This is a genomic window from Loktanella fryxellensis (genome assembly GCF_900110065.1).
In the GTDB taxonomy this organism is placed as follows: Bacteria; Pseudomonadota; Alphaproteobacteria; order Rhodobacterales; family Rhodobacteraceae; genus Loktanella; species Loktanella fryxellensis.
Window position 1 is genome coordinate 1 of record NZ_FOCI01000020.1, and the last position, 56394, is coordinate 56394.

Annotated in this window: 54 protein-coding genes and 1 pseudogene (1 of these 55 only partly in view); 25 read left to right on the top strand and 30 right to left on the bottom strand. The window is 68.7% G+C overall.

From position 1 onward, the window contains the following. Window positions 1-345: 345 nt before the first annotated feature. Window positions 346-690 carry a hypothetical protein gene (locus BMX16_RS13290; RefSeq protein WP_245731550.1) on the top strand — a complete coding sequence of 115 codons (345 nt, stop codon included), beginning with the start codon at window positions 346-348 and terminating at the stop codon, window positions 688-690. On the opposite strand, the gene BMX16_RS13295 is transcribed toward BMX16_RS13290, so the two are convergent. From BMX16_RS13295 to BMX16_RS13315, 5 genes are read right to left on the bottom strand one after another with little or no spacing between them, the layout of a single operon-like run. Continuing rightward, window positions 672-1397, bottom strand: a complete 726-nt coding sequence (locus tag BMX16_RS13295; RefSeq protein ID WP_177174671.1) for a Crp/Fnr family transcriptional regulator — start codon at window positions 1395-1397, stop codon at window positions 672-674. The two genes, BMX16_RS13290 and BMX16_RS13295, sit on opposite strands and share 19 nt — an antisense overlap. Further along, window positions 1390-2544 (bottom strand): glycosyltransferase, encoded by a 1155-nt coding sequence (locus BMX16_RS13300; RefSeq protein WP_245731553.1) that lies wholly within the window; start codon window positions 2542-2544, stop codon window positions 1390-1392. Before BMX16_RS13300 ends, BMX16_RS13295 begins: the two co-directional genes overlap by 8 nt. Next, window positions 2541-3578 (bottom strand): glycosyltransferase family 2 protein, encoded by a 1038-nt coding sequence (locus BMX16_RS13305; RefSeq protein ID WP_143058036.1) that lies wholly within the window; start codon window positions 3576-3578, stop codon window positions 2541-2543. Before BMX16_RS13305 ends, BMX16_RS13300 begins: the two co-directional genes overlap by 4 nt. A gap of 16 nt (window positions 3579-3594) precedes the next feature. Next, window positions 3595-4770, bottom strand: a complete 1176-nt coding sequence (locus BMX16_RS13310; protein WP_089904519.1) for a hypothetical protein — start codon at window positions 4768-4770, stop codon at window positions 3595-3597. Next, the gene (locus tag BMX16_RS13315) at window positions 4767-6872 is read right to left on the bottom strand and encodes an HAD-IIB family hydrolase (RefSeq protein ID WP_089904522.1); all 2106 of its coding nucleotides are present in this window, start codon (window positions 6870-6872) and stop codon (window positions 4767-4769) included. The genes BMX16_RS13310 and BMX16_RS13315 overlap by 4 nt, the downstream gene beginning before the upstream one ends. 183 nt (window positions 6873-7055) lie before the next feature. On the opposite strand from BMX16_RS13315, the gene BMX16_RS13320 reads away from it, so the two are divergent. Then, window positions 7056-7853: a sulfotransferase family protein gene (locus BMX16_RS13320; protein ID WP_089904525.1), complete on the top strand. Its 798-nt coding sequence runs from the start codon at window positions 7056-7058 to the stop codon at window positions 7851-7853. Window positions 7854-7912: 59 nt separating this feature from the next. After that, window positions 7913-8887: an SDR family oxidoreductase gene (locus BMX16_RS13325; RefSeq protein WP_089904528.1), complete on the top strand. Its 975-nt coding sequence runs from the start codon at window positions 7913-7915 to the stop codon at window positions 8885-8887. Between the two features lie 50 nt (window positions 8888-8937). On the opposite strand, the gene BMX16_RS13330 is transcribed toward BMX16_RS13325, so the two are convergent. From BMX16_RS13330 to fnrL, 16 genes are all read right to left on the bottom strand, one after another. After that, window positions 8938-9849 (bottom strand): glycosyltransferase family 2 protein, encoded by a 912-nt coding sequence (locus tag BMX16_RS13330; RefSeq protein ID WP_089904531.1) that lies wholly within the window; start codon window positions 9847-9849, stop codon window positions 8938-8940. Beyond that, window positions 9846-10415: an SAM-dependent methyltransferase gene (locus BMX16_RS13335; protein WP_089904533.1), complete on the bottom strand. Its 570-nt coding sequence runs from the start codon at window positions 10413-10415 to the stop codon at window positions 9846-9848. Before BMX16_RS13335 ends, BMX16_RS13330 begins: the two co-directional genes overlap by 4 nt. Continuing rightward, window positions 10412-11143 (bottom strand): PIG-L deacetylase family protein, encoded by a 732-nt coding sequence (locus BMX16_RS13340; RefSeq protein ID WP_245731555.1) that lies wholly within the window; start codon window positions 11141-11143, stop codon window positions 10412-10414. Before BMX16_RS13340 ends, BMX16_RS13335 begins: the two co-directional genes overlap by 4 nt. Beyond that, window positions 11128-12213, bottom strand: coding sequence for an acyl-CoA/acyl-ACP dehydrogenase (locus tag BMX16_RS13345; protein WP_089904535.1), 1086 nt, complete (start codon window positions 12211-12213; stop codon window positions 11128-11130). The genes BMX16_RS13340 and BMX16_RS13345 overlap by 16 nt, the downstream gene beginning before the upstream one ends. Next, on the bottom strand, window positions 12210-13223 hold the full coding sequence (locus tag BMX16_RS13350) for a glycosyltransferase (RefSeq protein WP_177174672.1): 1014 nt from the start codon (window positions 13221-13223) through the stop codon (window positions 12210-12212). Before BMX16_RS13350 ends, BMX16_RS13345 begins: the two co-directional genes overlap by 4 nt. Window positions 13224-13779: 556 nt before the next feature. After that, entirely contained in the window at window positions 13780-14517 is a 738-nt protein-coding gene (locus BMX16_RS13355) for a Crp/Fnr family transcriptional regulator (protein WP_089904540.1), read from the bottom strand. A 159-nt stretch (window positions 14518-14676) separates the two neighbouring features. Continuing rightward, entirely contained in the window at window positions 14677-15930 is a 1254-nt protein-coding gene (locus BMX16_RS13360; RefSeq protein ID WP_089904543.1) for a GAF domain-containing sensor histidine kinase, read from the bottom strand. Window positions 15931-16140: 210 nt separating this feature from the next. Then, window positions 16141-16281: a cbb3-type cytochrome oxidase assembly protein CcoS gene (gene ccoS / locus BMX16_RS13365; RefSeq protein ID WP_089904546.1), complete on the bottom strand. Its 141-nt coding sequence runs from the start codon at window positions 16279-16281 to the stop codon at window positions 16141-16143. Further along, on the bottom strand, window positions 16278-18392 hold the full coding sequence (locus BMX16_RS13370; RefSeq protein WP_089904549.1) for a heavy metal translocating P-type ATPase: 2115 nt from the start codon (window positions 18390-18392) through the stop codon (window positions 16278-16280). Before BMX16_RS13370 ends, ccoS begins: the two co-directional genes overlap by 4 nt. Then, on the bottom strand, window positions 18389-18874 hold the full coding sequence (locus BMX16_RS13375) for a FixH family protein (RefSeq protein WP_245731557.1): 486 nt from the start codon (window positions 18872-18874) through the stop codon (window positions 18389-18391). Before BMX16_RS13375 ends, BMX16_RS13370 begins: the two co-directional genes overlap by 4 nt. Continuing rightward, window positions 18871-20298 carry a cytochrome c oxidase accessory protein CcoG gene (ccoG, locus tag BMX16_RS13380; RefSeq protein WP_089904552.1) on the bottom strand — a complete coding sequence of 476 codons (1428 nt, stop codon included), beginning with the start codon at window positions 20296-20298 and terminating at the stop codon, window positions 18871-18873. The genes BMX16_RS13375 and ccoG overlap by 4 nt, the downstream gene beginning before the upstream one ends. A gap of 103 nt (window positions 20299-20401) precedes the next feature. Continuing rightward, on the bottom strand, window positions 20402-21259 hold the full coding sequence (ccoP, locus tag BMX16_RS13385; protein WP_089904555.1) for a cytochrome-c oxidase, cbb3-type subunit III: 858 nt from the start codon (window positions 21257-21259) through the stop codon (window positions 20402-20404). After that, window positions 21252-21506: a cbb3-type cytochrome c oxidase subunit 3 gene (locus BMX16_RS13390; RefSeq protein ID WP_089904558.1), complete on the bottom strand. Its 255-nt coding sequence runs from the start codon at window positions 21504-21506 to the stop codon at window positions 21252-21254. The genes ccoP and BMX16_RS13390 overlap by 8 nt, the downstream gene beginning before the upstream one ends. A 10-nt stretch (window positions 21507-21516) precedes the next feature. After that, the gene (gene ccoO, locus BMX16_RS13395; protein WP_089904561.1) at window positions 21517-22242 is read right to left on the bottom strand and encodes a cytochrome-c oxidase, cbb3-type subunit II; all 726 of its coding nucleotides are present in this window, start codon (window positions 22240-22242) and stop codon (window positions 21517-21519) included. Window positions 22243-22252: 10 nt separating this feature from the next. Continuing rightward, a complete protein-coding gene (gene ccoN / locus BMX16_RS13400; RefSeq protein ID WP_089904566.1) occupies window positions 22253-23863 on the bottom strand; it encodes a cytochrome-c oxidase, cbb3-type subunit I in 1611 nt (536 codons plus the stop codon). Window positions 23864-24035: 172 nt separating this feature from the next. After that, on the bottom strand, window positions 24036-24779 hold the full coding sequence (gene fnrL, locus BMX16_RS13405; protein ID WP_089904647.1) for a transcriptional regulator FnrL: 744 nt from the start codon (window positions 24777-24779) through the stop codon (window positions 24036-24038). Between the two features lie 56 nt (window positions 24780-24835). Here fnrL and hemN point away from each other — a divergent pair, with 56 nt between their 5' ends. The 4 genes from hemN (at window position 24836) to BMX16_RS13425 (ending at window position 30091) form a co-directional block, all read left to right on the top strand. Continuing rightward, window positions 24836-26191, top strand: coding sequence for an oxygen-independent coproporphyrinogen III oxidase (hemN, locus tag BMX16_RS13410; protein WP_089904570.1), 1356 nt, complete (start codon window positions 24836-24838; stop codon window positions 26189-26191). 129 nt (window positions 26192-26320) lie between these two features. Then, window positions 26321-27376, top strand: coding sequence for an HD domain-containing phosphohydrolase (locus tag BMX16_RS13415; RefSeq protein ID WP_089904573.1), 1056 nt, complete (start codon window positions 26321-26323; stop codon window positions 27374-27376). A gap of 11 nt (window positions 27377-27387) precedes the next feature. Further along, complete coding sequence (locus BMX16_RS13420) at window positions 27388-27891, top strand: putative pterin-binding protein (protein ID WP_089904576.1); 504 nt, start codon at window positions 27388-27390, stop codon at window positions 27889-27891. A gap of 40 nt (window positions 27892-27931) precedes the next feature. Next, a complete protein-coding gene (locus BMX16_RS13425) occupies window positions 27932-30091 on the top strand; it encodes a hybrid sensor histidine kinase/response regulator (protein WP_177174673.1) in 2160 nt (719 codons plus the stop codon). A gap of 292 nt (window positions 30092-30383) precedes the next feature. Here the strand turns inward: BMX16_RS13425 and scpB are convergent, their stop codons facing one another. Together scpB and BMX16_RS13435 are read right to left on the bottom strand one after the other, a co-directional pair. Continuing rightward, the gene (gene scpB, locus BMX16_RS13430; RefSeq protein WP_089904584.1) at window positions 30384-30965 is read right to left on the bottom strand and encodes an SMC-Scp complex subunit ScpB; all 582 of its coding nucleotides are present in this window, start codon (window positions 30963-30965) and stop codon (window positions 30384-30386) included. Window position 30966: 1 nt separating this feature from the next. After that, window positions 30967-31857, bottom strand: coding sequence for a DUF1403 family protein (locus BMX16_RS13435; protein ID WP_089904587.1), 891 nt, complete (start codon window positions 31855-31857; stop codon window positions 30967-30969). A gap of 126 nt (window positions 31858-31983) precedes the next feature. Here BMX16_RS13435 and BMX16_RS13440 point away from each other — a divergent pair, with 126 nt between their 5' ends. Beyond that, the gene (locus BMX16_RS13440; protein WP_089904590.1) at window positions 31984-33039 is read left to right on the top strand and encodes a tyrosine-type recombinase/integrase; all 1056 of its coding nucleotides are present in this window, start codon (window positions 31984-31986) and stop codon (window positions 33037-33039) included. 49 nt (window positions 33040-33088) lie between these two features. On the opposite strand, the gene BMX16_RS13445 is transcribed toward BMX16_RS13440, so the two are convergent. Both BMX16_RS13445 and BMX16_RS13450 read right to left on the bottom strand, forming a co-directional pair. Further along, complete coding sequence (locus BMX16_RS13445; RefSeq protein ID WP_089904649.1) at window positions 33089-33610, bottom strand: copper chaperone PCu(A)C; 522 nt, start codon at window positions 33608-33610, stop codon at window positions 33089-33091. An 81-nt stretch (window positions 33611-33691) separates the two neighbouring features. After that, window positions 33692-34078, bottom strand: coding sequence for a hypothetical protein (locus BMX16_RS13450; protein ID WP_089904593.1), 387 nt, complete (start codon window positions 34076-34078; stop codon window positions 33692-33694). Between the two features lie 148 nt (window positions 34079-34226). Between BMX16_RS13450 and BMX16_RS13455 the strand changes: the two genes are divergently transcribed. Then, window positions 34227-35888: an MFS transporter gene (locus BMX16_RS13455; protein ID WP_245731558.1), complete on the top strand. Its 1662-nt coding sequence runs from the start codon at window positions 34227-34229 to the stop codon at window positions 35886-35888. Window positions 35889-35984: 96 nt separating this feature from the next. After that, window positions 35985-37091, top strand: coding sequence for an NADH:flavin oxidoreductase (locus tag BMX16_RS13460; protein WP_089904596.1), 1107 nt, complete (start codon window positions 35985-35987; stop codon window positions 37089-37091). A gap of 33 nt (window positions 37092-37124) precedes the next feature. On the opposite strand, the gene BMX16_RS13465 is transcribed toward BMX16_RS13460, so the two are convergent. Together BMX16_RS13465 and BMX16_RS13470 are read right to left on the bottom strand one after the other, a co-directional pair. Further along, window positions 37125-37829 carry an alpha/beta fold hydrolase gene (locus BMX16_RS13465; RefSeq protein ID WP_089904599.1) on the bottom strand — a complete coding sequence of 235 codons (705 nt, stop codon included), beginning with the start codon at window positions 37827-37829 and terminating at the stop codon, window positions 37125-37127. Then, on the bottom strand, window positions 37826-38998 hold the full coding sequence (locus tag BMX16_RS13470; RefSeq protein ID WP_089904655.1) for an NAD(P)/FAD-dependent oxidoreductase: 1173 nt from the start codon (window positions 38996-38998) through the stop codon (window positions 37826-37828). The genes BMX16_RS13465 and BMX16_RS13470 overlap by 4 nt, the downstream gene beginning before the upstream one ends. Before the next feature lie 321 nt (window positions 38999-39319). On the opposite strand from BMX16_RS13470, the gene BMX16_RS13475 reads away from it, so the two are divergent. The 3 genes from BMX16_RS13475 to BMX16_RS13485 are packed head-to-tail and all read left to right on the top strand — an operon-like array spanning window position 39320 to window position 42457. Next, window positions 39320-40282 carry a dihydrodipicolinate synthase family protein gene (locus BMX16_RS13475; RefSeq protein ID WP_089904603.1) on the top strand — a complete coding sequence of 321 codons (963 nt, stop codon included), beginning with the start codon at window positions 39320-39322 and terminating at the stop codon, window positions 40280-40282. A gap of 7 nt (window positions 40283-40289) precedes the next feature. Next, complete coding sequence (locus tag BMX16_RS13480) at window positions 40290-41222, top strand: 4-hydroxyproline epimerase (RefSeq protein WP_089904606.1); 933 nt, start codon at window positions 40290-40292, stop codon at window positions 41220-41222. After that, window positions 41219-42457 (top strand): NAD(P)/FAD-dependent oxidoreductase, encoded by a 1239-nt coding sequence (locus BMX16_RS13485; RefSeq protein WP_089904608.1) that lies wholly within the window; start codon window positions 41219-41221, stop codon window positions 42455-42457. Before BMX16_RS13480 ends, BMX16_RS13485 begins: the two co-directional genes overlap by 4 nt. Window positions 42458-42525: 68 nt before the next feature. Here the strand turns inward: BMX16_RS13485 and BMX16_RS13490 are convergent, their stop codons facing one another. Continuing rightward, window positions 42526-43545 (bottom strand): replication initiation protein, encoded by a 1020-nt coding sequence (locus BMX16_RS13490; protein WP_089904611.1) that lies wholly within the window; start codon window positions 43543-43545, stop codon window positions 42526-42528. A 597-nt stretch (window positions 43546-44142) separates the two neighbouring features. On the opposite strand from BMX16_RS13490, the gene BMX16_RS13495 reads away from it, so the two are divergent. Together BMX16_RS13495 and BMX16_RS13500 are read left to right on the top strand one after the other, a co-directional pair. After that, entirely contained in the window at window positions 44143-45345 is a 1203-nt protein-coding gene (locus BMX16_RS13495) for an AAA family ATPase (protein ID WP_089904614.1), read from the top strand. Then, complete coding sequence (locus BMX16_RS13500; RefSeq protein ID WP_218139890.1) at window positions 45342-46304, top strand: ParB/RepB/Spo0J family partition protein; 963 nt, start codon at window positions 45342-45344, stop codon at window positions 46302-46304. The genes BMX16_RS13495 and BMX16_RS13500 overlap by 4 nt, the downstream gene beginning before the upstream one ends. A gap of 313 nt (window positions 46305-46617) precedes the next feature. On the opposite strand, the gene BMX16_RS18015 is transcribed toward BMX16_RS13500, so the two are convergent. Then, window positions 46618-46791, bottom strand: a complete 174-nt coding sequence (locus BMX16_RS18015) for a hypothetical protein (RefSeq protein ID WP_245731559.1) — start codon at window positions 46789-46791, stop codon at window positions 46618-46620. Between BMX16_RS18015 and BMX16_RS18020 the strand changes: the two are divergent. The 10 genes and pseudogenes from BMX16_RS18020 to BMX16_RS17350 all read left to right on the top strand — a co-directional run. Further along, window positions 46772-46957, top strand: a pseudogene (locus tag BMX16_RS18020) (TonB-dependent receptor plug domain-containing protein); the annotation flags it as partial. The gene BMX16_RS18015 and the pseudogene BMX16_RS18020 overlap by 20 nt on opposite strands. Before the next feature lie 370 nt (window positions 46958-47327). Further along, the gene (locus tag BMX16_RS18025; protein WP_245731562.1) at window positions 47328-48608 is read left to right on the top strand and encodes a TonB-dependent receptor; all 1281 of its coding nucleotides are present in this window, start codon (window positions 47328-47330) and stop codon (window positions 48606-48608) included. Window positions 48609-48637: 29 nt separating this feature from the next. Continuing rightward, window positions 48638-49612, top strand: coding sequence for an iron-siderophore ABC transporter substrate-binding protein (locus tag BMX16_RS13510; protein WP_089904617.1), 975 nt, complete (start codon window positions 48638-48640; stop codon window positions 49610-49612). 14 nt (window positions 49613-49626) lie between these two features. Then, the gene (locus BMX16_RS17805) at window positions 49627-50628 is read left to right on the top strand and encodes a FecCD family ABC transporter permease (protein WP_089904662.1); all 1002 of its coding nucleotides are present in this window, start codon (window positions 49627-49629) and stop codon (window positions 50626-50628) included. Continuing rightward, complete coding sequence (locus BMX16_RS13520; RefSeq protein WP_245731563.1) at window positions 50625-51581, top strand: FecCD family ABC transporter permease; 957 nt, start codon at window positions 50625-50627, stop codon at window positions 51579-51581. The genes BMX16_RS17805 and BMX16_RS13520 overlap by 4 nt, the downstream gene beginning before the upstream one ends. A gap of 8 nt (window positions 51582-51589) precedes the next feature. Next, the gene (locus tag BMX16_RS13525; protein WP_089904666.1) at window positions 51590-52426 is read left to right on the top strand and encodes an ABC transporter ATP-binding protein; all 837 of its coding nucleotides are present in this window, start codon (window positions 51590-51592) and stop codon (window positions 52424-52426) included. Window position 52427: 1 nt separating this feature from the next. Further along, window positions 52428-53087 carry a MotA/TolQ/ExbB proton channel family protein gene (locus BMX16_RS13530; protein ID WP_089904619.1) on the top strand — a complete coding sequence of 220 codons (660 nt, stop codon included), beginning with the start codon at window positions 52428-52430 and terminating at the stop codon, window positions 53085-53087. Between the two features lies 1 nt (window position 53088). Then, entirely contained in the window at window positions 53089-53472 is a 384-nt protein-coding gene (locus BMX16_RS13535; protein ID WP_089904622.1) for an ExbD/TolR family protein, read from the top strand. Beyond that, window positions 53469-53846 carry an ExbD/TolR family protein gene (locus BMX16_RS13540; RefSeq protein WP_245731564.1) on the top strand — a complete coding sequence of 126 codons (378 nt, stop codon included), beginning with the start codon at window positions 53469-53471 and terminating at the stop codon, window positions 53844-53846. Before BMX16_RS13535 ends, BMX16_RS13540 begins: the two co-directional genes overlap by 4 nt. After that, window positions 53843-54763, top strand: coding sequence for a TonB family protein (locus BMX16_RS17350; RefSeq protein ID WP_143058037.1), 921 nt, complete (start codon window positions 53843-53845; stop codon window positions 54761-54763). Before BMX16_RS13540 ends, BMX16_RS17350 begins: the two co-directional genes overlap by 4 nt. A gap of 4 nt (window positions 54764-54767) precedes the next feature. Here the strand turns inward: BMX16_RS17350 and BMX16_RS13555 are convergent, their stop codons facing one another. Continuing rightward, window positions 54768-56394: the 3' portion of an ABC transporter ATP-binding protein gene (locus tag BMX16_RS13555; RefSeq protein WP_089904633.1), read on the bottom strand. The gene runs 77 nt beyond the window's last position; 1627 of the gene's 1704 nt are visible here — the last part of the coding sequence; the start codon falls outside the window, past its right edge; it ends in the stop codon at window positions 54768-54770.

Sequence of the window (56394 nt, forward strand, 5' to 3'; positions counted from 1 at the left end):
GGTGTGTCACGTCGGTGTGTCACAAGGGCGTAGCGCGGCAACTTTTGCAATGAAAGCAATATCTTCGACTGTTAGCGGTAACTGCCGATGTTAGCCCAAAGCGTCGCGGGCGAGGGGGTGACGCAGGGTCAGAGGAGGCGGCGCCACCCGGGGCCGACATGCCGCCCCGTGTCCGGGACGCAGGCATGAGGGCACCATTCAGGACGACGTGGCCCGGGTTGCGCGCCGTCGTCCCGCTGGCGGCTGCACCCGACCGGGACCATGTGTCGCCTTGTGTGCGGACCCGGTCCGGCACAGGGTCGGCGCGGTCGCGGCGATGGGGGACGGCACGGATGCAGCACGATTTTGGACCTGCCGGTCCCGCCGCAGGCTGCGCTGATTGCCCGCTATCGTCACCTGAAACAGGTGACGCTGCCATCGCTGGCGGAGGTGCGCCGGTGGCCGGTCCGCCACGATCACTGCTTTCAGCGGATCGTGCTGGACACGATCTGCGGCGGTGTCTGGTATGACCGGATTGCACGCCCCGCCTACAGGCATCTGACTGCGGCTGAGGCCTGCTCGGCCATCGCACTGTGCGAGGCGATCATCGCGGACCACGTCGATCTGGCAGAGCTGAACACCCGGTCACTGATCTGGCGCAGCACACGGGCTGCGCACCCGAGGGCGAACCCTCAGACCCGTGGAAGATAGAGGTAGCGGTCGTCGAACCCTGCGATCTGGACCAGCGCCGCCCGATCCGTCACGACGAGGACACCCTTGGCATAGGTGCAGGACCCCGCCTCTCGCAGATCGCGCAGGATGCGGTTGACGTGCACGCTGCTGAGACCGCAGGCGTCGCCGATGTGGCGCTGCGACAGATCGAGCCGGTAGGACTCCGCACGCCCCACAGCGAGGTCCAGTCGCGTGATGAGTTCGACGAACAGATGCGCCACGCGCTGCAGGGCGCGCATGGTGCCGTTGCGCAGGGACCACTGCCGGTGGATCGCCGCATCGACGAGGGTCAGGGACCAGAGCCGCCGGGTGAGGTCCTGATCCGCGGCCATGATCGCGGACAGGCGGTGATGCGGGATCGCGGCCAACGTCACGTCGGTGATCGCGACGATGTCATGGTCCAGCACGCCGAGGGGATAGGCATGCAGATCGACGAAGTCGCCGGGCACCTGCAGTGCCACGAGGTAGTGTTTCGCGACCCGCTGCCGCCCCGACAGGATGCGACGCCCGACGAGGCCCCGTTCCAGCACCAGACTGTGCGACAATGGCACGCCGCGGTCGCTGATGACCTCGCCGGCCGTATGGACCCGCCGTTCGTCGAATTCCTGTGACGTGATCTTCCACTGTTGCGGCGACAGGTGGCGCAGCATGCCGATGCGATCCGGCGGTGCGATCCTGTCAGGCATGGACGACCTGACGCGGGGGAGGTGCGACATCCAGTTCGATCGGCGGGAACGTCACGTCGGGCACGTCGTGTCGTCCGGCCCCTGCAATGGCCGCCGCATACTGGTCTTCGTAGCCGTCGATCATGTGGCGCAGGGTGTAGTGCGCCAGCACACGCGCGTGCGGGATCGCGGGGTCGATGGTCAGCGCCCGCAGAAGGGCGGTGGCCAGATCCTGCGGCCGATCCTGCGCGGCATAGATTCCGGCGTGACCGATGATCTCTTGCGCTGCACCGTTGCCGATGGCGGCGACGGGCAGGCCTGTCGCCATCGCCTCGATCGCGGCAAGGCCGAACGGTTCTTCCCAGCAGGGCGTGAACAGAAGCACCGAGGCGCGGCCATAGGCGGCGGCCAGATCGTGCCCCTGCAGATGGCCGCCATACCTGATCGCCTCGCCCAACAGGGGCGCGATGTCACGGTCGAAGTAACCCTGATCCTCGATCGTGCCATAGATCGTCAACGCCACCCCGGCGAGGGCGGCAGCCCGTGCGGCCAGATGGGTGCCCTTGTTGGGTGTGATGCGTCCGGCCCAGACCGCCGACCCGTCGCCGCCGGGGACATAGGGCCAGTCCGACGGGTCGATCCCGTTGTGGACGACCGCAGCCTCTGGCGGCGAGCCGTCGGGCCACCAGATCTGCAACTGCCGGTGCGACGTCACGGTAAACCGCGCCCAGGGGGCCGCACTTTCGTGCACCGCGCGGCGCAGCGCATCGAAGGGGGGGATGTGCAGCGACGTGACCATCGGCAGGCGGTGGACCCGCGCCAGACGTGGCGGATAGCGGTGCAGCGCGTTGTTGTGGATCACGTCGAAATTGCCGTCGACCAGCGCCCGCGCCGCGCGGGCGAAACCCGCATCGACATGGGCGTTCAGCACGTCGGTGCCGTGAAAGTCATGCCACGGAAAGCAACGGTCGTAATGTTCCGGCAGGATCGGAAACAGCTTTGCGCCAGCGGGCAAGGCCGCGGCGCTGTCGCCGCTGGCGAAGAGGGTGACGTCGTGGCCCGCCGCGACGAGTGCCGCGGTCAGGTGCCACGAATGCGCCTCCATCCCGCCCATGAAGGGGGGCGCTATGGGGTGGCGGACATGGGAGACGACGGCGATCCGCATCATTCGGCCGCGACAGTGTTCGCAGTTGCGGTCGGTGCCAGCAGGTCGTCCTGATCCTTCTCCATCACGGCAAGGCGCGCGGCCATCGGGGCGTCCGATGGGGGCAGCCCCTCCTGCGCGCGGGCGCGGTCCTCGAGGATGCGGATCACGCGCCCGGTCGCGGCATAGGGCATGTCGCGGCCCTGACGGCACAGGGCGAAATCGTCGGCGTCGGGTTCGCGCAGGATGCGCAGCCCGGTGCGGCAATTCTCGATCAGGCCCATCATGCGGAAGGCATGCAGCCAGTGTTCCATCGTGCGGTGGCCCCACTTGGTCGCGAACAGCTCGCTGTTGCGGATGACCGAGGCGACGTGGTGGATCGGCGGCATGCAGTGATCGTGATACTGGTGGAATACCCGTGCGCCGCGGATCCACCAGATGGGGATGCCCATTTCGGACAGCGTGCGACCGAAATCCGTATCCTCGCCGCCATAACCGGTGAAGCGTTCGTCGAAACCCCCCGACGCATCCCATGCGGTGCGCGACATCGCAAAGTTCAGCGACCAGAAGCAGCGGTAGTCCTCGCAGGCGCGACGCGCCTCCTCCGGCGGGCCCTGACGGTCGGAATGGCGCACCGCGATCTGATGGAACGTGTCGTAATCCCAGTCGGCGTCGGCGGCCCCGGCGGGCAGATACATGACTTCGCCCATGAACAGGCCGGGCGCCTCTGCCATCTGGCGGGCATAGTCGTCGACCAGCCGGGGGGCGGGAATGCAATCGACGTCGAGGAAGATCAGCATCTCGCCGGTAGCCTCGGCGGCGACGGCGTTGCGCGCGCGCGCCAGCGGCAGGTCGGTGCCGTCGATCATGATCTGGCGGATCGGAAACGTCGTGTCCGGCAGGTCGTCATAGGGCGCGTCCTGCATGACGCCGATGACCAGTTCATCGGGCTGGCGGGTTTGGCGTGTCAGGCCCAGCACGACGTTGTGCAGATGCGTGGCACGACCGCGCGCCAGCGTCAGGACGGACACGGGGGCTGTGACGGAGGGACAGGTCATGTGCATGGTGATGCTCCTAGATGTCGGCCAGCGCATCGGCGTGGCTGATGGGTTGCAGCGGGGCTGGGTCGCGGGACCACAGCCGCGCGATGAGGGATTCGAGCCAGTCCGCTGTCGTCGCGGCGGCGTCGGGGTCGGTGCAGGCCTGCTGGCGCGCGGGATCGTGGCCGTCCCGTGCGGCCCGGATCGCCGCACGCCACTGCTGGACGGAAGATGGCAGACCCGGCACCGCATGGGCGACGCCGGCCCGGTGCAGGACGCGGGCCTTTTCGACCTGTTCGTCGAAATACCGCCATTCGGGCACCGCGACCCACGGTTTGCCAGCCGCAAGGATCTGTTGGCAGGTGGTGTTCCCGGTCGACGCCACGATGCAGTCGGCGGCCGCGATATGGTCGCCGGTCCCGTCCACCCAGCCATCGTGGCGCAGGTTCGCGGGTTCCGTCGCATGCCAGTCCCGCGCAATCTGTCCGACCGTCAGCCACTGGCTGTCGGGCAGCGCCCGCGCACCGACGGCGAGGGGGGCAGACGGAAAGCCGGTCCCGCCCCCGCCCGACAGGACCAGCACTACGTCGCGGTCCGGCGCAAGGCGCATCCGCGCGCGTGCGGCGGCACGGGCGGGCAGGGCGGTGGCGACGCCGAGCCCGCCGGCGAAATGCGTCTTGGCCCGCATCGACGCGTCCCAGTCGTCCTGCGCCAGACTGGCCGCCGACGGGACCAGAAGGCCCGCTGCGCCGTCATACGCGGCGCGGTGTGCCGGGTCGGTGCGCGTGCCGTGCTGCAGCACCTTCACATGCGGCACCGAACAGATCCGGGCGAGCTGCGCCACTTCGGCTGAGACGTCGCAGATCATCAGCGCCGGATTGGCGGTCATGAACCACTGCGCCATCGTGGCCATCGCCGTGCGGATGCCCGGCCAGCCCAAAGGCGCGCAATGCAGGGTATCGGGCTGTGCGGTGAAATCGGTCACGGCCTCGTCGCCCGTCGCCTCGAACAGCGAGGGGATCAGCCTGATCTCGACCCCGCTGCGCAGGGGCGGAAAGATATCGTCGCGGGCGCAGAAGATGGTCACGGGCCGCTGGGGCGGCAAGGCGTTGACGATCGCGGCACAGCGTTCCGCATGACCCCGCCCCTGATGATGGACGAAATAGCCGATGGGGGCCGCAGTGCCCGGTGTGCGGACGGTGATGTTCATGACGCCACCCGCAGATGTGGTCGATCCTGCACAGGGGCCAAGCGCGCGGGCGATCTGCGCGCTGGTATCGCATCTTCTGACGCAAGCCCGAAGGCGGCCAGCCCCTCCAACACGCCGGCGGCGTGGTTGGCCGTGGCATGGTAGAGGTGCGGCACGTCGCGCAGCATCGCGATTTCCGGCAGGGCATTGCCGACGACGATGCCGCGACCGCAGGCGAGCAGCATGTCCACGTCGTTGCCGCTGTCGCCCGCCGCGATCACATCGGTCATGCGCAAACCGACGCTGCGCGCCAAATGCCGCAGCGCCTGCCCCTTGCCGCCCGCCACCGGCAGCACGTCGATCAGGCGACCATGCGACCCGATCACCCGCGCCTGAACTCCGGCTGTGCCGAGGGTCTGCCGGAGACGGTCCGCATCCGCAGCGGTGCCGAAACAGCCGAACTTCCACCGTCGCTGTTCGATTCCCGGCTGCAGGGCGATGCCCGTGGAGGCGATGCAATCGCGCACCGCATCCGGCGTCCAGTCCGCGTCCAGCAGCGCGGCGTAATCGGCATCCAGCACCCATGCGTCTTGCGCATCGCGCCGATGGATTTCCGTGCCGACGGCGGTGACGAAGACATCGGGCTGCGGCAGACGCCAGTCACGCAGGATGCGCCGCGCCTCGACGATGGACCGGCCCGTTGCCACGGCGAACATGCCGCCGCGTCTGGCATGCCACCGGGCAAAGGCTGCTGTGGCAGCGGCGGACCCCGTCAGCGTGTGATCGATATCGCACCCCAGCAGCCAAACCGGATGGGACACGCCGCTGGCGGGTTGGATCAGATCGCTGCAGATCGCGGTGACATGGTCGGCCCAGACCGACCAGTCAAACGTGCCGATGGTGCGCCGGGCGGCCTCGGCGTGACGTGTCCAGGCGGCGGGGTCGTCCAACAGGTGCAGGACCGTCGCCGCGACGGCGGCACCTTCCGTCGGATCGACGGTCACGCCATGCCCGGTCTGCGACAGGATATCCACCGGCCCGCCGCGATCCCCCGCCACCACCGGCAGGCCGTGGCTCGCCGCTTCCAGCAGGGTCAGGCCGAAGGGTTCGTGCAGCGCGAGGTTGACGAAGACGCCCCGCGTCCGCTGTGCCAAGGCATAGAGCGCGGCCACGTCCGCCGGGGTGTGACGCGCCGGCAGGGCGACGCGACCGGCCAGCCCCGGGGCCTGCAGGATCGCCTGCAGGTCGGTCCAGACCGCCGCCGTCTCGGCCTCTTCCACCACGTCCGGTCCGTGCTGCCCCGCGAGGATGACAAGGTTGGCCCGTGTCTGCAGGGCGGGACTGTCCGCATAGATCCTCGCGAGATTCTGCAGGTTCTTGCGCAGCACGGGCCTTGCGATGGCGAGGATCATCGGTTTGCCGGGATCGTCCAGCAGCCCTGCCAGCAGTCGCAGTGCCGCATCGGGCGTGGCCGTCACGGCACTGGCCGATGCGACGCCGGGCCAGATCCGATGCACCTTGCCATCGACCTGCAGGCCATAGGCGCAGACCTGACGCTCCGCCTCGTCGCGGGACGACACGACGATGGCGTCCGCCGCCTGCATCGCGGCGCCTTCCTGCGCGATCCTGCCGCACAGCAACGGACCCGCGTCGCCCGCCAGATGGAGCCGCTTGTCGATGCCCAGCGAATGGGGGGTATAGATGAACGGAATGCCAAAGCGGGCCTTGGCCGCGTAGGCCATTGCCGCCGCATCGGCGAAATGCGCATGGATGACGTCGGGGCGCAGCGCCGGGTCTGCCAACAGAGCAAGGAATGCGCGCGTCAGCGCGGGTAGTTCCGCGGCCAGTGCTTCCTTGGCCAGATAGGCGCGGTTGTCGGTCTGCAACCGCCGGATCGTCAGGTCGGGTCCCACGGCCTGCACCAACCGCGCATGGTCGGCACCGAGCGTCGGATCGTCGAAGGCGCGTGTCACGATCGTGACGGATGTCACGTCGTCGCGCGCGGCTTGCGCCCGAGCGGCCCCCAGCACATACGCGATATGCCCACCGGTGTCTTCGGTCAGACCATATTTGACGTGCGGTGCCGTCAGGCAGCCACCCAGTGCCAGATGCAGAATGTTCATGTATGATCCTCGATTGTGGGGATAACGTCCCCCTCCCCCTCCCCGGTTCCGCAGGGTGCCGGGCGGGCGTGGGGTGAGGCGGTCGGGACCGGATTGCCGCCCGACGCCGGGCAGGACATTCAAGGGGTTGCGCCCCTCCGGGGGAAAGTTCCGTTGATAATTGTTAAGCAGGAGGAACGGTGAATGCGGCATGGTCCCGATTACCGATACGTCTTTGTCGGCGGGCTGCACCGGTCCGGCACCAGTCTGACCGCGCGGCTGATCGCGGCGATGCCCGGCGCAGGTGCGATCCGGACCGCGCCCGTGCCCGAAAACGAGGGAGTCTATCTGCAGGGCGCGATCCCGCATCACGCGCAAAGCGGGGTTCCCATGGCATTCGCCACGGATCCGGCGCAGCACCTGACCGAAGATCACCCCCTGAACCGGCTGGAGACGCGGCAGCGGTTGGAGGCCGACTGGACGCCGTGGTATCCGCACGACTGCCGCTGGCGGCTGGAGAAATCGCCGGTGAACCTGACCCGGATGCGCCTGTTGCAGCAGCTGTTTCCGATGGCCCATTTCGTCGTCGTGCTGCGCCACCCGGAGGCGGTGGCCGCCGCTGTCGCGAAATGGGTGGACCAGCCGTCGCAGGCCCTGATCGACCACTGGCTGGCCGCCCATGACCAGTTGGCCGGCGATCTGCCCTATCTGCATGCGGTGACGGTGATCCGGTACGAGGATCTGACGCGCGACCCGGCGCGAATGCAGCGCGGGCTTGCGGCGTTCCTCGACCTGACGGCGCCGTCCGCACTGGAGGAGGTGATTGCAGACCGCAACGATCTGTATGCCGGTGCCTGCCGGTTGTCCGCGCCGCAGGCCGCCCGTGCCTCGGCGTGGGGGTATGGTCCGGACGGGGCCGTGGACCGCGGCTGGCACGCACCTGTCCAGCATCCCCTGCGCGACGTGCGCGAGGCTGCGGTGCGGGCGTGGAGCGCGGAATAGGGCACACGGCGGTGAACAAACTATGCCCGTCGCGCATTGTGCCGCAAAGGAGCCCAGCCATGTCATATGACCACAACAAGATCGCGATCGTCATCGGCGGCAGCGCCGGCGTCGGGCGTGCCATCGTCGATACCCTGCTGCGGGACGGCTATGCCGTCGGTGTCGTCGCGCGCGGGACCGCGCGGCTGGACGATCTGGCCCGCAAGACCGGTGTCGCCGTGGCCACCGCCGACGCAGGCGACGCCGCTGCGCTCGACGCTGCGGCATCCGAACTGGTCGGCAGGCTGGGCGTGCCGGGCGTCTGGGTCAACTGCGCCATGGCGACCAGCTTTTCGCCTTTCATGGAGATGTCGCCGGACGAGTTCGAGCGGATCATGCGCACCACCTTCCTCGGACAGGTGAACGGCACGCGGGCCGCCCTGCGGCACATGTCGCGCGGCCGGATCGTGAACATCGGCTCGGGCCTCGCCTATCGGTCGGTGCCGCTGCAGTCGGCCTATTGCGCGGCCAAGCACGCGATCAACGGCTTCACGTCCTCGGTCCGGTCGGAACTGATCGCGGCGGACAGCAAGGTCACCATGTCGCTCGTGCAGCTGCCCGCGATGAACACGCCGCAATTCGACTGGGCGCGCAGCCGCCTGCCGATGAAGCCGCAGCCCGCGCCGCCGATCTATGCCCCCCAGGTCGCCGCCGACGCGGTGATGCAAGCCATCCGCACAGGCGCGCGAGAGCTGTTCGTCGGCAAATCCGTGCTGAAGCTGATCTTCGGGCAATTCCTGCTGCCGGATTATCTGGACAAGCGGCTGGCCGATGACGGCATCAGCGGGCAGTTGTCGGATCAACGGCAGCCGGGCGACCGGGCGGGCAATTTGTTCGAGCCGACGGCCTATCCGTCCAGCGCCGAAGGATCGTTCGGCGAGGCACAGTCGGACCGCGCGGTCACCGTGGATGGCGACGTCGCGCGCAAGGTCGCCTTCCTCGGCCTGCCTGCACTGGCCTTTGTCGCAGGTGTGCTGCTGGCGCGGCGACGCTGAGCGCGCGTCATAGCGTCCGGTGACCGGCCCCTTTTGTGCGGTATGACAGGTCATGGGTGCTGCATCGCGGCTTCCAGCGCCGCGATGTGGGGGGTCAGATCGGTGGCGCGCAGCCGGTCCTGCGGCGCCACATGCAACGGCCAGGGGCCCAGCGTGCCCTGCGCTGCCGCCGCGATCAGCGCCTGCGATGGCGGCAGGGCGTCGTCGATCAGGTAATCGGTGCGCAAGGCCCGCGCCCGCAGCGCGGCGGCCATGCCGTCCTGCGCGCGACCGTCCAGACGGCAGGACGCCGCGACACGCACGTCATCCGCATGCCACACGGGCAGACCAGCCGCCTTGAACCGGCGCACCAGATCGCGATCCTCTCCGGTGGCCAGATCGCCGAATTCGCCTGCCGTGCGATAGGCGGCGGCCTGCATCGCAAGGCTGGCCCCCGCGGCATGGCCGTGATCGCCCGCAAGGCCGCAGGGGCCGGGGCGATGCATCCGGTAGAATGCCATGACCAGGGCCTCGTATCGCCCTTCCATCCGCGCGGGGCCGTGGTCCATGTCGTCCAGCACGTGCAGTTCGTGCGGCATCGGATCGACCCGCCCGCAGACCATCGCTGCGCTGCGCAGATGGTGCAGGTTGCGCGCGGCCCAGTCGGGCGCCACGACGCAGTCCGCATCGGTGGACAGCAGCGCAGCGGCCTCTGGATATAGGTCGAGCGCGCGAGCGCAGCCCAGCCGGCGTGCAGTGCCGACCCCCTGTCCTGTGCCCAGCGTGACCGTCAGCAGTTCGAGGTGCAGGCCCGCTGCATCGGCCGTGGCCCATGCCACATCGGCTGTCCGGTCGGTGCAGCCGTTCGCCACGACGACAACGGCCAGCCCCGGCACATCCTGCACCGCAAGTGCTGCAAGGCAGTCCGCGATGCGGTCCGCCTCGTTGCGGGCGGGGATGACGACGACCAAGGTGGCGGTCATGCCGGGTCACCGCCGACAGTGCCCCGGTCGATGCGGTAGAGGGCGGTCGCCGCGACCTCCCTCAGCCGCAGCGCCGGGGCCGCCGCGGTACGGAATAGGTCCAGCGCCGCGTGCCCCTGCAACGCCTGCGCCGTATCGCCGAGGTAGGTGACGCAGACCACCTCTGCCCCCGGCGCCTGCGCGACGAGGTCGCCCGCCAGACGGGCGATGGTGTCTGGCGTCAGGAAATACAGCACCTCCGACAGCACGACCAGATCGGGCCGCGTGATCGGCAAGGCGCAGGGATAGACCCCGGTGACGAAGGTGGCGCCGGGCACCCGGTTGCGCGCCGCGACGACCGCGCGGTCGATGGCGTCCATCCCGACATAGGCGTCGCACAGCGGCGCCAGATGCTGCGCCAATGCGCCGTTGCCGCATCCGACCTCGAGCGCGGTGGGGTAGTGCGGGCGCGTCAGGGCGGCCCGTGTTGCGGCGAACTTGCCCTGTTCATACGGGCTGTGGTCGAAGTTCCACGGATCGTCCGTCTGCGCATACAGGGCGGTCAGGTGCGTCAGGACATCGGTCATGGGACGGCTTTCCAGTAGAGTTCGGGGGCGGTCGCGAAGGCCTCCTGAAAGGTGTCGGACATGCAGAACCCGTCGGGATCGTCCGTAACGATCAGCCCGCGCTGGCTGCGGTGGGCGGCGATGGCTGCCCGCTTCGCCGCGACGAATGGCGCGGGGTCGAGGGCGGTCGGGTGCCGGCCTGCCACTTTGTCCAACAGGTCGGGATCGTCCCAGCGGCTCCACACCGGGTAGTCGAAAAGGGTCAGGTGCGGCAGGGCTAGCACGACGCGCCGCGCGATGGCTGCCGTGTGGCGGTGATCCTCGTGATGATCCTCCGGCGCCGGCGCGAACAGGTGCCGCGCGCCGACGCGCGTACACAGATCGGCCAGGTCCGCGACGATGGCAGCCCGGTCCTGCAGCCCGAGCCAGCCGTCCGGGTGGCCCAGCCACGTAATGTCCTGCGGGCCACCGCCCAGCAGGGCCACCGCCTGCGACAATTCCTGCCGTCGCAGGCGAGACAGCCGGTCGGCGGGCCAGTCGCGCGAGGCGGGGTGCGACCCGCTGCCGTCGGTCATGCACACGACATGCGCGCCCTGCGTGGCGAAGGCGTGGGCCAGCAGCGCGCCGCAGCCGAGGCTTTCGTCGTCGGGATGCGGGGCCAGCACCACGATGGGGGCGCCGCCTGTCAGGCTCTCTGCCGCAATGCGGGGCAGTCCCGCGACCGGATCGTTCCTCACAGGTACGTCCACAGGTCGTCTCCTTCCGCGAAGCACGCGGCGCCGACGCGGGTCTGCAACGCATCGCGCGCCGCCTGCCGCAGATAGACGGACAGGTCGCGGGCCTTGCGCCCCGTTACGGACCCCGCCTCGAAATGCGGCAGGCCGATGGACTGTTCGACGGTGCGGATCGCGTCCAGTGCGATGCCTTCGGTCGCGAGGCGCGCGGCGGCGGACAGGATCGGCGCGCGGTCTGCGGCGTCGGGCGCATCGGGCACCGCCGCCAGCGCCGCGCGCGTGACCAGCGCCGACGCCGCCATCGCCGCGATGACGGCGGTGGCCAGCCGGTCCATCTGCGCAGGCGCCGACAGCCGCCCGCGGGTCCGCAGGACCGTGGCCGCGGCATCGAGCAGGCCGAGTGCGCCGCCGACCTGCAGCGCGGCGATCCGCCAGACGCCACCGACGAAATGCGGCTCCGTCACGTAGACGCCGGGGTCGCCCAGCCAGATCACGCAGCACAGTGCCGTGCCCTGCAGGTCGTAATGGCCCGAGGCGGTGGCCTGCATCCCCGGCATCTGCCACGGCGCGGGATCGGCGCGGCCCCAGTCCGTCGCGTCGACGATCCCCAGCCGCACCTGCGGCCCCGACGACACGGTGACGACCGCATGGGTCACGGTGCCGAGGCCGGAGGCGAAGACCTTGGACCCGTCCAGCGTCAGACCATCTGCGCCGGGTGCGACCGGGACCGCACCGTCCGCCCCCCAGACGCCGAGGATCGCCCCGTCGGCGACGAGCGCCTGCACCGCAGCGCGCGCCTGTGCGTCGCCATGTATCTGCGCGAGGTAGAGGGCATTCATGTGCCCTTCCCACAGCCGACCCACCGAGAGGTCGGCGGCCCCGATGCGCATCAGGCGGCGCGCGGTCAGGGCCGGGTCCGGCGTGCCGTCGTCGTCGAGCAGACCCACCTCGCGCAGCGCCAGCAGCGCCGGGCGGATGGGGGCCGTCCCCGCGTCGCGGGCGGCGGCGCCGTCGTCCAGCCTGCGGGCGATCTCGTGCAGGGCGGTGTCGTCCGGCGACGTCGTCATTTCGAGATCCCGCATCATGCCACCCGTTCCATTGCGGCGCCGTCCAGCAGCGCCATCCACCTGTCGCAGACCGCCGACAGGCGGAACGCGGGGTTCGCGCCCACGACCGGCCGCGCGCGACGCCAGTCCTGCAGGCGCGTCACGATCTGCGCGTCGTCGTGGCAGTCCAGCAGCTGCCCCGGCCCGACCACCTCGTCATTGGCACCCAGACCGCAATGGGCCAGCACAGGCAGACCGACCGCCTGCGCCTCTGCCATCACGAGGCCGAAGGTCTCGGCGAACCGCGTCTGGGGATAGAACAGGCACAGCGACCGCCGCATCCGCGCGATCAGCGCCGCATGCGGCATCGCGCCCAGCAGCGTGACGCCGTCCGGCACCGGGCCGGTGTCCCACGCCAGATAGCCGGGATCGGCGACGGCGAGGGTCAGCGACGGGATCGCCTGCCGTGCGGCGGTGAATCGGGCATAGACCTGCACCAGCCCCTTGTGCGGGGCGCTGGCGAACAGCAGGGCGTCCGGGTCGTGCGGCGTCGCATCGGGCGCCAGCCCGTCGGCGATGGGGTTGTGGATGTGGTCGATCGCCAGCGCCGGGCCGTGCGACAGGAAGGCCCGCAGCGTCGCCGCATGGCTGGCGGACACGCAGACCACCGCGACGCCGGCCTGCGCCAGCGCGGTCGCCATCGGGCGGTTGTGCCGCCCCGGATGGACGTGCAGCCACAGGACGATCCGCGCCGCGGGATGCGCACGGCGCAGCTTGCAGGCGACCTTCCACGCATTGATGACGACGAAGGTCCCGGCGGCGTCAGGCGCGAAGGCATCGGCGAGGGGCCGCATCAGACCCGCATCGGTCGCCACGGTGTCGGTGCGGCCACGCTGGTAATGGACCACCGGCATCCGGGTCGACAGGACGGACGTGACGCGCAGCACCGTCGCCTCCGTCCCGCCGAGACCGCCGGCCTGCAGGGCGGCCGGGGCATAGCCCCGCGCGCAGCACGGATCGACCAGCGCGAGGGATCCTGCCCCGGTCATGCGGACGCAGCCGCCGTGGTGGCGGCGCGGCGGAACGGGGTGACGGGATCGACGGACATGTCGGTCATGCGCGGACTCCTTGCAGGGTGGGGACGGCATGGCGGTGGGAACGGACGAGGGGGCGTGGCGCAGGACGAGCCGGCAGGCGCGCCGGGACGGTCATGGAACGCGATCCCGGTGCGGGGATTGCCGCGCCGCACGGGATCAAGGTCTGAACGGACACACGCGACGCACTGGGCGTCACCACAGACGAGATGGTGCGACCTGCGGTCGTGGCAAGCGCGATATGGGCGTTCGGCTGAATCCACAAAGGCCCGTTCCGAGACGGGGCACGCACGAGGCATCGCTGGCAGGACCGGCAGAAGCGGCATCACGGCTCTCCACCGGACGGGCCGGTCGCGGATCGGAACATGCCTCGCGCATCGCAGTGCCGCGGCCACGGGGGCCGCACGCTGCGCGTCACAGGACCGGCGGGCACAGGATCGCGCGCCGCCTCGCGACCTGCATGCCGGAACGCCGGAGGGGCCGCATCAAACTGCTTTGATGCGGCGGGGGCCTAGTGTTCCGGGAACCAGGAGGTGTCCATGTCGCTGTAGCGGTCGTAGAAGTCGCACATCTCCGCCAGCGCCTGCTCCTGCAGCAGTTGCAGGTGGTCGGCGCGGCGCAGGATCAGGCCTTCCTCCTCCATCCGGATGAAGGTGCGGCTAATGTAGACGTTCGTGAGCCCGAGGTAGTCGCCGATCTGGCTCTGGTTCAGGGGCAGGCGGATCGTGTCGGTCATGCTGGTGTTCGTGATCCGCAGCCGGGCGATCAGGTCGAGCAGCATGAAGGCGACCCGCTCCTGCGCCTTCATCCGGCCCATGACGCGCAGCAGGTCGATGAACACGACCTGATCGCGCAGACCGATCGACAGCATCAACGCCGACAGGCGGGGCGACGTGCTCAGGATCTCATCGAGCGACGATTTCGGGAACGGGCACAGGACCACGTCCTCTGCCGCGTGCAGTGTCGTCGTCATGTGCTTCATCGCGACGTCGGGAAAGCCGATGATGTCGCCGGGGTGGTGGATCTTGACGATTTGGCGGCGCCCGTCCGGCAGGTCGGTATAGCTGAAGAGCCACCCGCGCTTGACCACATACATGTCGCGGGCCACATCGCCGGCCTGATAGACCTCGGCCCCCGACGCAAAGGCCCGCTCGGCCTTCTCCAGCCGGGCGAGGTGGTCCTTGTGACCGTCGTCGAGCGTGATGTAGTGCGACAGCTTCGTGACGAGACAACTGGAGGATGGGGACACGTCTGACCTTTCGCGGGGTTGGGGTATCGTCGCGACGGCGCGCCTTGCGGGCCGGCGTCACACGAACGTGAGGTATAGGTCGCGGCAGCCCGGATGCAATGTCCTGCCCCGTCTGCCGGATGGACGTTCAGGGACAGCGACCGCGTTCGGGTCTCGCGGTCACCCGGCCGCGCCTGCCGCACCGACCGGCAGCCGGATCGTGAACGTGGTCAGCCCGTCGCCAGAGGCCGCCGCGATCGTGCCGCCATGCGCCTTGGCGATGGACGCTGCGATGAACAGGCCAAGGCCGAGGCCGTTGGAATCGGTCATGTGGCCCTGCCCCTGCTGGAACGGCATGAACATCGTCGCCTGCACGTCCGGCGGGATCGGCGGGCCGGCATTCGTGACCGCGATCTCGACGACCGCGTCGGTGGCGCGCCCGATCAGGTGGATCGGCGTGTCCGGCGTGCCGTAGGTCACCGCGTTGGACAGCAGGTTCGACACCGCCTGACCGATCCGCGCCGCATCGCAGGCCACCGGGCCGTCGAAGTCCACCGCGACCAGCAGCCGGTGGTCCGGCGCGGTCATGTTGAACTCGTCGGCGACCTGCGACAGGGTCTGTGCCAAGGGCGCGTGCGGGACGATGCCGATCCGGATGCCACCGACGATGCGCGAGCGGGCGTGCATGATCATGTTCTCGATCAGCTCGTGCGTGCGTTGCAGCGTCGCCCGCATCAGCGGCATGACGATGCGCCCCCGCTCGCCCAGCGGTTCGCGGTCGAGCTGCCGCAGACCGGCCTGCAGGGCGGCGACGGGATTGCGCAGATCGTGGCTGAGCACCGCGACGAAGCGTTCCTGTACCGCGAGCAGTTCCTGTCCGGCCTGCGTGCGGCCGATCTGGATCGCCAGCTGCTCCTCGACCTCCAGCCCCTGACCGATGATGTCGGCGAACATCGTCAGCATCGCCATCGCGTTCGGATCGGTGACGCTACGCGGCGCGGTGTCGATCGCGCAGAGCGTCCCGAAGAAGCTGCCGTCAGGCCGCCGGATCGGGATCGAGGCATAGCTTGCGATGCCGAACATCGCGGCGATCGAATTGCCCGCATAGATGGGATCTGTCGCCGCATCGTCGAAGACGACGGGCTGCGCCGTGTCCCTGACGGTCTGGCAGAAGGTCGATGTGATGGCGATCTCGTCACCCGCCTGCAGGCCGAAGTCGATGTCGTCGATGGTCTGGCAGGCGACCCAGCGATCCTGCGTGACGCGGGCGACGGCGGCGAACCGCATCTGCGTCGCCAGCATGATCGTGCGCAGGATCGTGTCGATCATCGGGCTGTTGGCGACGGCGGCGATGTCGCGCTGAAAATTATGCGCGCCCGCAAGATAGGCGTCATGTGTGTCCCGCGGAATCGGCGGAACCTCTGGCGTCGTCATGGCGTCACCTGCTGGACAAGAAGCGTGGATCGAAACAGATCAGGACAATATGACGCGACCCGATGAAAATTGGTACGGCAACATTATTTCATCATTGCTGACTTATCCATCTGAATCTGACGCCGCGCCGTTTGTGTAAGCGCGAAGCCGCCCGCGAGGCCATGGAAGGGGTCGCAGGGCCAGTCCGGGGTGGCGCAAGAAGGGCCTGCGTCAGTCATCGTCCAACAGGATCCGCGCGGCATTGCCGAGGTCGTCGTCGTATTGCTGGGCCCGCACGCTCCAGACGAAAGCGAGCAGGCCCATGCCGCCGAGGACCAGCGACACGGGGATGAGGATGACGAGGACGTTCATTTCACCCACCGCATCCGCTGCGCGTTCAACAGCACGGTCAGCGACGACACCGACATGGCCAGTGCGGCGGCCAGCGGCGTGGCAAACCCGGCAAGTGCGACCGGGATCGCGATCAGGTTATAGACCGCCGCGATGGCGAAGTTCTGCCGGCTGAGCCGCCGGGTCGCCCGCGCGACGGTCAGGATCAGGGGCAGATCGGCGAAACTGTCCGCCAGCACGACGATGTCGGCCGCATTGCGCGACGCCTCCAGCGCGGTCGCGGGCGCGATGGCCGCATGGGCCATCGCCAGCGCCGCCGTGTCGTTCAGACCGTCGCCGACCATCAGCACCCGCTCGCCCCGTGCGGTCAGGCTCGCAAGGCGGGCCAGCTTGTCCGTGGGGCTGGCGCCGGCGATCACGGGCAGGTTCAACTGCCGCGCGAGGGCCTGCGCCGGACCGGTGGCGTCTCCGGTCACGATCTCGGCCGGCAGGCCGAATCCCGCGATCGCCGCCTGCACGCCGGGGCGCAGCGTCTCCGGCACCTCCAGCGCGATGGCGGGCGCGTCCCCGATCCGCAGGCACAGCCCCGGCACGTCGGCCTGCAACCACGACCCGCGCCCCAGCCGCACGACGTGGCCGTCGACCAGCCCGGCAACGCCCTGTCCCGCGACCTCTGCCACATCCGTGATGGGCACCGCCACGGCATCGGCGACTGCCGACAGCAGGGCCCGCGATAGGGGGTGGTGCGACTGTTGCGCCAGCGCCTTGGCGATGCCGCGCGCGCGGTCGTCCATCGCGTCCGGCAGCAGCAGCGTGGGGCGCGTCAGGGTGCCGGTCTTGTCGAAGACGACCGTGGTGACTTCGGCCAGTCGTTCCAATGCCGTGGCATGACGCACAAGGAACCCTGCGCCGAACAGACGGCTGACCGCGGCGATCGACACGGCAGGCACCGCCAGCCCCAGCGCACAGGGGCAGGTGATGATGAGTGTGGCGATCGCGACGTTCAGCGACACCCGCACGTCGCCGGTCGCCAGCCACCAGCCGACGAAGGCGGCCAGCGCCAGCGTATGCACCAGCGGGGCATAGATCCGCGCCGCCCGGTCGGCCAGCGCGGTATAGCTGTTGCGCGCGTTCTCGGCGGTATCGACCATCGCCGCCATGCGCCGCAGCGACGTGTCCGTCCCCGCACTGATCGCGCGCAGTTGCAGGGGGGCCGCCAGATTGACCTCTCCCGCATGGAGCATGCCGCCGGGCGTTACGGTCGCGGCCGCGCTCTCTCCCGTCAGGAACGACCGGTCGAGGAGTGCGCGCGACGACAGCAACTGCCCGTCGACGGGCACCCGCGCGCCGCTGGGCACCAGCACCACGTCGCCGATGGCCAGATCAGCGACCGGCACGGTCTGCGTCGTCTCGCCCGTCAGCCGGTCGGCGGTCTGCACCTCGAGCGCGGTCAACTCGCGCGCAGCGGACCGGGCGTGGCTGCGGGTGCGGTCGTCCATGTAACGCCCGATCAGCAGAAAGAAGGTCAGCGACAGCGCCGCGTCGAAATAGGCGTGATGCCCGCCCTGCAGCGATTCATACAGCGAGATGCCCGAGGCGAGGATCATCGCCAGCGAGATCGGCACATCCATGTTGGTGCGGCCGCGCCGCAGCGCGGACCAGGCCGACACGAAGAACGGCTGTCCCGCATAGGCCACCGTCGGCAGGGCGATCGCTGCCGAGATCATGTGGAACATGTCGCGCGTCGCCCCGTCGGCGCCGGACCAGACGGCCACCGACAGCAGCATCACGTTCATCATCGCGAAACCGGCGACCGCAAGCCGCATCAGCAGGGCCCGCCCCGTGTCGTCGCGCCGCGACGCAAGCGCCGCCAGATCGAGGGGGAAGGCGTCGTATCCCAGATCCGCCACGGCCTGCAGCACGGCCTTGGGGTCGGCGGTGCCGCCAACCGTCAACCGCTTCATCGACAGGTTGACCCTGACGTCCGTGACGCCGGCAACATGCGACAGCCCACGCTCGATCCCGGCGATGCAGGCGGCACAGCGGACACCGGGGACCGAAAATTGCAGACCCGTGGCGGCGGCTGTGTCGCGGGCAGGCACGGCCGCGCGCGCGGGACCAGCGACGGTCACGACAGCACCCTGACCACGATGCGCTGCTGGAACACGATGCCATCCGCGCTGCGGGCCCGCAGCCGCAGGTTCCAGTTCCCCGGCCCGCCATCGACGACGGCGCGCAGCGCGGTCCCGTCGAACGTGAAGGCCGGTGTCTGATCACGGGCCACGCTGGTCGCACGGCCAAAGATTGCCTCTTCGATGACGGGGGCTATGGACTGGCCGTCCTGCAGGATGCGCAGGGACAAATCGTGGCCCTGCAGCGTGGCGGCAACATCCCAGCGGAGGGACAGTTGCGCGTCGCGGTCGCCGTCGAACGTCTGGCTGGTGACATAGGAATTGTCCACCTCCAGCCCCGGAAAGGTCCGCACGGCCTGCACCGCCAGTGTCAGGTTCACGGCGATGACGATGCCGAAGGCCGTCACGAAGGCCGCCAGCACGTGCCAGCCGCGGATGATGCGCGGTACGCGGACGGTCTGCGGTGCGATCATCGGGGTCATTGGACCCTCCCGTTGAAGGTGGTGGCCGTGCTGGCACGGTCCTTGGTGTCCACATCCTCGACCCACAGGCGCAGCGGCGTGGCATGTGCGGTGGCGGCGGGCGCTCTGGCCGTGGCGGTGACGTAGATGCGCTGCAGCGTGGTCGTATCGGCGGGGATGGTGACCGTGTCGCCCTCCACCCCCTCCAGCGCCAGCGACAGTGCGTCATCGCTGGTCAGGGTCAGCCGGAACGGGCGGTCCTGCCCGGACTTGTTGCGCAGGCGCAGGTCATAGATGTTGCGGACGGCCCCGTCGGATTGCACGACATAGGTCGGGTTGCGCACCGGACTGACCGTCATCTCGAGCGGGGCGCGCACGAACAGCACATAGACCAGCCCCGCGCCGATGGCCGCCCACAGCACGGTGTAAAGGATCGTGCGGGGGCGCAGGATATGCCGCCAGACCGGGCGTGGCGGCTGGCCCGCCTGTTCGCGCGGCGCATCCGTCAGCGCCATGTAGCCGATCAGCCCCAGGGGCTGCCCCGTCCGCGCCATGACGTCGTCGCAGGCGTCGATGCACAGCGCGCAGGTGATGCATTCCATCTGCTGGCCGTCGCGGATGTCGATGCCCATTGGGCAGACGTTCACGCAGGCCATGCAGTCGATGCAGTCCCCCTTGGCCAGTGTCCCGCCGGTGGTGTCCGTGCGGTCGTGACCCTTGCCGCGCGGCTCTCCGCGCCAATCGCGATAGGCGACGGTCAGGGTGTCGGCATCCATCATCGCGGACTGGATGCGCGGCCACGGACACATATAGATGCAGACCTGTTCGCGCATGAATCCGCCGAACGTGAAGGTGGTCGCGGTCAGCACCGCGATGCTGGCATAGGCGGCCAGCGGCGCTTGCCCCACGGCGATCTGGCGCAGCAGCGTCGGCGCATCGGTGAAATAGAACACCCACGCCCCGCCGGTGGCCACGGCGATCACCAGCCACAGCGACCACTTCACCCCCCGCAGGCGCATCTTGCGCAGGCTCCACGGCGCCGCGTGCAACCGCAGGCGCGCATTGCGGTCCCCCTCGACCCATCGTTCCACAAGGATGAACAGGTCGGTCCAGACCGTCTGCGGGCACGCATAGCCGCACCAGACCCGACCCAGTGCCGCCGTGAACAGGAACAGCCCGAGGCCCGCCATGATGAGCAGCCCCGCCACGAAATAGAACTCGTGGGGCCAGATCTCGATCCACAGGAAATAGAAGCGGCGGTGCGCCATGTCGATCAGCACGGCCTGATCCGGCAAAGCCGGCCCGCGATCCCAGCGGATCCACGGCGTGACGTAGTAGATCGCCAGCGTCACGGCCATGATCCACCATTTCAGACGGCGGAATGCGCCGCTAACGCGGCGGGGAAAGATCGGCACGCGGGGGGCATAGAGGGACGTGGATGTCATGGGGGACCTGCTGGTTGCCCTGCGTTCATGGGCGCGGGCCGCGCGGCGCGCATTGATCTGGGTCAACACCGCGCCGATTGCCGGGCGGTCCGGGTCGCGGCGCCTATTCGCCGCCGCCCAGGCCGTGGACATACAGGGCGACCGCCGCCACGTCCGCATCGGTCAGCCGCTGGCCCAGGGGGGGCATGATGCCGAAGCGGGCCTGCGTGACGGTCTGCGTCAGGCTGTCGGTGTCGCCACCATAGAGCCAGATCGCGTCCGCAAGGTTCGGTGCGCCCATGTCGCGGTTGCCGAGGCCCGCGTCGCCGTGACAGGCGGCGCAATTCTCGGAAAACAGGACCGCGCCCGCCGCGTCCGGGATGGCATCGGTCGCGGACAGGCTGGCGACATGGGCCACGACGGACCCGATCTCTTCCGGGTTCAGGATGTCGCCAAAGGCGGGCATCTGCGACCACCGGGCATCCGGGTCGGTGTCGTTGCGAATGCCGTGCGCGACCGTCTGCGCGATGGCCGCCACGTCGCCGCCCCACAGCCAGTCGTCGTCCAGCAGGTTGGGATAGCCCGGTGCCCCGGCGGCGCCGGACCCATGGCACTGGCTGCAGTTGGCGCGGAACACCGCACTGCCGCGGGCCACGCCATAGCGGTGCAGCGGATCGCCGGCGGTCAGCGCGCTCAGGTCGGCGGCGACCAGGTCGGCGGTCAACGTGGCGTTCTGTGCGTCATGCGCCGCGATCTCTGCCGCGACCGCGCCGCGCGTCGAATAGCCGAAGACGCCGGTCGTCGCACCCGACAGCATGGGCCATGCCGGATACAGCACGGTATAGCCGATGGCCCATACGATGCAGGCATAGAGCGTCCACAGCCACCAGCGCGGCAGCGGGTTGTTCAGCTCTTCGATCCCGTCCCAGACATGGCCGGTGGTCTCGACCCCGGTCTCCTCGTCGACCCTGCGCTCAGTCATGCCGCACCTCGGGCATCCGCTGCGCCGGATCGAAGCCGGTTCCGAGGGTCTTGCAGGCGCAGGTGGCGCAATCGGCACCGCAAGGCCCGTCCTCGGGCTCGACCCGGAACGGGATCAGACTGGCGGCCTCTCGGGCCGCGGTCTGGCTGGGCAGGCAGGCCCAGACCCCGACGCTGGCAAAGAAGCCGAACATCGCAAGCAGGACCCAGCTGTCGGCGAGTTCGCGCAGGAAGGTGTAGGTGTCCATCAATGTCTCCTTAGCGGCTGGGGTCCGGGACGAAGGTCGAGAAATCGACCATCGTGCCCAGCACCTGAAGATACGCGATCAGCGCATCCATTTCGGACACGCCGGGCCGGCTGTCGAAGTTCGCGACGGCGGCACCGGGATAGCGGTCCAGCAGACCGTCCGTGTCGGCATCGGGATCGGCCTGCGCCCGGAAATCGACCCTGGCCGCCGCGATGGCGTCATCGGTATAGGGCACGCCGACCAGACGGTGCGTCCGCATCAGGTCGTCCACATAGGCGCCGTCGATGCCGACCTCGGCGAGAAAGGCGTATTGCGGCATCACGCTTTCGGGGACGACCGACTGCGGGTCCGATAGGTGATCGACATGCCATGCGTTGGAATAGCGGTTGCCGACACGGGCCAGATCGGGCCCGGTGCGCTTGGACCCCCACTGGAACGGGTGATCGTACATGCTTTCGGCGGCCAGCGAGTAGTGGCCGTAACGTTCCACCTCGTCACGCATGGGGCGGATCATCTGGCTATGGCAGACGTAGCAGCCTTCGCGGATGTAGATGTCGCGCCCCGTCAGTTCGAGCGGTGAATAGGGACGGACCCCCTCCACCTCCTCGATGGTGTTTTCCAGCCAGAACAGGGGCGCGATTTCCACGATGCCGCCGATGCTGACCACCAGAAGCGATGCCACCAGCAGCAGCGTCGGGCTCTTTTCCAGGATCGCGTGTTTGTCGAGAAGGGCCATGGATCGGATCCTATTCAGCCGCAAGGGCGTAGCGGGCGGGGGTGGCGGTCGTCACGGGGCGGCCCGACCGGATGGTCATCCACATGTTCCAGACCATGATCAGCGCACCCGAAAGGAACAGCACACCGCCCAGACCGCGCACCACGTACATCGGAAACTTGGCCGCGACGGTGTCGGCGAAGGCGTTGACGAGGAAGCCCTGCGCATCCACCTCGCGCCACATCAGGCCTTCCATGATGCCCGTGACCCACATCGATGCGGCGTAAAGGACGATCCCCAGCGTCGCGAGCCAGAAGTGCCAGCTGATCGCGCGGACCGAATGCATCTCGGTGCGTCCCCACAGGCGCGGGGTCATGTAGTAGAGGCAGGCGAAGGTGATCATGCCGTTCCAGCCGAGCGCCCCGGAATGGACGTGGCCGATGGTCCAGTCGGTATAGTGCGACAGGCTGTTGACCGCCCGGATCGACATCATCGGCCCTTCGAAGGTGGACATGCCGTAGAACCCCAGCGCCAGCACGAACATCCGCATGATGGGATCTGTCCGCAGCTTGTCCCAGGCGCCCTGCAGGGTCATCAGGCCGTTGATCATGCCGCCCCAGCTGGGCATCCACAGCACGATCGAGAACACCATGCCCAACGTCGTCGCCCAGTCCGGCAGCGCCGTGTAGTGCAGGTGATGCGGCCCCGCCCAGATGTAGAGAAAGATCAGCGCCCAGAAGTGGATGATCGACAGCTTGTAGCTGTAGATCGGCCGCCCCGCCTGCTTCGGCACGAAGTAGTACATCATCCCGAGGAAGCCCGCGGTCAGAAAGAAGCCGACGGCGTTGTGCCCATACCACCACTGGGTCATCGCATCCTGCACACCGGAGAAGACCTGCACCGACTTGCTGCCCCAGATGCTGACCGGAATGGACAGGTTGTTGACGACATGCAGCATCGCCACGGTCACGATGAACGCGAGGTAGAACCAGTTGGCCACGTAGATGTGCCGTTCCCGGCGGCGGAAGATCGTGCCGAGGAAGACCGCGAGGTAGGTCAGCCAGACGATCGTCAGCCAGATGTCGATGTACCACTCGGGCTCGGCGTATTCCTTGGACTGGGTCGCGCCCAGAAGATATCCCGTCGCCGCCAGCACGATGAACAGCTGATAGCCCCAGAACACGAACCACGCCGCGCCACCGCCCCACAGCCGCGCGGCGCTGGTGCGCTGCACGACATAGAAGGACGTGGCGATCAGGGCATTGCCGCCAAACGCAAAGATCACGGCACTGGTGTGCAGCGGCCGCAGGCGGCCGAAATTGGCATAGGGCTGCGCCCAGTCCAGGTTCAGCGCCGGAAACGCGAGCTGAAAGGCGATGTAGGTCCCGACGAGGAACCCCGCGATCCCCCAGAAGGCCGTCGCGATGACACCCGCGCGAATGACGCCGTCGTTGTAGTCGCCCATCGGGGCGGGTGCGGGGGCCTCTGTCTCGGTCTGGCGCAGCACGCGCCAGAACAGAAAGACTGCGACACCCATCACCAGCACCGCGTGCAGCTGATAGGCCGGGTCCCGTGCCCAGTTCGCCGCCAGTGCGGTGAAGAGGATCGTCAGCCCCAACCCGATCAGTTTCAGATAGTTCATGCGCCCTGTTCCCTGTCGTAACCCTGTCCGCGCGCACGCGGTCGGGTGGCTGATAGGGACAGGGATTAGCGGCCGGTCGCCGCCATGACCTTGATCTGGATCAAAAGTCGCCCGGCGGGGCGACGGTCACCTGCCGCGTCCGGGCGGGGCGATCGCCGGGCGCCGCCTGTCGTCAGGACCAGACGCCACCGTCCGCATCGTCGCCCGTCGCCTGCTGCAGACGGGACAGGTCGCGGACCGTGACCTGACGCCGGTCGACCTGATCGATGATCCCGTCCCGCTTCAGCACGCTGAACTGACGGCTGACGGTTTCCAGCGTCAGCCCAAGGTAATTCGCGATCTGGTCGCGCGTCATCGGCACGTCCAGCAGGGCGCTGGCCGTCGGCGCCGCGTCACCGGTCGCCGCCAGATGCGACCGGCGCGCCAGCATGTCGAGGAACGTCGCGATCTTCTCGCGCGCGGTCTTGCGCCCCAGCAGCAGCATCCAGTCGCGCGCGGCATCCAGCTCGTCCAGCGCGAGTTCCATCAGACGCTGGGCGACGTGGGGCGTGTCCTCGATCAGCGCCTCGAAGGGTTTGCGGGCAAAGCAGCACAGCACCACGTCCGTCGTGGCCGTCACGTCAAAATCGATGGTGTCGCGACCCGGTCGCCCGATGAAGTCCGACGGCAGCAGAAGACCCACCATCTGTGTGCGCCCGTCCTCCAGCGTCTTGCTCAGCGATGCGACGCCGCTGACGACCGAGGCGACGAAGGCCAGAGGTTCGCCCCGCCACAGGATCGCGTCACCGGCTGCGAACGTGCGATAGCTCTTGATGGTTTCGAGTTGCGCCATCTCTTCGGCGTCGCAGCGGGCGCAGACCGCCCGGTGCCGGATTGGGCATGCGCTGCAGGCCGCATCGAAGAGGGGAGGGTTCATCATGGATTTGATCTATATCAAAGCGCACCGGTTGTCCCGCAGTCAAAGACGCGTCCATGGACACCGCCGACATCCTGCAACGCCACGGTCTGTTCGACGCGCAGGTGCCGCGTTACACCAGCTATCCGCCAGCCAACCATTTCGTCGCGGGTGCCGGGCAACGGCATCAGGCGGACTGGCTGCGGGCGGTCCCACCGGGCACGGCGCTGTCGGTCTACGTGCACGTGCCGTTTTGCCGACGCCTGTGCCTGTTCTGTGCCTGCCGCACGCAAGGCACGTCCACCATGCGCCCGCTGAACGACTACGTGACGCATCTGACGCAGGAAATCGCCGCCGTCCGCCGCCACCTGCCCGACGACGTCCGCATGGGGCGGCTGCATCTGGGCGGCGGCACGCCGACGATTCTGCCGGTGCGGCTGATGACGCGTCTGCTGGATGCCCTGGACGACGCCTTTGCAACCACCGACGATGCCGAATTCTCGGTCGAGATCGACCCCACCGACGCGGCACCGGAATTGCTCCACATGCTGGCCGCGCGCGGGCTGACCCGCGCCAGCATCGGCGTGCAGGATTTCGCGCCGCAGGTGCAGGCGGCGATCGGTCGGCCGCAATCGCTGGGCCAGACGCAGGAGGTGATCGACACGTTGCGCAGCGCCGGTGTCGCCGGGCTGAACATCGACCTGCTTTATGGGCTGCCGCATCAGACCGCTGACAGTTTCCGTGACACGCTGGCCCACGTGCGGGACATGGCGCCGGACCGGCTGGCGATCTACGGCTATGCCCATGTGCCCTGGATGTCCAAACGTCAGGTCTTGATCCCGACTGCGGCACTTCCCGATGCCGCAGCGCGATGGGCACTGGCGCAGCAGGCCCACCGGACGATGACGCAGGCGGGCTATGCCGCCATCGGCATCGACCATTTCGCGCGCCCCGGCGACGGGTTGGCGCTGGCAGATGCGGCCGGCACCCTGCGGCGCAACTTTCAGGGCTATACCGATGATCCCTGTCCGACGCTGATCGGCTTTGGCGCGTCCGCGATCTCTCGGTTAGGTCAGGGCTACGTGCAGAATGCCGTCGCGACATCGGCCTGGACAGCCCGCACGCGCCCCGGCGGGCTGACCGGGCATCGCGGCTATGAACTGACCGGAGACGATGCGGTCATCGCGGCGATGATCGCCGATCTGATGTGCCGCTTCCGCCTCGATCTGGTCGGGCTGCGGGCGGCCCATTCCGATCACCACGCCTTGATCGCACGAACGGCCCGGATGCTGCTGAGTGACTTTCCGGATGTCTTCGGCGCAAGCGACGACGGGATATACATGCACGCGGCGACACGACCGCTGGTCAGGATCGTGGCGCACCGCATCGATGCCCTGCGCAGCCCCGCGACCAGCTACTCCTCTGCCATCTGAAAGCCCGCTGGTCGTCGCGGCGGCAGCCGGGGCAAGTTCACCGTCCGTTCATTCCTTGCAGATAGTCGTGATGGCGCCGCGGCCCGCATGGGCGGTCGGGGTCATTGAGCGGGATTGAAAGGGCCGGATGTGCAGATCTGCGTTGTCGACGATGAACCGATCGCCCTCACCATCGTCAGGACGGTGCTGTCGCGCGACCTCGCTCACGACGTCGCCTGCTTTTCCGATCCGATCGCGGCCCTTGACCATTGTGCCGTGAGCCCGTGCGACCTCGTGCTCATCGACTACCGCATGGGCAGCCTGAACGGGATCGACATGGTGATCCGGTTGCGGTCCATGCCGGCCTATGCCCACGTGCCGGTGGTGATGCTCACGGCAGACGGAGACAGGGCCGTCCGCATCGCCGCAATCGAAGCGGGCGTGACGGATTTTCTCAACAAACCCTTCGATCCGGACGAGTTGCGGATCCGGGTGCGCAACCTGCTGTCGTTGCGGCAGGCGCAACTGGCGTTGACCGACCGGGCGCGCACCCTGGACGCCGCCGTAAAGGACGCTGTGGCCAAACTCGCCGATCGGGAAGAGGAGCTGATCTGGCGTCTGTCCCGCGCGATCGAAACGCGCGACGGATCGACCGGTCAGCACATCTCGCGCGTCGCTGCGGTGGCGGCGATCATCGCACGCAACCACGGGATGCCGCAGGATTATTGTCGCACCCTCTATCTGGCGACGCCGCTGCACGACACCGGCAAGATCGGGATCAGCGACGCCATCCTCAACAAGGCGGGTCGACTGACCGAGGCGGAGATGGCGCGCATCCGGCGACACACGGACATCGGCGCCAGCATACTGGAGGAGGGCGAAAGCGACCTGATCCGGATGGCCCATGAAATCGCCCTGTTCCATCATGAAAAATGGGACGGGACGGGGTATGGCACCGGATTGGCGGGCAATGCCATTCCGCTGTCGGGGCGCATCGTGGCCGTGGCCGACGTCTTCGATGCCCTGTGTTCGCCACGGGTCTACAAGGCCGCATGGCCGTTCGACACGGCTCTCGCAGAGATCCGGCGACAGAACGGCTACCACTTCGATCCCGCCTGCGTGGCGGCGTTCGAGGCCGGTCTGACCGAAATCCGCAGCATCTATGCGGCGCAATCCGACAATCCCCTCCCGCAACTCGCATCCTAGGATCGTTCACCATGATGTCTCGCATCCTTCTGGCCGTCTTTCTCTGTCTGCCGAGCATTCCCGCAACGGCGGCAGACCTGCCTTCGCCCACCGGTCCCGTGGTCCTGACCGTCACCGGACAGATCGCGCACACCAATGCAGACGGCACCGCACAGTTCGATCAGGCGATGCTGGATGCCCTGCCCCAACGCACCACCACCGCGGTGACACCCTGGCTGGAAGGGTCCCATTCCTTCAGCGGTCCGCTCGGCTCTGCCCTGCTCGACGCGGTCGGTGCCGATGGCGCACGTCTGCGGGTCGTGGCCCTGAACGATTATGCGGCGGACGTGCCGGCGCAGGATCTGCGTGACTTCGACGTCATCTTCGCGACCGCGATCGACGGTCAGGCGCTGACCGTCCGCGACAAGGGGCCCTTGTTCCTGATCTATCCGTTCGACGAACGGCCCGAGTTGTTCAACGAAGTCTATTTCGGCCGCTCGGTCTGGCAGATCGTCCGGATCGATGTCCTGGAATAGCGCGTCCGTCGCACCGGACCCCGACCAGCGGTCGCACCGGGTGGCCCTCGCCACCCAGGTGCTGATCGGCCTCGTCGTGGTGTTGATCGCGATGACCGCATACCTGTTCTTTGCCCTGCGCGACCGCCAGCAGATGATGCAGGAAAGCGTGCGCGAGGATGCGATGTGGGCAGTCTTCCAGACCCACCGCGAATCGTCGCGCCTGGTGGAATCGCTTCTGCTTGCGCAAACCGATCCCACCACGACGGCCCGCGACCGGGTCAGCCTGAACTTCGACCTGGTGTTCAGCCGCATGAGATTGCTGGAAACGGGTCTTCTGACCTCCAGCTTTACCGGCGCCACCGACCTGCAGGCCGCGGCGACGGCACTGCGCGCCCGCATCCTCGCGATGGCGCAGACGATCGATGCGATCAAGGCTGACGGGATCGGTTTTGCCGCCGCGGTGCCTGACCTGATCACCGATGCGCGGCAGATCCAGTCCGACGGCAATGCCCTGGTCAACGCGACCAACGAACGGCTGAGTGCGGCGCGCGCCGCAGACCGTGCGCGCAAGATTGCGACATACGGCACCCTTGCGGCCGTCGTCGCCATCACCGGCACCGTGTTCGTCGGGATCATGATCCTTCAGTTCATCCAGCTGCGCATCATCCGCCTGACCGGCCGGCAATTGCACGACCTGTCCCGGCGCAACGCCCAAAGCGCCGCCGAGGCCGAGGCCGCGAGTGCCGCCAAGACGCTGTTCCTCGCCTCCATGAGTCACGAGATGCGGACGCCGCTCACGGGGATCATCGGTGCTGCGGATCTGCTGTCCGGCACCGGTCTGAGCGGCACGCAGGCCCGCCATGCGCTGACGATCCGTCGGTCCGGGCATATTCTTCTCGACGTCATCAACGACATCCTCGATTTCTCGAGCCTCGATGCGACGGGCGTCAGCTACACCACCGGGCCCGTGGTTTTGCCCGATCTCGCAGAGGTGTTGCAGGACGTGTTCCGGCAAAGGATCGCCGATGCCGGACTGACGTTCGATCTGGCATTTCCGCCGCTTGTCGTCACCACCGACGACGTGCGGCTGCGTCAGGTCCTGCTCAACCTCATCGGCAACGCCATCAAGTTCACGCCGGACGGGTCGGTCCGCGTCACCGCAGAGCTTGTCGATGCAACGACCTTGCGGATCGCGGTCACCGATAGCGGAATCGGCATCGCGGCCGATCTGCAGTCACGCCTGTTTCAAGATTTCAGCCGGATCGAAACCAGTGCGCGCAAGTTCGCCGGCACCGGGCTCGGCCTCGCCATTTCGCGGCGAATCGTGACGGGGATGGGGGGTCGGATCGGTGTGGACAGCACGCCGAGCCGCGGCAGCACGTTCTGGCTGGAACTGCCGGTCACCGTCGCAGGCCCCGCGCCCGCGCAGTCCGAACCGCCCTTACAGCGATATCGCACCGGTATGCGATGCGTCGGATCGGTCCTGCTGGTCGAGGACAACGACATCAATCGCGAGATCGCAGAGGCGCTGCTTGCAGGCTTTGGCGTGCATGTCGCGACGGCCCACGACGGACAGCAGGCGCTGGACACGCTCGGTCCCGCTGCATTCGACCTTATCATCATGGACATGCAGATGCCGGTCATGGACGGCATCGCGGCGACGCGGGCCCTGCGCCAGCGTGGCTGCAGGACCCCTATCGTGGGCCTGACGGCGAATGCCTTCGCGGACGACCGGCAGCGGTGCCTCGACGCCGGGATGGATGGTTTCGTGTCCAAACCGATCACCCGCGACAAGATTGCCGAAATCCTGTCGGCGTGGCTGACAGTGACGTCGCCCGGCAAGCAAGAGGACGCCGCCGCACCGCAGACACCGGCGCCGCCGCTCATCGATCCCGATCAGCGCACCGCCATGATCGGCTGTCTCGGTCCGCAGACCTACACCGCGATGCTGGCACAACTGCGCGACGATGCAGCGCGGCTGGAAACCATGGGCGACGATGCGGGGTCCGCTCTGCACGCCGGCGTCTGGGACGACCGGCTTCATGCGTTGAAAGGTTCGGCGGCGACGCTGGGCCTCACGGGCGTCAGCCGACGGGCCCAGGACCTGCGCGATCCGGACGGACCCCGAACCTCTGCAATCATCGGCGCCCTTCTGGCCTTGATCGACGCGAGCATCGTGGAAGCGCGCGTAGATCCAACAGACGCGGTCGCGGCATGATGCACCGTGCCGCGCGCCCTGCGTCGTCGCCTGCCGCCGGATGGCACCGGTCTGTCGGCCGGCCTTACCGACAACCGCGTGACCACCTGCATGCCCCAATGCGTGCGCAACCACGTGGCGTCGGCGCCCTCGGCACCGATTTGGAACGGATAGGCCCACGCGTTTCGTCCACCGGCCCGCCGCGTCAGCTGCGCAACTCCGACCATGGCTTACGGATGCCGGACAACCCGGCCTCGCAGGATGCGAACGGGTCCGCCCCGCTGGACTACACGCGGCATCGAACAGGCTGCTATCAGGACACCTGACGCGACCCGATCCCCGCGTTCTCCAGCCCATCGCGGTCGGGCAGGTCCTGCAGGCTCTCCAGTCCAAAGGCGGTCAGGAATGCGTCTGTCGTGACGTAAGTATGGGGCGCCCCGCGGCGCGGGCTGCGCGGGCCTGTGGCGATCAGGCCGCGGGCGTGCAGGCGTCCGATCAGGTCGCGGCTGATGTCCTTGCCGAAGATTTCCTTGAGGCCATCGCGGGTCAGTGGCTGGTGATAGGCGATGGCCGCCAGCACGGCGATATCGAAATCGCTCAGGTCGAAGACCTGATCGGCGACATTGGCCGCCGCGCGGATCGCAGGGGCGAACAAGGGCCGCGAGCGCAGCATCCAGCCGCCTGCAACCTGTGCGATTTCGAACGCGCGCCCGTCCAGATCGACGGCCAGATCGGCTATCAGCAGATCGATGGAGGCCCCCTGCCCCACCACGCGGGCCAGATCGTCGCGCGGGACCGGCGTGGCGCTGGCGAACAACACCGCCTCGATCCGCAGCATCCACGTCCGCCAGCGCAGCGCGGGCGGCAGATCGGTCAACTCGCGGTCGAGGTCCATGTCAGAGGCCGTACAGGCGGAAGCTGTCCCGCCCGGTCAGTTCACGCACCGCGCCGAGGCTGACGAGCCGGTCGCACAGGCGGCGCGCGGCGCGGTCCGACATGAACCCCGTCAGCGCGCCCGGTGCCACGGCGTCGCGCGTTAGGAACAGCGCCACCGCCTGCCCCGCCGCCTTGGCGCGCAGGCGTGGCAGCGCGGCCTGCAACAGTTGCGCTTGCCGCGCCAGATCCGCAGCGTGCCGCAGCACCTGCGGCACGGCACGGGTCACCGCAAGATGACAGGCCATCTGCAGATCCGCACCCTGCGTTTGCAATGCCGCGCGCGTCAGACCCAGCGTCAGCAGCGGCACCAGATGCGTCCACCCCAGCGCGCGCGACAGGGCCGCGTCGGCCAGTATAAGGGCATCGGTCCGTCCTCGGGGGTCGTGCGCCAACGCCGCGTCCAGCAGCGCGGCGGCATGGGGAATAGGGGCCTTGCGGGCGGTAGCCATCGCCTGCGCGATCAGGGCCGCATCGCCACGCGGCAGGACACCGGCCAGCACCTGCGCGGACAGGGGTCGCGCCGCAACGCGGTGCCAGACCGTCGCCACCTCTCCCGCAGGGCCGGGCAGGTCGCCGGGACGCAGCAAATGCAGCGCGTCACGCAAGGCGGGTAATCGCTCGGGTCGGCCCATATGCGCTTTGCAGAGTTCTGCCGCCACAAGCGCAAGGCGGGCGCGCAGCACGGGTAAAGGCACTGCGGGCATGGTCAGGACGTGATCAAGGTGCGCGAGAGCCCCCCCCGACATGAACGCAGCATCGGCGAGCGTGTCCTCCCGCTTGCCACGCAACCAGGGCGGGATGCACGGCGGATCGAAAGCTTCGGAAACGGGCATCGTCACGGGTGCAGTCATAGAAACGCGATAGCATTGCTCGGCGCTTTTTACCAGCCGTGCACATCAAAAGCGCCGCAGCTTTAGCGTGAGTCATATGTCCGATAATCTTGCATTATCGGACATTAATGGATTACACCTCCCCACATGACCAAAACTCCCGATCTGCCCCCATCCGACGACCCAACCGACCCTCACACCGCCCTGCCCGGGCATATCGCGGGCTCCGCCCCGCTCGACCGTCTGGTGGACACTGCCCGCGCCTATTCGGCGGATGCGCTGTCGGACAACACGCGCGCCGCCTATGCGGCGGACTGGGCCGCCTTCGCACGCTGGTGCCGGATGCGGGGGGCGTCGCCCTTGCCGCCGTCACCGCAATTGGTGGGCCTCTACATCGCCGACCTCGCGGCACCGCAGGGTCGCGCCCCTGCCCTCTCCCCCGCCTCCATCGCGCGGCGGTTGTCGGGGCTGAGCTGGCATTACGCGCAGCGCGGACAGCCGCTGGACCGCAAGGACCGCCACATCGCCGCCGTCCTCGCGGGCATCCGTCGCCGTCATGCCCGCCCGCCGGTGCAGAAGGAGGCGATCCTGCCGGAAGACCTGATCGCCATGCTGGCCACACTGCCGCACGACCTGCGCGGCTTGCGCGACAGGGCGCTGCTGCTGATCGGCTTCGCCGGTGGCCTGCGCCGGTCAGAGATCACGGGCCTCGACCATGGCCGCGACGACACGCCGGACAGTCGCGGCTGGGTGCAGGTGCTGGACGGCGGGTTGATCGTCACCCTGCAGGGCAAGACCGGCTGGCGCGAGGTCGAGATCGGGCGCGGCAGCGTCGACACCACCTGCCCTGTCCACGCGCTGCAACGATGGCTGAATTTCGCGCGCATCGACTTCGGCCCGCTGTTCGTCGCCACCACCCGCGACGGGACACGCGCCACCGACCGGCGGTTGTCGGACAAGCATGTCGCCCGCCTGATCAAGACCTGCGTCAGGCACGCCGGCCTGCGGTCGGATCTGTCCGAGGCGGCACGCGTCGGCCTCTATTCCGGCCACTCGCTGCGGGCGGGCCTGGCCAGCAGCGCCGCGGTGGACGAGGCGCAACTGCAAAAGCACCTTGGCCACGCGAGTGCCGAGATGACGCGCCGCTATCAACGCCGCCGCGACAGGTTCCGCGTGAACCTGACCAAGGCGGCGGGGCTGTAGGGCGGCATCGGATCGCACCGGGCCCGCCGTGTGCCCGGTGCGATCGCCGTCAGTGACCTGCGTGGGGGTCCGCTGCGCCGTCTTCGGTACTGCCGTGATCCATCGCGCCATGGTCCATCGGGGCGGCATCGTCGGCGGTGCGCGCCTCGACCGCGAATTCGACCTCGACGTCGCCGGCCTGCTCGAACGTCAGCGTCGCGGGAAACCGCGTGCCATCGACCAGCGGCGCATCGAGGCCCATGAACATCACGTGATAGCCGCCGGGGGCGAAGGTCACCGTTTCGCCGGGCGCGATCTCCAGCACCGGCACCGGCTCCATCACGGCGACACCGTCGCGCATCAGGGACTGGTGCACCTCGACCCGGGGAAAGTCGGCGGTGACGGCGACCAGACGGTCCGGCGTGTCGCCGCCGTTTGTGATGGTCATGTAGCCGCCGCCCGCGCGGGTCATCGGTGCCGTCTCGAAAGCATAGGGATGCGCGATGGACATCTCGCCCACGGTATAGTCGTGGGCCTGCGCGAAAGATGCGGTCAGGGTGAGGAGCGTCGCAGTCGTCAGGGTTTTCAGCATGTCGGAGTGTTCCATGAAACAAGGGTCAACCCTGCGGCCCCGGGGGCTGCGCAAGGTGTGAAAGGATGCGATCGGTACGTCTCAGACGCCGGCGGGCGGTGCCCTGACTGGCGGCCCGGGGGGTGCACGGGTCACGACCACCGCCGGCACATCGCGTGGCGCGACGACGGGGCGCAGCAGCACCCACCAGGGTCCGGCGACCATCGCACCGGGCGCAACGGCGGCCACGGTGGTCAGGCAGGACGCGACGCAGTCCGCGTGGTGTCCCGCCGTGCCGTCGCCATCGGCGCACAGATCGGCCACGGTGCCACCAAGCGCCAAAAGCGGCGCCATCAGCATCTCGGCCCGGATCATGTCGCCCGCCGCCTGCGCGCGCTGCACACCGCCGGTTGCGACCGACAGGGCCGCCAACAGGGCGAACAGCAACGACAGGCGTGAATGGCGCGATGCGGTCAACATGCGCTGCATCTAACGGCATCCGGTCCCGCGCGAAAGGTGACAATCCGCGCAACGCCCCGCCCATCGTCGCCCGTGCTGCCTCATCGGCTGGTCGCTGCCCCCGATCCGTCCTATCTGCTGGCCGACCCCCAGCGCCCCCGCCGCGAGGAGAGCCTTCGTGACCGCCACACCCGCAGCCCCGCCGCCGTCGCCGTTCTCGGTGCCGATCTTCCGCGCGATCTGGTTCGCGTCGATGTCGTCGAACTTCGGCGGGCTGGTGCAGGCGGTGGGTGCGTCATGGCTGATGACGACGCTCACCACCTCGCCGCAGCAGGTGGCGCTGGTGCAGGCGTCCACCGCGCTGCCGATCATGCTGTTCTCGCTGACCGCGGGTGCCATCGCCGACAACCTCGACCGGCGCAAGGTCATGCTGATCGCGCAGTTCTACATGGTCGCGGTGTCGCTGTTGCTGGCGTGGTGTGCCTGGGCGGGCGTGCTGACGCCGTGGGGCCTGCTGGGCTTCACCTTCGCCATCGGCTGCGGCACGGCGCTGAACAATCCCGCGTGGCAGGCCAGCGTCGGCGACATGGTGCCCCGCGCCGCCCTGCCGGGGGCAGTGGCCCTGAACTCCATGGGGTTCAACATGGCACGGTCGGTGGGGCCCGCCATCGGCGGGGCCATCGTCGCCGTCGCGGGGGCGGCGGGCGCGTTCCTGACCAACGCGCTGAGCTATGTCGGCCTGATCGTCGTGCTGCTGCGCTGGCATCCGGTGCGCGCGCCGCGCACCCTGCCGCGCGAACACATCGCCACGGCGATGCTGGCAGGGCTGCGCTATGTCGCCATGTCGCCCAACCTGTGTGTCGTGATGGCGCGTGCCGCCCTGTTCGGGGCCGCCGCCGCCGCCCTGCCCGCCCTGATGCCGGTCGTGGCGCGCGATCTGATCGTGGGCGGGCCGCTGACCTATGGCATCCTGCTGGGCGCGTTCGGCATCGGCGCTGTGGCGGGCGCGCTGTCCAGCGGGCGCCTGCGGGCGCGGCTTTCGACCGAGGCGATCGTGCGCGTCGCCACGCTCGTCCTTGTCCTGGGCGGCATCGGCACGGCGCTGTCACACACGCTGATCCTGACGCTGCCCGCGCTGATGCTGGCGGGGTCAGGCTGGGTGCTGGCGCTGTCCACCTTCAACGTGACCGTGCAGCTGTCCACCCCGCGCTGGGTCGTGGGGCGGGCGTTGTCGCTGTATCAGATGGCGGCGTTCGGCGGGCTGGCGGCGGGCGCGTGGACCTTCGGCGCGATCGCCGAGGCGCAGGGCGTCACCCGCGCCCTTCTCGCCGCTGCCGCGCTGCAGGCGGTGGGCGGCCTGCTGGGGCTGGTGCTGCCCCTCCCCCGCAGCGGCGATGCGGATCTGGAACCGGCGGGGCACATGACCGCACCCGCGACGACCGTGCCCGTCGATGCCCGGTCCGGCCCCATCGTCATCACGGTGGAACACCGGGTCGCGGCGCACAACAGCACGGCCTTTGTCGCCGCGATGAACGAGCGTCGCCGCATCTGTCGCCGGGACGGCGCGCGGCGCTGGACCCTGCTGCGCGATCTGGCGGACCCCGACCTGTGGGTGGAACGCTATCACGTCGCCACGTGGCTGGAATACGTCCGCGACCGCCAGCGCCGCACCCGCGCCGACCAGCAGAACCACGACCTGATCCAGTCGCTGCACATCGACGGCCACGCCCCGCGCGTCCACCGCTTCATCGAACGTCCCGTCGGCTCCGCCACCTACGACCCGGTGGCCGAGGTGCAGGCGACCGAGGATGCGCTGACCGATCCCACCCGCGCGAACTGACGTGCACCGATGCAGGGGCCGGTGTGCGGCCCTTGGATAAGTTGATCCACGTCATATTTGCCCGTCTCACGTTTCAAGAAACCGTCAGGACCTCCCATGACCACCAACACCCTGTTCCGCCCCTTCACGTACAAGGGGCTCGACCTGCCCAACCGCATCGTCATGGCCCCCATGACCCGGTCGATGGCACCGGAGGGCATCCCCGGCCAGCCGCAGGTCGATTACTACGCCCGCCGCGCCGCCGCCGATGTGGGTCTGATCCTGACCGAAGGCACCGTGATCGACCGTCCCGCGTCGCGCAACACCGCCGGCATCCCGTTCTTCCATGGCGACGCCGCGATGGCTGGCTGGCGTGACGTGGCATCGGCCGTGCACGCCAAGGGCGGCAAGATCGCGCCGCAGATCTGGCACACGGGATCGACACGTGGCGGAAAGTGGGAGCCCGCGGCGCCCGTCGAAAGCCCCTCCGGCCTCGTCGGCCCCGGCGAGCCGCGCGGCAACACGATGACCGACGCCGACGTGGCCGACACCATCGCGGCCTTCGCGAAATCCGCGCGTCTGGCGCAGGAAGCCGGCTTCGACGCGGTCGAGGTGCATGGCGCGCACGGCTATCTGATCGACCAGTTCTTCTGGTCCGGCACCAACCTGCGCGACGATTCCTACGGTGGCCCGACCATCAAGGACCGCTCGCGCTTCGCCGCCGAGATCGTCAAGGCGATCCGGGCCGAGGTCGGTCCCGACTTCCCGCTGATCCTGCGCGTCAGCCAGTGGAAGCAGCAGGACTACACCGCCCGTCTGGCCACCAGCACGTCCGAGATGACCGACTGGCTGTTGCCGCTGGTCGAGGCTGGCGTGGATATCCTGCACTGTTCACAGCGCCGCTTCTGGGAACCCGAATTCCCGGAAGTTGACGGCGAAGAGGGTCTGAACTTTGCCGGTTGGGCGAAAAAGCTGACGGGTGCGCCGACGATCAGCGTGGGCTCCGTCGGCCTGAACTCCGACTTTAGCGGCGCGTTCGCGGGTGAATGGTCCAAGGCCACGCCGCTGGACCGTCTGACCCGGCGGATGGAGCGTGACGAGTTCGACCTGATCGCCGTGGGCCGCGCCCTGCTGGCGGACCCCGCGTGGGTGTCCAAGGTCCGCGAAGGCTGCATGGACGAGTTGAAGGATTTCGACGCCGCCGCGCTGAAGACCCTCGCCTGAGCCTTGCCAAAGGGGGGGCCTTTCCGGGCCCCCCTACCCCAGCAGGAACGGGATCAGCGCATCCGCCACGGCCTCTGGCCGTTCCAGGGGCGCGAAATGCCCCGCCTCTTCGATCACCACCAGCCGCGCATCGGGCAGCAGCGCCTGCATCGCTTCATGCTGCGCGACAGGGCTGAACGCGTCCTGACGCCCTACCATCAGCAGCACCGGACAGGCGATCTGCCCAAGGTAGCTCCGTGCATCGGGCCGGTTCACCAGCGCCGCGATCTGCCGCGCGTGGCTCTCCGGCGTCTGCCGCAGCACCATCGCCGTTAGCGCATCCATCAGCCCGAAATCGCCGTGCCTGCCCGGATGCACCATCTCCGGCAACCAGCGGTCGCACAGCGCCTGCATCCCGTGATCCCGCGCCAGCGCCACCAGCGCCTCGCGCACCGGCAACTCGCCTGCCGCCAGAGGATGCACGCCTGTGTCGAGCAGCGCCAGACGCGCGATCCGGTCGGGGGCCAGACGGGCCATTTCCAACGCGACGCGCGCGCCCATGGAATGGCCCGCCACCCGCATCCGGCCAGCCGACAGCGCAAGGCAGTCGTGCGCCATGTCGGTCAGATCATCCTGCGTGGTCAGATCGGCCACCACGCCGTCAGCGCCGATCGCATCGACGAAGGGCACCCACACCGTGCGGTCCGACAGCAGGCCGGGGATCAGGACGATGGTATCGCCAGTTGTCGGGGCGGTCATACGGCGGTCAGGTCGAAATCGGCGGCGATCAGCGCGGCCTTGTCCACCGGACCCAGCGCCATCCGCTTGCGCGCCTGCATGTGGGTGCGGGCGGCATTCACCGTCTCCACCGCCGACAGCCGGTTGCCCGCAAACCGCCAGACGCTGCCGTCGGGGCCGGTCACGGCGTCGTCCTGCGGCGTGGCCAGTCCCGCGATCTGCAACTTGGCATCCGCCTGATCGGACCAGAACCACGGCACGGCGGCATAGGCGTCATCCGCCCCGCCCACCAGACGCCGCGCGATCAGACGGGCATGGTCGGTGGCGGCCTGCACGCTCTCCAACCGCACGGGGCGCTGCGTGACCGGATCGGGGAACACCGCGCAATCCCCCAGCGCGGAAATCGCGGAGTCCGACGTGCGCAGTTGCGCATCCACGACGACGCCGTTCGCCACGTCCAGACCCGCATCCCGCGCAAGGCTGTCGTTGGGCACCACACCGGCGGCCAGCAGCACGATGTCGGCGGCGATCGCGGTGCCGTCGCGCAATAAGATCCCGTCGTCCGTCACTTCGGTCACCAGCGCATCAAGGTGCAATTCAGTGCCTAATCCCCTGTGCAGAGCCGCAAATCGGTCCGACATCTGCGGCGACAGCACACGCGCCATCAGGCGGGGTGCGGCCTCGGCCACCGTCACGTCGTGCCCCAGTCCGGCCGCAACGGCCGCGAATTCCAGCCCGATGAAACCGCCACCGATCACCGCGCAGCGTTTGGGGCTGTCGAGTGCACCCCGCAGCCGCACCGCGTCGTCCAGCGTGCGCAGGTCCAGCGCCCGCGCAAGACCGGGAATCGGCGGGCGGAGGTTGCGCGTCCCGGAGGCGAGGATCAGGTGATCATAGGGCCACGCCTGCCCGCCTGCATGAACCATCCGCGCAAGCCGGTCGATCCGGTCGATCCACACGCCCGTCACCAGCGCGATGTCCGCCGTGTCATAGAACGCCGCGGGCCGCAGACGCAGCGCCTCGGCATCGCCGGACTTGAGGTAGGCCTTGGACAAGGGCGGGCGCTGATAGGGCAACCCGTCCTCGGCACCGATCAGGGTGATCGACCCGGCAAAGCCGTCCTGCCGCAGGCTGATGGCGGCCTGCAGACCACCCTGCCCCGCCCCCACGATGACGATCCGTTCCAGCATGTGCAGTCCCTCGAAACCCTGCCGCAGGGTCTGTTTACAGCCCGGCCACTCCATTCCACGCCCGGTCGGTCGCGACTGTGCCGCCTTGTCGAAAGTCATAGCCGCCGATGCGTGCATCCTCCAGCACCAAACGGCAGCAAGACCTGCGACGCGGTGCCTGTCCAAGTGAAACATTCCCCCCTAGACTGGGCACGACCAACCGGAACTGCACAGCCTGACCGCCACCGCACCACCCTGCCGCATCAACTGTGCCATGCTTGGGCAACGCAGCCTCCGGCAATGATGAAAGATCATTATATGATTGTTAGTAAAGGATAATACATGGACGCCAGCGTCTTTCACGGCACCATCCCCGCCCTGTTGACCCCACTGACCCCCGACCGGCAGCCCGATCTCGACGCCCTCGTGCAGACCGGGCAAGAGATGATCGCGGCGGGCATGTCCGGCGTGGTCTATTGCGGGAGCTGCGGCGACTGGCCCCTGCTGACGGATGCACAGCGGATGGACGGGGTCGCGCGCCTGACCGACGCGGGGGTGCCGGTGGTCGTGGGCACGGGTGCGGTCAATTCGGCCACGGCGGTGGCCCATGCTGCGCATGCGCAGTCCATCGGCGCGGCAGGCCTGATGGTCATTCCCCGCGTGCTGTCACGGGGGGCGTCGGCTGCGGCGCAGGCGCACCACTTTGCCGCGATCCTGAACGCGGCGCCGGACGTGCCGGCGATCATCTACAACAGTCCCTATTATGGCTATCAGACCCGCGCCGACCTGTTCTTTGCCCTGCGCGACGCGCATCCGAACCTGATCGGGTTCAAGGAATTCGGTGGGGCGTCCGACCTGACCTATGCCGCCGAACACATCACGTGCCGCGACGACGATGCGATCCTGATGGTCGGCGTGGATACCGAAGTCTACCACGGCTTCGTCAACTGCGGCGCGGTCGGTGCGATTACCGGCATCGGCACGATCTTTCCGGCGGAAACCCTGCTGCTGGTCGCCCTGTCGCGCCGCGCCGCCGCTGGCGATGCAGAGGCCGACCTGCGCGCGCGGGAGTTGTCGCAGGCCTTCGCCGTGCTGGCCGCCTTCGACGAAGGCGTCGATCTCGTCCTCTACTTCAAGCACCTGATGGTGCTGAAGGGGCACGAGGCGTACCGCCGCAACGTCTATGAGACGGACGCATTGTCGGCGTCGCAGGCGGGATTTGCCACGGCGCAGTTCCACAAGTTCAACGCTTGGTTCGCAGACTGGTCGCGACACCTTGCGACGGGTCGCGGCACGGCGGCGTGACCGACACATGCAGGTCATAGACAGCCACACGGGCGGCGAGCCGACGCGCACGATCCTGTCCGGCGGTCCCGATCTGGGCGCCGGGCCGCTCGCGCTGCGGGCACAGCGGCTGGCGCGGGATCACCGGGCCCTGTGGCGGGCGATCCTGCTGGAACCGCGCGGACAGGTGGCGATGGTCGGGGCGTTGCTGGTGCCGCCCGTCGATCCGACCTGCGTGACAGGCGTGATCTTCTTCGACGTGGCCGCGGTGCTGGGCATGTGCGGTCACGGCACGATCGGGGTCGCCGTGACGCTGTTCCATGCAGGGCGGATCGGTGTCGGCCAGCACCGGTTCGAGACGCCGGCGGGCGTCGTCACCGTCGATCTGCTGGACGCCCACACCGTCACCGTCACCAACATCGAAAGCCGCCGGACACAGGCCGACGTGACGGTGGACGTGCCCGGGATCGGGCGCGTGACGGGCGACGTGGCTTACGGCGGCAACTGGTTCTTCCTCGTCGATCCCAGCCCGCTGCCAGTTGCGCCGGACAACATCACCGCGCTGACGCGGGCCACCATCGCCATGCGCATGGCATTGGCCGACGCCTGCGTGGCAGGCAACGACGGCAGCGCCATCGACCACGTGATCCTCTATGGTCCAGCCGACGCGGCGGGCTTCCACAGTCGCAATTTCGTCCTGTGTCCCGACGACGCCTATGACCGCTCGCCCTGCGGCACGGGCAGTTCGGCGCGGCTGGCCACGCTGGCAGCGCGGGGCCTGTTGGCACCGGGTAAGGAGATCGTACAGGAAAGCGTGATCGGATCGACCTATCGGCTGTCCTATGCCCCCGGCGCGGCGGGCGGCGTGATCCCGCGGATCACCGGGCAGGCGCATGTGATGGCCGAAAGCCGCCTGATCTTCGACCCCGCCGACCCGTTCCGCGAGGGCATCGCGCCATGAGCGACATCGTCGTGATCGGCGCGGGCGTGGTCGGCGTGACCACGGCGCTGGCCCTGCAGACCGAGGGGCACAGCGTCCGCCTGATCGATCGGGGCGAGGTCGGGATGGCCACGTCGCGGGGCAATGCCGGGGCGTTCGCTTTCGCCGATATCGAGCCATTGGCGACCCCCGGCGTCATGCGCCGCGCACCACGGTTCCTGTTGGACCCGCTGGGGCCGCTGTCGATCCCACCGGCACAGGCGGTGCGGATGATCCCGTGGCTGTGGCGGTTCTGGCGTGCCAGCAGGCCGCAACGCCATGCCGCCGCCGTGGCTGCACAGGCGAGCCTGATGGACATATCGCGGACGGCGCTGGACGATCTGATCGCCGCCGTGAATGGCGAGCCGCTGATGCGGCGCGAAGGGCAATTGCAACTCTACGAAGGTGAGCCTGCGTTCCGCGCCAGCCTGCCGGGCTGGGACCTGCGCCGCGCGCATGGCGTGGCGTTCGATCTGCTGGACGGCGCCGAGGCGATCACCGAGATCCAGCCGGGGCTGTCGCCACGCTTCACCCACGCGGGCTTCGTGCCCGCGTGGATGAACACGACCGACCCGTTCGCGTGGGTGCAGCATCTGGCGCAGGCCTTTGTCGCGCGCGGTGGCACGATCGCACGGCATTACGTGCAGGCGCTGGTGCACGGCGCCGATGGCGTCACGGTGAAGACCGCGACCGGCCCGTTGACCGGCGCCCGCGTCGTCGTGGCGGCTGGCGCGTGGTCGCACCAGCTTGCGCGCACGCTGGGCGACCGGGTGCCGCTGGATACGGAACGCGGCTACAACGCGACCTTCGCGGCGGGCGGCACGGCGCTGCACACGCATCTGACGTTTCCGGACCACGGTTTCGTCGTCACCCGGATCGGCGACGGGGTGCGGGTCGGCGGCGCGGTGGAGCTTGGCGGCCTCGACCGCGCGCCTGACTGGCGGCGTGCCGACGTGCTGGCGGACAAGGCGCGGGCGTTCCTGCCGCTGCTGACCTTGCGCGATGGCGTGCGCTGGATGGGCTGCCGTCCGTCCACACCGGACAGCCTGCCGATGATCGGCCATGCCCCCCGATCGGACCGCGTCACCTATGCCTTCGGCCACGGCCATCTGGGGCTGACGCAGGCGGCCGGCACGGCGCAGCTGGTGGCCGATCTCGTGGCGGGGCGCGCGCCGGGGATCGACCTGACGCCCTTCGCTGCCACGCGATTCCGCTGAAACCTTACCGGATGGGTGGGGTCGTTGCCACCTGGCAATGAGGTGGAAATCGTAGCGTCGCCAGTGACTTACAGCGGATTCGCCTCTGCGAACTTGCGGAAGAACGCGAGATAGGCGCGGTCGGGATCGTCGGGCTTGCCCTTGGTCCGCGACCAGGTGCGCCACTCGCTCTCGATCTGGTAGATGTCATAGCCGGGAAAGCGCATCCGCGCCGTCTCGTAGGTCTGGGTCTGCAGCGCGTCGCCCTTGACATCGAGCCAGCCGGGACGGGGGCGCAGGGTCGGGGCGGGTGCGGGCTCCGCCGCCTTGACCCGCCGCCCGGTGCTGGCGAAGGACAGCGCGCGCGCCGCCTCTCCGGTCGCGTCGCCGTCCTTGCGCCACCAGCGCAGCTCCACATGCGTCACGCTGCGCGCGGTCTTGATCGGCGCGATCTCCACCTGGTAGTCGGACAGGGCGCACACCTCGGCCACGGCGGGGTCGATGGCCCGCAGGCGCAGGTTCGACCATGACGTCAGCTTGCCCTTCGGCACGCCGAGCACGCCGCGGATCGCGTCGAGGGTGAAGGTCTCCGACGACTTCCAGCGCAGGTTGCCGCGTTTCTGGACCATCTCGTACAGGGTCAGGGCGTATTTCGACGACAGGGCGAACATCACCTCGCGCTGCAGGCGCGCGAAGACGGTGGAGTTGCCGATCACCTTGCGCAGGCGGGCGGGGATCTCGTATTCGAACAACCCGTCGCTGCGCGCCGCCTCGACGTTGCCGCCCAGCAGCTGCACACGCTCGACCGCGGGCTTGCCGTCCCACATCACGTCCATCTTGACGATGGCGGACATGAGCCGTTCGATGGACTCGCCGATGCGGTCGTTGGAGTTGTGACTGCCGCGCAGGTCGGATTTCGCGATCACGTGCATCACCGGCTTGTCGATGGCGTCCCAGGCATTTTCCAGAAGCTGGTTGTAGATCCGCCGGTCGGTCAGGGTCAGGGGCGTCACCTCGATCAGGTCCACCAACTCGCCCGGCTTGATGAGGGTGTCGGCGGTGGGCCGGGCGTCGATCGTGCGGTAAGAGGGTGTCACAGGTTTCGCCATGATGCCGAATCGCGCCTTTCCCTACGTGGCTGACTTACTTTTGTAGGTTGCGGCGTGTAAGTCAACAGACCAGCGGCGGGCGACCGGTCACCCGAAATGTAAGCGGCTGAGCGGGTCGGGGGTCAAGGTCACAGCGGGAAAGGCGATGAAAACAGCGCCTTGGGCACTCCCCGATTCGCACCCCGGCGCCCCACCCGAAACGTAAGGATTCACCCACCCGACAGGTATCGCCAGCCCACCCGAAACGTAACGCCAGCCCACCCATGACGTAAGCCGAACGATCCCGAAACGTAAGCCATAAGGAACTTTGCGCGTTGCGGGGCAGGGGGATTGATGCCCTGAACAGATGAACACGAGAATCCAGAACAGGCAGGGGGTTTTTATGATTTGGATGTTTATCGAGGTCCGATCGCCGGCGTCGCACACAAATTGGGTCCGAACCCCCGCAACCGCCCCGCTAGAACCGTACCCGACGGCACCGTGCCCCCTTTCCCGCACCTTCGGGCTCATCCGCTCAAGGTGCGGTTTTTCGGATATCCCCGAGTCAATTCCGAACATATACTCGGCGCAGTTCAACCCACGCCAAGAGGGGCCGACATGAGCATACCACAGGACTACCCCGTCGGTCTGGACGAGATCGATGCCATCGCCACGCGGGCGGGACGCGTCATCGAGAAGCTGCGCACGGCCGTCTTTTCCCCCGGCACGCAGAAGACCCTCGACGTGACGTTCAACGTCCGCACTGCGGCCGAGATGTGTGGTCGGACGGAAAAGGCGATCCGCGATGCGGAGGGCGACGGGCGTCTGCCGGAGCCTGCGAAGGACGACCAGACCGGGCGGCGCACGGGCTACGCGCTGGAGGATGTGAACCGGATGCGCGCGGTGTTCGGCACGCTGCCGCACCGGGCAGCGACGGACCCGGCGATGGTCCTGGCCGTGCAGAACTTCAAGGGCGGCGTCGGCAAATCCACGGTCGTGGTGCATCTGGCGCAGTATCTGGCGCTGAAGGGCTACCGCGTCTGCGTGATCGACTGCGACAGCCAGGCGTCCACAACTAGCATCTTCGGCCTGAACCCGGATGTCGACGTGGACGAGGACGAAGATACGCTTTATCCGTTCTTTCGCCACGGCGGGCCGGCGACGCTGCACTACGCGCTGCGCGCGACCTGCTGGCCGGGGATCGCCATGATCCCGGCGAACCTCGGCCTCTACGACGCGGAATACGAGTTCGCGGCGCGCATGGTGCGCGAACAGGACTTCGTCCTCGACCGCCTGCGCGACGGGATCGCCACCATCGCGGACCAGTTCGACGTGATCCTGCTGGACCCGCCGCCGGCGCTCGGCATGATCTCTCTGTCGGTGCTGCGCGCTGCGACCGCCATCGTCGTGCCGGCACCGCCGAACAACATCGACTTCGGATCGACCGCGCATTTCTTGCGGATGATGTCGTCGACGCTGGGCGAGCTTGCGCAACACGGGGGTGCGCGCGGGTATCATTTCGTCAAGATCCTCGCCACCAAGATGAACGACCAGAAAAGCGCGCATGGGGCGATCAAGCGGATGATGGACGCGGTCTTTCCGCAGGACATGCTGAACGCGGTGCTGAAGGACAGCGCCGAGATCGACAATGCGGCGGCCAATCTGATGACCGTCTACGAATTGACCGGGGCCGCCACGCGGACCGAGACCCACAAGCGCTGCCGCGTCTACCTCGACGCCGTGGGGCGAGAGATCGAGACCGAAATCCGCAAGACCTGGCCCAGCCATCTGCCCGGTTTGCGCAAGGAGGGTGTGCTGTGAACAAGAAACACGATGCGCTGTTCGACGACGTGCTGAAGGGTCTGGATACCGACCCTGGCGAGGTGGAGGCCGAGCGTGGTCAGACCCGATTCCTGAAACGCTCGACCGCCATGAGCGAACAGGTCGCGGGGGCGCGTCAGGAAAAGGTGATGCGCCTTGTCGATCCGGCGACCTGCGTGATGTGGGCGGGGCATAACCGCGCCTACGACCTGCTGACGCCCGACAACTGTGCCGACCTGATCGAAGGGTTGAAGGCGCAGGGCCAACAGGAGTTTCCCGCCATCGTGCGGCGACTGGACGGCGACGGCGCGGAGTTCGAGGTGATCTGCGGGGCGCGTCGCCATTTCGCCGTCAGCTGGCTCCGCGCCAACAACTACCCCCAGTTCCGCTATCTCATCGAAGAGCGTGTGCTAACCGACGAGGAAGCCTTCCGCCTTGCGGACATCGAGAACCGCGACCGCGAGGACATCTCGGATTACGAGCGCGCCCGTGATTATGCCCGCGCGGTGGACGCGTATTACGGCGGCAAGCAGACGCTGATGGCGGACCGCCTGCAGGTGTCGCCGGGATTCCTGTCGCGGTTCCTGCAACTCGCCCGGCTGGAGCCGGAGATCGTCGCGGCCTTTCCCGGAATCCGCGACATCAAGGAGCTTCACGCGCGTCAGTTGCGCCCCCTGATGGCAGAGGCCGAGGCGCACAGCCGCGTCATCGCCGCCGCCCGCGCCATCGCCGAGAGTGGCGAGGGGCTGACGGCGGCCGAGGTGGTCAACCGCCTGAAGGCCGCCGGCAAGCCCCCGGTGAGGCGCAAGGCGCTGGATACCTACTACAAGCATCCCGACGGCAACGTGCGCCTGTGCAAGAAGGGCGCCGTCGTGGCGCTGGAATTCCAGCAAGCGCTGTCTGAACGTGCGCTGCGCAGTGCCGTCGATGCCTATCTGAAGGACCGCAAGGCGAAGTGATTGCCATGTGGCAACACCGGATTTAATCCAACTGCTGCAATGTTTTGGAAGGGTCGGCGCCACGGGGTGTCGGCCCTTTTTTTATGTCTTGGACCCGGCGTGTAGAGCGAAAAAACGGGCGTCCGGTAGGTTCGCGCTTGTGCCCGCACGAATTCTGACTAAAACGCTTTATAAATCCAGACTGATTCACTCAACATTGGAAGCGCCATGACCAAAGCCCGCCCGATCCTCCGCAATCCCTGGCTTGTGGGCTGCACCGCACTGACGCTGTTGCCGGCGGCCACGATGGCGCAGGAGGCGGCGCCGGACCTGTCTACCGTTTGTCGCCGATCATCGTGACCGCCGACGTGGCACTGGACGACGATGCGCGGTCCGTCGTGGCGCAGGAGTTGTAGACGGGCGGCAAGGTGGCGACCAGCATCCGCGACACGCCGGCCTCCGTCTCCGTCGTGACGGCGGAGGAGATCGTGCAGCGCGACGCCGACACGCTGGAGACGGTGCTGAACTACACCCCCGGCGTTCACACCGATTACTACGGCTCCGACGACCGCAACGACTACGTGCTGATGCGCGGGTTCCAGGCGACCAGCTATCGCGACGGGCTGACGCTGGGGTCGATGCGCGACGTGCGAGAGGACCCCTTCGCCTATGCCAGGGTCGAGGCGATCCGCGGTGCGAATTCCACCCTGTTCGGCGTGTCCGATCCGGGCGGGTCGATCAACTTCGTCAGCAAGCAGCCGCAGTTCGAGCGGTTCGGCGAGGTCTATTCCACGGTTGGGTCCGACGACCACGGCGAGGTCGGCGTGGATGTCGGCGACGTGCTGAACGATCAGGGCACGCTGGCCTATCGCCTCACGGCCCGCGTCCAGCGGGCGGACCGCGAGTATGCCACGGGTCGCGACGACGGATCGCTGCTGATGGGCGGCCTGACCTGGGCGCCGACGGACGCCACGGCGGTGACTGTGGTGGTGGACCGGCTGCAGCGGGACACGACGCCGAACAGCGGCGGCTATCCGATAGAGGGTGAGTTCGACCGCGAACTATTCTTCGGATCCCAACCAGAACGACCAGGACACGGATCGGACCAGTGCCACGGTGCTGGCGCACCACGACGTGACCGACGCGCTGCAACTGCGCGCCAACCTGCGGTATTCCGCCCTGACCGACGGGTTCGGCTATGTCTATCTGGCGGAAGGGACGGGGCCCGACGGCACGATCTACAACCGCGCCTATTTCGGTCAGGACCGCGACGTGCGGGAACTGGTCGGCAACGTCATCCTGCAATACGACGCGCAATTCGCGGCCTTCGACAGCAGCACGCTGGCGGGGATCGAATTCAACGACGGGCAAAGCGACGTCACGGCGGCCTTCGGTGCAGCCAGCCCCATCGACATCGCGAACCCGGTGAACGGCCCGGATGCGGTCCCCGCGACCTATCTGGACGAGACGCGGGATGCGCTGACGCGCTCGGCCTTCGTCCAGCAGAACCTGTCGTTCGACGACCGGATCATCGCCACGGTGGGCCTGCGCCGCGACTGGCTGGAGCTGGAGACGACGTCGCGGCTGACGGGGCAGACGGCGCAGGCGGACTACGCCGAAACCTCTTGGCGCGGCGCGCTGACCTACAAGGTCAGCGACGCGCTGTCGGTCTATGGGTCCTACGTCGAATCCGTCGCACCGCCCAGCATTGGGGTGGAGCCGGAGCGGGGCTCGCAATACGAGGTCGGCGTGAAATACGAGCCCGCCGGCGTGAACGGCATCGTGTCGGCCGCGGTGTTCGACCTGACCAAGGACAACGTCAGCGCATCCGTGGTGCAGGGCGACGGCACCATCCGGCAGCAGCTGATCGGCGCCTACCGCGCCCGCGGGTTCGAGGTCGAGGGCAAGGCGGAACTGACCGACTCGCTGGAGGTGATCGCGGGCTATTCCTACATCGACACGGAGGTGGAGCGCGGCACCGCACGGGGCGTCGACGTGACCGGCGACACCTTCGGCACGGTGCCCACGCATACCGCATCGGTCTGGGTCAACTACACGCAGCCCGCGGGCGAGGTGCTGAACGCACAGACCTTCGGCGGCGGCGTGCGGTATGTCGGCGACTACTTCTACGGCATCCCGAACGAGGGCAAGTCCGACGCGGCGCTGCTGGTCGATGCGTCCTACGGCTATGCGCTGGAGGAGGACGCGGAGGTCACCGTGAACGTGTCGAACCTGTTCGACGAACAGCACGTGGTCGGGGCAGGGACCGCCAACTACTACAACCCCGGTCGCAGCATCGCCGTCACCCTGCGGCAAAGCTGGTGAGCCCTTTGTCCCCGACAGGATCGCCCGCCATGACACACCCCACGCTCATCGCCGCCGTCTGCCTGACCCTGCTGGGGCAGGGGGTGCTGGCACAGGATTATCCGCAGACCATCGTGCATGCCTTCGGCACCACGGTGCTGACTGCGAAACCCGAACGCATCGCCACCGTCGCCTGGGCCAACCACGAGGTGCCGCTGGCCTTGGGTGTCGTGCCCGTCGGAATGGCGGCGGCGAAATTCGGTGACGACGATGGCGACGGGCTGCTGCCCTGGGTCGTCACGGCGCTGGACGACCTGGGTGCCGATGTGCCGGTGCTGTTCGACGAAGGCGACGGCATCGACTTCGAAGGCGTCGCGGCGACGGACCCGGACGTGATCCTCGCGGCCTATTCGGGGCTGAGCCAGTCCGACTACGACACGCTCAGCCAGATCGCGCCCGTCGTGGCCTATCCCGACCAGCCCTGGGCCGCCGACTGGCGCGAGATGATCCGCCTGAACGCGGCGGGCATGGGGATGGTGGCGGAAGGCGACGCATTGATTGCGGAGCTGGAAGGCCAGATCGCGGCGGAGGTCGCCGCATACCCCGTCCTGCAGGGCAAGACCGCGATGTTCGTCACCCATGTCGACGGCCGCGACCTGAGCACGCTGTCGTTCTACACCGCCGCCGACACGCGGGTACGCTTCTTCGCCGATCTCGGGCTGGGCCTGCCGCAGGCGGTGCGGGATGCCTCTGCCGACGGCACGTTCTCGGCGCAGGTGAGTGCGGAGCGGATCGACGATTTCGCCGATGCGGACATCGTGGTGAACTATGGCGGCGTCGATCTGGTGGACGCGATGACGGCCAATCCGCTGACGGCGCGGATGGCGGCGGTACAGACCGGATCGGTCGTGCTGCTGGGCAACGATCCCATGGGCACGGCGGCCAATCCGACGCCGCTGTCGATTCCCTTCGTCCTTGACGATTACGTGGCGCTGCTGGCGGATGCGGCCAGCCGCACAGAGTGACCAGCGCTGCGATCATGTCGCCACTCCAGCTGACCCGTGCGGGTTGGCTGGGTGTCGCCTGTGCCGCGCTGGTGCTGGTGGCGGCGCTGTCGGTGACGGTCGGCACGCGCGCCGTGGGCTGGGCCGACATCGGGGCCGCCCTGACGGGGCGGACCGAGACCATCGGTCAGGCGGCGGTGAACCTGCGTCTGCCGCGCACGGTGCTGGCGCTGCTGGCGGGCGCGGCACTTGGCGTGGCGGGTGCGGTGATGCAGGGCGTGACGCGCAACCCGCCGGCCGATCCGGGGCTGCTCGGCGTGAATGCTGGTGCGGCACTGGCCGTGGTCACCGGCATCGCGTGGTTCGGGTTGAGCGGGTCGCAGGCCACGATCTGGACCGGCATCGGCGGGGCGGCAGTCGCGTCCGCCTTCGTCTATGCGGTGGGGTCATTGGGGCAGGGGGGTGCCACGCCGCTGAAGCTGACGCTGGCGGGGGCGGCCACATCCATCGCGGCGGCGTCGTTCACGCTGGCGCTGGTGCTGGGACGCAACGATGTGGCGGGGTCCGTGCAGGCGTGGCAGGTGGGCGGCGTCGGTGGCGCGAGCATGGCAGCCATCGCACCGATGCTACCGTTCCTGATGGTCGGCCTGCTCGCGGCATGGGCCACTGCGCGGCATCTGAACATGCTGGCACTGGGGGACGACACCGCCAGCGCCTTCGGTGTCCGCGTCGTCTGGGCGCGGGGCACGGCGCTGGCGGCGGCTGTGGTGCTGTGCGGCGTGGTCACGGCGGTTTGCGGGCCGATCGGGTTCCTCGGCCTCGTGGTGCCGCACCTGTGCCGCCTACTGATGGGCGTCGATCACCGGTGGCTCTTGCCCGCCAGCGCCGTCGTCGGCGCTGGCTTGCTGACGCTGGCCTACGTGGCGGGCCGCATCGTGGCGCGCCCGTCCGAGGTGGACGTGGGCATCGTCACCGCCCTGATCGGCGCACCCGTGTTCATCGCGATCTTGCGCCGCCAGCGGTTGCGCGGGCTGTGAGCGTCGTCTTGCTCCACCCGGCGCGCCCGCTGGCGTGCCTGCTGGCCGATCTGCGCAGGCGGCAGGTGCGGCGGGGCCGGGCCGTCGTCGCGGGCCTGCTGGCGCTGCTGCTGGCGTTGGCGGTGCTGACGTTGTGCGTCGGTCAGGACGTGACGCCACCGGGCGAGGTGCTGCGCGTCCTGCTGGGGCAGGCGGAAAGTTTCACGGTCACCACCCTGCGCGGGCCGCGCCTCGTGCTCGGCGTGCTGGCGGGACTCTGCTTCGGCCTTGGCGGTGCGGCGTGTCAAGTGCTGCTGCGCAACGCGCTGGCGAGCCCCGACATCATCGGGATCGGCGCTGGCAGCGGGGCGGCTGCGGTGTTCGGGATCGTCGTGCTGGGGCTGTCGGGCGGGCGGCTGATTCTGACCGGCATCGGCGTCGCCGCGATGCTCGGCAGCGTCACCGCGTGGCTGTTGCTCAATGCGCCTGCGTGGAGCCTGCAGGACGCCCTGCGCTGGCTGACCGGCAGCCTGAACGGCGCGCAGCTGGATCAGGCGGGGCCGCTGGTCGCGGCACTGGCGCTGTGCGGCGGCGCGCTGCTGGCGCTGAGCCGGGACATCGCGACGCTGTCGCTGGGCGACGACAAGGCCAGCGCCCTCGGGGTTCGACTGGGCCGCGTGCGGGTCGCCACGATCCTCTGCGTCGTGGGGCTGGTCGCGGTGGCGACGGCGGCGGTGGGGTCGATCGCCTTCGTCGGCTTCCTCTCGGCGCCCATCGCGGCGCGGCTGGCGGGGCCGGGGCGGTCGCCGCTGATCCCCGCCGCACTGGTGGGGGCGGTGCTGGTGGTGGGGGCGGATTTCGCGGGGCAGGTGCTGTTGCCGCATCGCTATCCTGTGGGCGTCGTGACGGGCGCGCTCGGTGCGCCGTTCCTGCTGGGGCTGATCGTGCGGATGAACCGCGGGGGGCGCACGTGACCGACATCATGCAGGCTGCGGGGCTGGGCGCCGCCTATGGCGAGCGCACGGTGCTGGAGGGGCTGGACCTGGAGATTCCGAAGGGGAAGATCACCGCCATCGTCGGCGCCAATGCCTGCGGCAAGTCCACGCTGCTGCGCACCTTCTCTCGCCTGCTGGCGCCCGCGCGGGGGCAGGTGCTGCTGGACGGGGCGGATATCCACCGGATGCCGCCGAAGGTGCTGGCGCAGCGCCTCGGCCTCTTGCCGCAGCAGCCGGTGGCCCCGGATGGCATCACCGTCGCCGATCTGGTCGGGCGCGGGCGGCATCCGCATCACGGGCTGTTCAGCCGCTGGACGCCCGCCGACGACGCGGCGGTGGCGCAGGCGCTGGCGGCGACCGGCACCACGGATCTGGCGGCGCGCGACATCGACGCCCTGTCCGGCGGACAGCGGCAGCGCGTCTGGATCGCCATGGCGCTGGCCCAGCAGACCGAGGTGCTGCTGCTGGACGAGCCGACGACCTTCCTCGACATCGCGCACCAGATCGAGGTGCTGGACCTGCTGGTCGACCTGAACCGGGCGCGCGGCACCACTATCGTGATGGTGCTGCACGACCTGAACCTGGCCGCGCGCTATGCCGACCGGATCGTGGCGCTGGCGGACGGGCGGCTGCACAGCGCGGGGACACCGGCAGAGGTGCTAACGGTGGACATGGTGCGGGCGGTCTTCCGCCTCGACTGCCGGATCATGGCAGACCCCGCGTCGGGGCGGCCGATGATGCTGCCGCACAGCCGGCACGATCCCGGCGCGCAACACACCTCATTGGCGCGGGCGGACCGCGCGACACTCAAGGACAGGACCTGACATGGATATCTTGAACGTACTGACCGCGCAGATGCAGGCGCTGATCGACGTGGGCGGGATCGCGATGATCCCGATCGTGGCCCTGTCGGTCGCCACCGTCGGCATCATCCTGTGGAAGGTGTGGCGCATGCTGCGCGGCGGGGCCTGGTCCGGTGGCCGCACCCGGCGCGCGGTGGACCAGTGGTGCGCGGGGCAGGGCGATGCGATGGCCACGCTTGGCACGTCGCGTACCCAGCGCGCCCGCGTGGCGCGGGTCGCCATGCAAAGCGCCACCGACCCTGCCCTGACCGACGCCGCGGCGCGGGAGGAGACCGCCCGCGTTGCCCGCGCGGCACTGGAGGAAGGCCGCAGCGGTCTGCGCGCGCTGGAGCTGATCGCCACCATCGCGCCCCTGCTGGGGCTGCTCGGCACCGTGCTGGGCATGATCGGCGCGTTCCAGGCGCTGCAGCAGGCGGGCGTCCGCGCCGATCCCGCCGCCCTCGCCGGTGGCATCTGGGAGGCGCTCCTGACCACCGCCGCCGGCATGGCCGTGGCGATCCTCGCCTCCGTCGGGCTGTCGTGGTTCGAGAGCGTGAACGACCGCCTGCGGTTCGATCTGGAGGATGCGGCGACGCGGATCTTCCTCGCCCGCACCGCGCCCGACGCGGCATTGGCGGCCTGAGATGTTCGACCTTTCCACCCCCCGCACGCGGCGCAAGCCGAGCCTGACGCCGATGATCGACGTGGTGTTCCTGCTGCTCGTGTTCTTTATGCTGGCCGCGCGCTTCGGCCTCGACACCACCCTGCCGCTGGTGGTGGCGGGAGGTGGCGTCGCCTATGACGGCCCGCTGCGGCTGGTCGAGGTGGGGGCGGAGGCGCTGACGCTGAACGGCGTCGCGGTGACGCCCGAAGGCTTGGCTGCGCGGCTGGCGGCGCTGACCGACGGCCCAGACGACATGATCGTGCTGCGCCCCGCCGCCGCCACCGACCTGCAGCGGGTGGTCGACGTGATGGGCGTGCTGCAGGCCGCAGGCTTCGCCCGCGTCGTGCTGGTGGAGGCGTCGTGACCTTCGACCTGCCCCCCCGCCGCACCCCCCCGGAAAGAATCGTGCCGATGATCAACGTGGTGTTCCTGCTGCTGATCTTCTTCCTGATGACCGCCCAGATCACCGCCCCCGATCCTGTCGCCGTCACGCCCCCCGTGGCCGCGAGCGACACGCCGGCCGAGGGCGAGGCGACTCTGTTCGTCGGTGCCGACGGCGTGCCGGCCTACCAGGAGGCGCGCGGCGATGCGGCAATCGCCGCCGTGCTGGCGCAACTGGGCGTGCGCCTGACGATCAAGGCGGATGCCGCGATGCCCGCCACGGCGTTGGCAGCACTGCTGCCGCGACTAGCGCCGGGCGACTTCGCCGACATCGCGCTGATCACGGGTGCGCCATGAGCAAGGTGGTGGAGCGGGCGGTGTTCGGCGCGGTGGCGCTGGGGCTGCATCTTGGCGCGCTGTCGGCGGTCCAGATGCAGCCCGCAGGCGCGCAGGGCGGGGCGGGTAACGGTGGCGACGCGATGATCTCGCTCGCCGCCGTGGACGGCACCGTGGCCGAGATGGTCGCCGACTGGGACCGCCCGCCGGTGCTGTCTCCGCCGCCAGCCCCCGTCATGCCGCCGCCGGTGGTGGAGGCGGCACCGCTCGCGACCACGCCGCCAATCGCCCCGGCGGCGGTGACCGCGCCCCAGATGCCGAGCCTGCCACAGATGCCGGTGCCCGACACCGACGCGCCAGCCTTGCCCGCCGCCGTGACCGAGGCACCGCCGCCGCCGGAGCCCGAACCGACATTCGCCCCCGTGGTCACGGCGCGTCCCGTCGAACGTCCCGACCGGCCCGCGCCGGAGCCGGAACCCGTGCCCGAACCCGTCCGACAGGCCGAGGCTCCACCGGAGCGTCAGGCAGAACCGCAACCGCAGGCGCAATCGCAACAGGCCCAACCCGGCCAGCGCGCGGCGGGGCAGGGCGGTGGGGCCGTGGCGGGCAACGCAGGCACCAGCGAAGCGGCATCGGCCGGCCCTGCGGCGCGGTCCAGCCTGATGGCGGACTGGGGCGGCACGATCCGGTCTCGGATCGAACGGCGCAAGTCCTATCCCCGCGCCGCCGGGGGTGCGACGGGCACCGTGCAGGTGGCGATCCGCGTGGGCGGCGACGGGCGCCTCGTGGGGCTAGGTCTGGCCGGATCGTCAGGCAACGCCGCCCTCGATCAGGCGGCGCTGGATGCGGTGCAGCGCGCCGGATCGTTCCCGGCGGCCCCTGCGGACCTCGGCGCGGGACCGCATGATTTCACCCTGCCGATGAGCTTCGGCGGCTGACGCCTCAGGCGGCGTTCAGCCTTGCATAGGCCCCGTCCGCCGCCATCAGGTCGTCGTGGCGACCGATCTCCACGATCCGTCCGCCGTCCATCACCGCGATGCGGTCGGCGTTCCGGATCGTGCCCAGCCGGTGCGCGATCACCAGCGTGGTGCGCCCGACCGACAGCGCCTCCAACGCCGCCTGAATCTGCCGCTCCGTCTGGGTGTCGAGGGCGGAGGTCGCTTCGTCCAGGATCAGGATCGGCGGGTTTTTCAGGAACGCGCGGGCGATGGCGACGCGCTGCTTCTGGCCGCCCGACAGGGTGACGCCGCGTTCGCCGACGACCGTATCCAGCCCCAGCGGCAGGCCCGCGATCATCTGGGTCAGCTGCGCTTGGGCTGCGGCATGCACGATTTCGTCCGGGGTCGCGTCGAGGCGGCCATAGGCGATGTTTTCGCGCAGCGTGCCGCCGAACAGGAACACGTCCTGACTGACGATCCCGACCTGACGGCGCAGGCTGGACAGGGTCATGTCGCGGATGTCGATGCCGTCGATGCGGATGGTCCCGGCCTGCGGGTCGTAGAACCGGGGCACGAGGGCCAGAAGCGAGGTCTTGCCCGCCCCGGAGGGTCCGACGAGGGCCAGCGTCTCTCCCGCGCGGATGTCGAGCGTGATGTCCTGCAACACGGGCGCATCCGGGCCATAGGCGAAGGCCACGCCGTCGAACTGCACCGCGCCCTTCAGCGGCGGGGCAGGCTGCGCGCCGGGGCGGTCGGCCACGTCCGGTTCCGTCGCCAGCAGGTCGAGGTAGCGGCGAAAGCCCGCGATGCCGCGTGGATAAAGCTCCATCACCGTGGCGATCTTGTCGATGGGGCGAAAGAACACGCCGACCAGCAGCAGGAACGCCACGAACCCGCCTGTCGTCAGGCTGCCCTGCAGCACGAAGAGCGCACCGGCCACCATCACGACGATCTGGATCATCCGCATGCCCATGTAGTTCAGCGACGACGACGCGGCCATCGTGCGATAGGCGAGCAGCTTCGTCTCGCGGTAGCGGGCGTTGTCGCGGGCGAACAGCGCCTGTTCGTGATCCTCGTTGGCAAAGGCCTGCACGACGCGGATGCCGCCGACGTTCTCTTCCAGCCGCACGTTGAAATCGGCGACGCGGGCATAGATCGCCTGCCACGCCGCCGTCATGCGCCCGCCGAAGATCGTGACGATGGCGATGCTGGCGGGCACGATGACGGCGGTGATGAGCGCGAGGTCCGTGTTGATCGTCGTCATCAGCAGGAACGCCCCCACGAAGGTCATCACGGCGATGAACAGATCCTCCGGTCCGTGGTGGGCGACCTCGCCGATCTCCTCCAGATCGCGCGTGACGCGGGACACGAGTTTGCCGGTGCGCTGTTTGTCGAAGTACGAAAACGACAGCTTCTGCAGATGCGCAAAGGCGCGGCGGCGCATTTCCGTCTCGATGTTGATGCCCAGCATGTGACCCCAGTAGATGACGATCGCCATGAGGCCGGTGTTCAGCAGATAGACCAGCAGCAGGCCTATCGACACGATGAGCGTGAGCCACAGGTCACCCTGTGGCAGGAGCACGTCGATGAACCCCTTGATTGCCAGCGGAAAGGCGAGTTCCAGCAGCCCC

Bases quoted from the DNA above. Each gene is read 5' to 3' on its own strand.
- BMX16_RS13525 (WP_089904666.1), top strand. From the start codon at position 51,590: ATGCAGGCTGCGGGGCTGGGCGCCGCCTATGGCGAGCGCACGGTGCTG.
- ccoO (WP_089904561.1), bottom strand. From the start codon at position 22,242: ATGGCCCTTCTCGACAAACACGCGATCCTGGAAAAGAGCCCGACGCTG.
- ccoN (WP_089904566.1), bottom strand. From the start codon at position 23,863: ATGAACTATCTGAAACTGATCGGGTTGGGGCTGACGATCCTCTTCACC.
- BMX16_RS13320 (WP_089904525.1), top strand. From the start codon at position 7,056: ATGCGGCATGGTCCCGATTACCGATACGTCTTTGTCGGCGGGCTGCAC.
- BMX16_RS13325 (WP_089904528.1), top strand. From the start codon at position 7,913: ATGTCATATGACCACAACAAGATCGCGATCGTCATCGGCGGCAGCGCC.
- BMX16_RS13330 (WP_089904531.1), bottom strand. From the start codon at position 9,849: ATGACCGCCACCTTGGTCGTCGTCATCCCCGCCCGCAACGAGGCGGAC.
- BMX16_RS13510 (WP_089904617.1), top strand. From the start codon at position 48,638: ATGACACACCCCACGCTCATCGCCGCCGTCTGCCTGACCCTGCTGGGG.
- BMX16_RS13465 (WP_089904599.1), bottom strand. From the start codon at position 37,829: ATGACCGCCCCGACAACTGGCGATACCATCGTCCTGATCCCCGGCCTG.
- scpB (WP_089904584.1), bottom strand. From the start codon at position 30,965: ATGGACCTCGACCGCGAGTTGACCGATCTGCCGCCCGCGCTGCGCTGG.
- BMX16_RS13360 (WP_089904543.1), bottom strand. From the start codon at position 15,930: ATGACGACGCCAGAGGTTCCGCCGATTCCGCGGGACACACATGACGCC.
- BMX16_RS13450 (WP_089904593.1), bottom strand. From the start codon at position 34,078: ATGCAGCGCATGTTGACCGCATCGCGCCATTCACGCCTGTCGTTGCTG.
- ccoP (WP_089904555.1), bottom strand. From the start codon at position 21,259: ATGACTGAGCGCAGGGTCGACGAGGAGACCGGGGTCGAGACCACCGGC.
- BMX16_RS17350 (WP_143058037.1), top strand. From the start codon at position 53,843: ATGAGCAAGGTGGTGGAGCGGGCGGTGTTCGGCGCGGTGGCGCTGGGG.
- BMX16_RS13295 (WP_177174671.1), bottom strand. From the start codon at position 1,397: ATGCCTGACAGGATCGCACCGCCGGATCGCATCGGCATGCTGCGCCAC.
- fnrL (WP_089904647.1), bottom strand. From the start codon at position 24,779: ATGAACCCTCCCCTCTTCGATGCGGCCTGCAGCGCATGCCCAATCCGG.
- ccoS (WP_089904546.1), bottom strand. From the start codon at position 16,281: ATGAACGTCCTCGTCATCCTCATCCCCGTGTCGCTGGTCCTCGGCGGC.
- BMX16_RS13335 (WP_089904533.1), bottom strand. From the start codon at position 10,415: ATGACCGATGTCCTGACGCACCTGACCGCCCTGTATGCGCAGACGGAC.
- BMX16_RS13535 (WP_089904622.1), top strand. From the start codon at position 53,089: ATGTTCGACCTTTCCACCCCCCGCACGCGGCGCAAGCCGAGCCTGACG.
- BMX16_RS13460 (WP_089904596.1), top strand. From the start codon at position 35,985: ATGACCACCAACACCCTGTTCCGCCCCTTCACGTACAAGGGGCTCGAC.
- BMX16_RS17805 (WP_089904662.1), top strand. From the start codon at position 49,627: ATGTCGCCACTCCAGCTGACCCGTGCGGGTTGGCTGGGTGTCGCCTGT.
- BMX16_RS13440 (WP_089904590.1), top strand. From the start codon at position 31,984: ATGACCAAAACTCCCGATCTGCCCCCATCCGACGACCCAACCGACCCT.
- ccoG (WP_089904552.1), bottom strand. From the start codon at position 20,298: ATGACATCCACGTCCCTCTATGCCCCCCGCGTGCCGATCTTTCCCCGC.
- BMX16_RS13495 (WP_089904614.1), top strand. From the start codon at position 44,143: ATGAGCATACCACAGGACTACCCCGTCGGTCTGGACGAGATCGATGCC.
- BMX16_RS13375 (WP_245731557.1), bottom strand. From the start codon at position 18,874: ATGACCCCGATGATCGCACCGCAGACCGTCCGCGTACCGCGCATCATC.
- BMX16_RS13350 (WP_177174672.1), bottom strand. From the start codon at position 13,223: ATGACCGGGGCAGGATCCCTCGCGCTGGTCGATCCGTGCTGCGCGCGG.
- BMX16_RS13475 (WP_089904603.1), top strand. From the start codon at position 39,320: ATGGACGCCAGCGTCTTTCACGGCACCATCCCCGCCCTGTTGACCCCA.
- BMX16_RS13490 (WP_089904611.1), bottom strand. From the start codon at position 43,545: ATGGCGAAACCTGTGACACCCTCTTACCGCACGATCGACGCCCGGCCC.
- BMX16_RS13305 (WP_143058036.1), bottom strand. From the start codon at position 3,578: ATGACCTGTCCCTCCGTCACAGCCCCCGTGTCCGTCCTGACGCTGGCG.
- BMX16_RS13530 (WP_089904619.1), top strand. From the start codon at position 52,428: ATGGATATCTTGAACGTACTGACCGCGCAGATGCAGGCGCTGATCGAC.
- BMX16_RS13435 (WP_089904587.1), bottom strand. From the start codon at position 31,857: ATGACTGCACCCGTGACGATGCCCGTTTCCGAAGCTTTCGATCCGCCG.
- BMX16_RS13470 (WP_089904655.1), bottom strand. From the start codon at position 38,998: ATGCTGGAACGGATCGTCATCGTGGGGGCGGGGCAGGGTGGTCTGCAG.
- BMX16_RS13485 (WP_089904608.1), top strand. From the start codon at position 41,219: ATGAGCGACATCGTCGTGATCGGCGCGGGCGTGGTCGGCGTGACCACG.
- BMX16_RS13315 (WP_089904522.1), bottom strand. From the start codon at position 6,872: ATGAACATTCTGCATCTGGCACTGGGTGGCTGCCTGACGGCACCGCAC.
- BMX16_RS13390 (WP_089904558.1), bottom strand. From the start codon at position 21,506: ATGGACACCTACACCTTCCTGCGCGAACTCGCCGACAGCTGGGTCCTG.
- BMX16_RS13310 (WP_089904519.1), bottom strand. From the start codon at position 4,770: ATGAACATCACCGTCCGCACACCGGGCACTGCGGCCCCCATCGGCTAT.
- BMX16_RS13420 (WP_089904576.1), top strand. From the start codon at position 27,388: ATGATGTCTCGCATCCTTCTGGCCGTCTTTCTCTGTCTGCCGAGCATT.
- hemN (WP_089904570.1), top strand. From the start codon at position 24,836: ATGGACACCGCCGACATCCTGCAACGCCACGGTCTGTTCGACGCGCAG.
- BMX16_RS13345 (WP_089904535.1), bottom strand. From the start codon at position 12,213: ATGATGCGGGATCTCGAAATGACGACGTCGCCGGACGACACCGCCCTG.
- BMX16_RS13300 (WP_245731553.1), bottom strand. From the start codon at position 2,544: ATGATGCGGATCGCCGTCGTCTCCCATGTCCGCCACCCCATAGCGCCC.
- BMX16_RS13445 (WP_089904649.1), bottom strand. From the start codon at position 33,610: ATGCTGAAAACCCTGACGACTGCGACGCTCCTCACCCTGACCGCATCT.
- BMX16_RS13480 (WP_089904606.1), top strand. From the start codon at position 40,290: ATGCAGGTCATAGACAGCCACACGGGCGGCGAGCCGACGCGCACGATC.